At 37.9% G+C, this 57,671-nt stretch carries 60 protein-coding genes, 10 tRNA genes, 1 rRNA gene, 1 riboswitch and 1 other annotated feature (1 of these 73 cut by a window edge); of the genes, 12 read left to right on the top strand and 59 right to left on the bottom strand.

What is annotated here, in order from left to right; all coding sequences use genetic code 11:
• Positions 1 to 51 precede the first annotated feature (51 nt).
• The 12 genes from MKX78_RS02495 to MKX78_RS02440 form a co-directional block, all read right to left on the bottom strand.
• Positions 52 to 1,600 (bottom strand): 16S ribosomal RNA (locus tag MKX78_RS02495).
• Positions 1,601 to 1,718: 118 nt separating this feature from the next.
• Positions 1,719 to 1,792: transfer RNA gene (locus tag MKX78_RS02490), tRNA-Gly, on the bottom strand.
• A 25-nt stretch (positions 1,793 to 1,817) separates the two neighbouring features.
• Positions 1,818 to 1,894 (bottom strand) — tRNA-Pro (locus tag MKX78_RS02485).
• 8 nt (positions 1,895 to 1,902) lie between these two features.
• Positions 1,903 to 1,979, bottom strand: a tRNA-Arg gene (locus MKX78_RS02480).
• 65 nt (positions 1,980 to 2,044) lie between these two features.
• Positions 2,045 to 2,131 (bottom strand) — tRNA-Leu (locus MKX78_RS02475).
• A gap of 15 nt (positions 2,132 to 2,146) precedes the next feature.
• Positions 2,147 to 2,219, bottom strand: a tRNA-Lys gene (locus tag MKX78_RS02470).
• Between the two features lie 7 nt (positions 2,220 to 2,226).
• Positions 2,227 to 2,301 (bottom strand) — tRNA-Gln (locus MKX78_RS02465).
• Between the two features lie 11 nt (positions 2,302 to 2,312).
• Positions 2,313 to 2,389, bottom strand: a tRNA-Asp gene (locus tag MKX78_RS02460).
• Between the two features lie 15 nt (positions 2,390 to 2,404).
• A tRNA-Glu gene (locus tag MKX78_RS02455) sits at positions 2,405 to 2,476 on the bottom strand.
• Positions 2,477 to 2,514: 38 nt separating this feature from the next.
• A tRNA-Ser gene (locus MKX78_RS02450) sits at positions 2,515 to 2,605 on the bottom strand.
• 4 nt (positions 2,606 to 2,609) lie between these two features.
• Positions 2,610 to 2,684: transfer RNA gene (locus tag MKX78_RS02445), tRNA-Asn, on the bottom strand.
• A gap of 91 nt (positions 2,685 to 2,775) precedes the next feature.
• Positions 2,776 to 3,231 carry a SprT family protein gene (locus MKX78_RS02440; protein WP_095370815.1) on the bottom strand — a complete coding sequence of 152 codons (456 nt, stop codon included), beginning with the start codon at positions 3,229 to 3,231 and terminating at the stop codon, positions 2,776 to 2,778.
• Between the two features lie 115 nt (positions 3,232 to 3,346).
• On the opposite strand from MKX78_RS02440, the gene cmpA reads away from it, so the two are divergent.
• A complete protein-coding gene (gene cmpA / locus MKX78_RS02435) occupies positions 3,347 to 3,466 on the top strand; it encodes a cortex morphogenetic protein CmpA (RefSeq protein ID WP_095370816.1) in 120 nt (39 codons plus the stop codon).
• A 73-nt stretch (positions 3,467 to 3,539) separates the two neighbouring features.
• Here the strand turns inward: cmpA and MKX78_RS02430 are convergent, their stop codons facing one another.
• From MKX78_RS02430 to acpS, 14 genes are all read right to left on the bottom strand, one after another.
• Positions 3,540 to 5,705: a Tex family protein gene (locus MKX78_RS02430; RefSeq protein ID WP_341049617.1), complete on the bottom strand. Its 2,166-nt coding sequence runs from the start codon at positions 5,703 to 5,705 to the stop codon at positions 3,540 to 3,542.
• Between the two features lie 135 nt (positions 5,706 to 5,840).
• Positions 5,841 to 6,434, bottom strand: coding sequence for a PP2C family serine/threonine-protein phosphatase (locus MKX78_RS02425; RefSeq protein WP_224938125.1), 594 nt, complete (start codon positions 6,432 to 6,434; stop codon positions 5,841 to 5,843).
• Positions 6,431 to 7,225, bottom strand: a complete 795-nt coding sequence (sigB, locus tag MKX78_RS02420) for an RNA polymerase sigma factor SigB (protein ID WP_095370818.1) — start codon at positions 7,223 to 7,225, stop codon at positions 6,431 to 6,433. Before sigB ends, MKX78_RS02425 begins: the two co-directional genes overlap by 4 nt.
• Positions 7,203 to 7,676: an anti-sigma B factor RsbW gene (gene rsbW / locus MKX78_RS02415; RefSeq protein ID WP_095370819.1), complete on the bottom strand. Its 474-nt coding sequence runs from the start codon at positions 7,674 to 7,676 to the stop codon at positions 7,203 to 7,205. Before rsbW ends, sigB begins: the two co-directional genes overlap by 23 nt.
• Positions 7,673 to 8,005 (bottom strand): anti-sigma factor antagonist, encoded by a 333-nt coding sequence (locus MKX78_RS02410; protein WP_095370820.1) that lies wholly within the window; start codon positions 8,003 to 8,005, stop codon positions 7,673 to 7,675. Before MKX78_RS02410 ends, rsbW begins: the two co-directional genes overlap by 4 nt.
• Before the next feature lie 58 nt (positions 8,006 to 8,063).
• A complete protein-coding gene (locus MKX78_RS02405) occupies positions 8,064 to 9,077 on the bottom strand; it encodes a PP2C family protein-serine/threonine phosphatase (protein WP_095370821.1) in 1,014 nt (337 codons plus the stop codon).
• Positions 9,078 to 9,089: 12 nt separating this feature from the next.
• Positions 9,090 to 9,491, bottom strand: a complete 402-nt coding sequence (locus tag MKX78_RS02400) for an anti-sigma regulatory factor (protein ID WP_095370822.1) — start codon at positions 9,489 to 9,491, stop codon at positions 9,090 to 9,092.
• Between the two features lie 4 nt (positions 9,492 to 9,495).
• Entirely contained in the window at positions 9,496 to 9,852 is a 357-nt protein-coding gene (locus tag MKX78_RS02395; protein WP_066192954.1) for an STAS domain-containing protein, read from the bottom strand.
• Between the two features lie 4 nt (positions 9,853 to 9,856).
• Complete coding sequence (locus MKX78_RS02390) at positions 9,857 to 10,675, bottom strand: STAS domain-containing protein (protein ID WP_095370823.1); 819 nt, start codon at positions 10,673 to 10,675, stop codon at positions 9,857 to 9,859.
• A gap of 392 nt (positions 10,676 to 11,067) precedes the next feature.
• Positions 11,068 to 11,418: a type II toxin-antitoxin system PemK/MazF family toxin gene (locus tag MKX78_RS02385; protein ID WP_095370824.1), complete on the bottom strand. Its 351-nt coding sequence runs from the start codon at positions 11,416 to 11,418 to the stop codon at positions 11,068 to 11,070.
• 4 nt (positions 11,419 to 11,422) lie between these two features.
• Positions 11,423 to 11,704 (bottom strand): CopG family ribbon-helix-helix protein, encoded by a 282-nt coding sequence (locus MKX78_RS02380; RefSeq protein ID WP_095373546.1) that lies wholly within the window; start codon positions 11,702 to 11,704, stop codon positions 11,423 to 11,425.
• 217 nt (positions 11,705 to 11,921) lie between these two features.
• On the bottom strand, positions 11,922 to 13,070 hold the full coding sequence (gene alr / locus MKX78_RS02375; protein WP_307315420.1) for an alanine racemase: 1,149 nt from the start codon (positions 13,068 to 13,070) through the stop codon (positions 11,922 to 11,924).
• Positions 13,071 to 13,346: 276 nt separating this feature from the next.
• Positions 13,347 to 14,366, bottom strand: coding sequence for a LolA family protein (locus MKX78_RS02370; RefSeq protein ID WP_095370826.1), 1,020 nt, complete (start codon positions 14,364 to 14,366; stop codon positions 13,347 to 13,349).
• 230 nt (positions 14,367 to 14,596) lie between these two features.
• Positions 14,597 to 14,953: a holo-ACP synthase gene (gene acpS, locus MKX78_RS02365; RefSeq protein WP_095370827.1), complete on the bottom strand. Its 357-nt coding sequence runs from the start codon at positions 14,951 to 14,953 to the stop codon at positions 14,597 to 14,599.
• A 91-nt stretch (positions 14,954 to 15,044) separates the two neighbouring features.
• Here acpS and MKX78_RS02360 point away from each other — a divergent pair, with 91 nt between their 5' ends.
• Positions 15,045 to 15,770 (top strand): rhomboid family intramembrane serine protease, encoded by a 726-nt coding sequence (locus MKX78_RS02360; RefSeq protein ID WP_307315423.1) that lies wholly within the window; start codon positions 15,045 to 15,047, stop codon positions 15,768 to 15,770.
• Between the two features lie 57 nt (positions 15,771 to 15,827).
• Here the strand turns inward: MKX78_RS02360 and MKX78_RS02355 are convergent, their stop codons facing one another.
• The 22 genes from MKX78_RS02355 to MKX78_RS02250 all read right to left on the bottom strand — a co-directional run bounded on the left by MKX78_RS02355 (position 15,828) and on the right by MKX78_RS02250 (position 37,452).
• Positions 15,828 to 17,264, bottom strand: a complete 1,437-nt coding sequence (locus tag MKX78_RS02355) for a PH domain-containing protein (RefSeq protein WP_341049614.1) — start codon at positions 17,262 to 17,264, stop codon at positions 15,828 to 15,830.
• On the bottom strand, positions 17,257 to 17,736 hold the full coding sequence (locus MKX78_RS02350) for a PH domain-containing protein (RefSeq protein ID WP_095370830.1): 480 nt from the start codon (positions 17,734 to 17,736) through the stop codon (positions 17,257 to 17,259). The genes MKX78_RS02355 and MKX78_RS02350 overlap by 8 nt, the downstream gene beginning before the upstream one ends.
• Positions 17,737 to 17,912: 176 nt before the next feature.
• Positions 17,913 to 18,332 carry a metallothiol transferase FosB gene (fosB, locus tag MKX78_RS02345; protein ID WP_307315429.1) on the bottom strand — a complete coding sequence of 140 codons (420 nt, stop codon included), beginning with the start codon at positions 18,330 to 18,332 and terminating at the stop codon, positions 17,913 to 17,915.
• Positions 18,333 to 18,544: 212 nt separating this feature from the next.
• Positions 18,545 to 20,026 (bottom strand): DEAD/DEAH box helicase, encoded by a 1,482-nt coding sequence (locus MKX78_RS02340; protein ID WP_095370832.1) that lies wholly within the window; start codon positions 20,024 to 20,026, stop codon positions 18,545 to 18,547.
• Positions 20,027 to 20,465: 439 nt separating this feature from the next.
• Positions 20,466 to 21,152 (bottom strand): alpha/beta hydrolase, encoded by a 687-nt coding sequence (locus tag MKX78_RS02335; RefSeq protein ID WP_307315431.1) that lies wholly within the window; start codon positions 21,150 to 21,152, stop codon positions 20,466 to 20,468.
• 206 nt (positions 21,153 to 21,358) lie between these two features.
• Positions 21,359 to 22,732: a UDP-N-acetylmuramoyl-tripeptide--D-alanyl-D-alanine ligase gene (locus MKX78_RS02330; RefSeq protein WP_307315433.1), complete on the bottom strand. Its 1,374-nt coding sequence runs from the start codon at positions 22,730 to 22,732 to the stop codon at positions 21,359 to 21,361.
• Between the two features lie 96 nt (positions 22,733 to 22,828).
• Positions 22,829 to 23,905 carry a D-alanine--D-alanine ligase gene (locus MKX78_RS02325; RefSeq protein ID WP_307315436.1) on the bottom strand — a complete coding sequence of 359 codons (1,077 nt, stop codon included), beginning with the start codon at positions 23,903 to 23,905 and terminating at the stop codon, positions 22,829 to 22,831.
• 733 nt (positions 23,906 to 24,638) lie between these two features.
• Positions 24,639 to 25,241, bottom strand: a complete 603-nt coding sequence (locus tag MKX78_RS02320) for a histidine phosphatase family protein (RefSeq protein ID WP_095370836.1) — start codon at positions 25,239 to 25,241, stop codon at positions 24,639 to 24,641.
• Positions 25,238 to 25,957 carry an ATP-binding protein gene (locus MKX78_RS02315; RefSeq protein ID WP_095370837.1) on the bottom strand — a complete coding sequence of 240 codons (720 nt, stop codon included), beginning with the start codon at positions 25,955 to 25,957 and terminating at the stop codon, positions 25,238 to 25,240. The genes MKX78_RS02320 and MKX78_RS02315 overlap by 4 nt, the downstream gene beginning before the upstream one ends.
• Complete coding sequence (locus MKX78_RS02310) at positions 25,954 to 26,460, bottom strand: ECF transporter S component (protein ID WP_307315441.1); 507 nt, start codon at positions 26,458 to 26,460, stop codon at positions 25,954 to 25,956. Before MKX78_RS02310 ends, MKX78_RS02315 begins: the two co-directional genes overlap by 4 nt.
• 3 nt (positions 26,461 to 26,463) lie before the next feature.
• Positions 26,464 to 27,045, bottom strand: a complete 582-nt coding sequence (locus MKX78_RS02305; protein ID WP_307315443.1) for a cob(I)yrinic acid a,c-diamide adenosyltransferase — start codon at positions 27,043 to 27,045, stop codon at positions 26,464 to 26,466.
• A 16-nt stretch (positions 27,046 to 27,061) separates the two neighbouring features.
• Positions 27,062 to 27,502 carry a bifunctional adenosylcobinamide kinase/adenosylcobinamide-phosphate guanylyltransferase gene (locus MKX78_RS02300; RefSeq protein WP_341049609.1) on the bottom strand — a complete coding sequence of 147 codons (441 nt, stop codon included), beginning with the start codon at positions 27,500 to 27,502 and terminating at the stop codon, positions 27,062 to 27,064.
• Positions 27,454 to 28,059, bottom strand: coding sequence for a histidine phosphatase family protein (locus MKX78_RS02295; RefSeq protein WP_341049608.1), 606 nt, complete (start codon positions 28,057 to 28,059; stop codon positions 27,454 to 27,456). Before MKX78_RS02295 ends, MKX78_RS02300 begins: the two co-directional genes overlap by 49 nt.
• The gene (cobS, locus tag MKX78_RS02290; protein ID WP_341049606.1) at positions 28,017 to 28,814 is read right to left on the bottom strand and encodes an adenosylcobinamide-GDP ribazoletransferase; all 798 of its coding nucleotides are present in this window, start codon (positions 28,812 to 28,814) and stop codon (positions 28,017 to 28,019) included. The genes MKX78_RS02295 and cobS overlap by 43 nt, the downstream gene beginning before the upstream one ends.
• Positions 28,811 to 30,313 (bottom strand): cobyric acid synthase, encoded by a 1,503-nt coding sequence (locus tag MKX78_RS02285; protein ID WP_095370842.1) that lies wholly within the window; start codon positions 30,311 to 30,313, stop codon positions 28,811 to 28,813. Before MKX78_RS02285 ends, cobS begins: the two co-directional genes overlap by 4 nt.
• Complete coding sequence (locus MKX78_RS02280; RefSeq protein ID WP_341049604.1) at positions 30,279 to 30,878, bottom strand: bifunctional adenosylcobinamide kinase/adenosylcobinamide-phosphate guanylyltransferase; 600 nt, start codon at positions 30,876 to 30,878, stop codon at positions 30,279 to 30,281. The genes MKX78_RS02285 and MKX78_RS02280 overlap by 35 nt, the downstream gene beginning before the upstream one ends.
• The gene (gene cobD / locus MKX78_RS02275; protein ID WP_341049602.1) at positions 30,857 to 31,933 is read right to left on the bottom strand and encodes a threonine-phosphate decarboxylase CobD; all 1,077 of its coding nucleotides are present in this window, start codon (positions 31,931 to 31,933) and stop codon (positions 30,857 to 30,859) included. Before cobD ends, MKX78_RS02280 begins: the two co-directional genes overlap by 22 nt.
• The gene (gene cbiB / locus MKX78_RS02270) at positions 31,920 to 32,870 is read right to left on the bottom strand and encodes an adenosylcobinamide-phosphate synthase CbiB (protein WP_445662657.1); all 951 of its coding nucleotides are present in this window, start codon (positions 32,868 to 32,870) and stop codon (positions 31,920 to 31,922) included. Before cbiB ends, cobD begins: the two co-directional genes overlap by 14 nt.
• Positions 32,863 to 34,338, bottom strand: a complete 1,476-nt coding sequence (locus MKX78_RS02265; protein ID WP_341049596.1) for a heme ABC transporter ATP-binding protein — start codon at positions 34,336 to 34,338, stop codon at positions 32,863 to 32,865. Before MKX78_RS02265 ends, cbiB begins: the two co-directional genes overlap by 8 nt.
• A gap of 7 nt (positions 34,339 to 34,345) precedes the next feature.
• Positions 34,346 to 35,404 (bottom strand): FecCD family ABC transporter permease, encoded by a 1,059-nt coding sequence (locus tag MKX78_RS02260; protein WP_341049594.1) that lies wholly within the window; start codon positions 35,402 to 35,404, stop codon positions 34,346 to 34,348.
• On the bottom strand, positions 35,370 to 36,332 hold the full coding sequence (locus tag MKX78_RS02255) for an ABC transporter substrate-binding protein (RefSeq protein ID WP_341049592.1): 963 nt from the start codon (positions 36,330 to 36,332) through the stop codon (positions 35,370 to 35,372). Before MKX78_RS02255 ends, MKX78_RS02260 begins: the two co-directional genes overlap by 35 nt.
• Before the next feature lie 107 nt (positions 36,333 to 36,439).
• Positions 36,440 to 36,619, bottom strand: a riboswitch (cobalamin riboswitch).
• Between the two features lie 53 nt (positions 36,620 to 36,672).
• Complete coding sequence (locus MKX78_RS02250; RefSeq protein WP_095370849.1) at positions 36,673 to 37,452, bottom strand: hypothetical protein; 780 nt, start codon at positions 37,450 to 37,452, stop codon at positions 36,673 to 36,675.
• 456 nt (positions 37,453 to 37,908) lie between these two features.
• Between MKX78_RS02250 and mgtE the strand changes: the two genes are divergently transcribed.
• The 3 genes from mgtE to argS all read left to right on the top strand — a co-directional run bounded on the left by mgtE (position 37,909) and on the right by argS (position 42,618).
• On the top strand, positions 37,909 to 39,267 hold the full coding sequence (gene mgtE, locus MKX78_RS02245; RefSeq protein WP_095370850.1) for a magnesium transporter: 1,359 nt from the start codon (positions 37,909 to 37,911) through the stop codon (positions 39,265 to 39,267).
• 158 nt (positions 39,268 to 39,425) lie between these two features.
• A complete protein-coding gene (locus MKX78_RS02240) occupies positions 39,426 to 40,613 on the top strand; it encodes an FtsW/RodA/SpoVE family cell cycle protein (RefSeq protein WP_328198965.1) in 1,188 nt (395 codons plus the stop codon).
• 45 nt (positions 40,614 to 40,658) lie between these two features.
• Positions 40,659 to 40,876: a binding site (T-box leader), on the top strand.
• 56 nt (positions 40,877 to 40,932) lie between these two features.
• Positions 40,933 to 42,618: an arginine--tRNA ligase gene (gene argS, locus MKX78_RS02235; RefSeq protein WP_445293174.1), complete on the top strand. Its 1,686-nt coding sequence runs from the start codon at positions 40,933 to 40,935 to the stop codon at positions 42,616 to 42,618.
• A 212-nt stretch (positions 42,619 to 42,830) separates the two neighbouring features.
• Here argS and MKX78_RS02230 read toward each other — a convergent pair whose 3' ends face one another.
• A complete protein-coding gene (locus MKX78_RS02230; protein WP_307315469.1) occupies positions 42,831 to 43,697 on the bottom strand; it encodes a sulfite exporter TauE/SafE family protein in 867 nt (288 codons plus the stop codon).
• A 120-nt stretch (positions 43,698 to 43,817) separates the two neighbouring features.
• Between MKX78_RS02230 and MKX78_RS02225 the strand changes: the two genes are divergently transcribed.
• From MKX78_RS02225 to MKX78_RS02215, 3 genes are all read left to right on the top strand, one after another.
• Complete coding sequence (locus tag MKX78_RS02225; RefSeq protein ID WP_095370853.1) at positions 43,818 to 44,393, top strand: YqaA family protein; 576 nt, start codon at positions 43,818 to 43,820, stop codon at positions 44,391 to 44,393.
• Positions 44,394 to 44,490: 97 nt separating this feature from the next.
• Positions 44,491 to 44,937 (top strand): Dps family protein, encoded by a 447-nt coding sequence (locus tag MKX78_RS02220; protein ID WP_341049586.1) that lies wholly within the window; start codon positions 44,491 to 44,493, stop codon positions 44,935 to 44,937.
• A 127-nt stretch (positions 44,938 to 45,064) separates the two neighbouring features.
• Positions 45,065 to 45,643 carry a pyridoxamine 5'-phosphate oxidase family protein gene (locus MKX78_RS02215; protein ID WP_095370855.1) on the top strand — a complete coding sequence of 193 codons (579 nt, stop codon included), beginning with the start codon at positions 45,065 to 45,067 and terminating at the stop codon, positions 45,641 to 45,643.
• Positions 45,644 to 45,744: 101 nt separating this feature from the next.
• On the opposite strand, the gene MKX78_RS02210 is transcribed toward MKX78_RS02215, so the two are convergent.
• Positions 45,745 to 46,197, bottom strand: coding sequence for a GNAT family N-acetyltransferase (locus tag MKX78_RS02210; RefSeq protein ID WP_095370856.1), 453 nt, complete (start codon positions 46,195 to 46,197; stop codon positions 45,745 to 45,747).
• 166 nt (positions 46,198 to 46,363) lie between these two features.
• Between MKX78_RS02210 and MKX78_RS02205 the strand changes: the two genes are divergently transcribed.
• From MKX78_RS02205 to MKX78_RS02195, 3 genes are all read left to right on the top strand, one after another.
• Entirely contained in the window at positions 46,364 to 46,786 is a 423-nt protein-coding gene (locus MKX78_RS02205; protein WP_095370857.1) for an SRPBCC family protein, read from the top strand.
• Positions 46,783 to 47,106: an ArsR/SmtB family transcription factor gene (locus MKX78_RS02200; protein WP_095370858.1), complete on the top strand. Its 324-nt coding sequence runs from the start codon at positions 46,783 to 46,785 to the stop codon at positions 47,104 to 47,106. The genes MKX78_RS02205 and MKX78_RS02200 overlap by 4 nt, the downstream gene beginning before the upstream one ends.
• Before the next feature lie 85 nt (positions 47,107 to 47,191).
• Positions 47,192 to 47,623: a DUF4395 domain-containing protein gene (locus tag MKX78_RS02195; RefSeq protein ID WP_095370859.1), complete on the top strand. Its 432-nt coding sequence runs from the start codon at positions 47,192 to 47,194 to the stop codon at positions 47,621 to 47,623.
• Between the two features lie 47 nt (positions 47,624 to 47,670).
• On the opposite strand, the gene MKX78_RS02190 is transcribed toward MKX78_RS02195, so the two are convergent.
• Positions 47,671 to 48,405, bottom strand: a complete 735-nt coding sequence (locus MKX78_RS02190; protein ID WP_095370860.1) for a glucose 1-dehydrogenase — start codon at positions 48,403 to 48,405, stop codon at positions 47,671 to 47,673.
• Between the two features lie 199 nt (positions 48,406 to 48,604).
• On the opposite strand from MKX78_RS02190, the gene MKX78_RS02185 reads away from it, so the two are divergent.
• A complete protein-coding gene (locus MKX78_RS02185) occupies positions 48,605 to 49,183 on the top strand; it encodes a TetR/AcrR family transcriptional regulator (RefSeq protein WP_095370861.1) in 579 nt (192 codons plus the stop codon).
• Between the two features lie 366 nt (positions 49,184 to 49,549).
• Here MKX78_RS02185 and MKX78_RS02180 read toward each other — a convergent pair whose 3' ends face one another.
• The 8 genes from MKX78_RS02180 to MKX78_RS02145 all read right to left on the bottom strand — a co-directional run.
• Complete coding sequence (locus MKX78_RS02180; protein ID WP_095370862.1) at positions 49,550 to 50,572, bottom strand: siderophore ABC transporter substrate-binding protein; 1,023 nt, start codon at positions 50,570 to 50,572, stop codon at positions 49,550 to 49,552.
• A 348-nt stretch (positions 50,573 to 50,920) separates the two neighbouring features.
• Positions 50,921 to 51,691, bottom strand: a complete 771-nt coding sequence (locus tag MKX78_RS02175) for an iron ABC transporter ATP-binding protein (protein ID WP_095370863.1) — start codon at positions 51,689 to 51,691, stop codon at positions 50,921 to 50,923.
• Complete coding sequence (locus tag MKX78_RS02170) at positions 51,688 to 52,644, bottom strand: iron chelate uptake ABC transporter family permease subunit (RefSeq protein WP_095370864.1); 957 nt, start codon at positions 52,642 to 52,644, stop codon at positions 51,688 to 51,690. The genes MKX78_RS02175 and MKX78_RS02170 overlap by 4 nt, the downstream gene beginning before the upstream one ends.
• Entirely contained in the window at positions 52,631 to 53,587 is a 957-nt protein-coding gene (locus tag MKX78_RS02165; protein WP_095370865.1) for an ABC transporter permease, read from the bottom strand. The genes MKX78_RS02170 and MKX78_RS02165 overlap by 14 nt, the downstream gene beginning before the upstream one ends.
• A 580-nt stretch (positions 53,588 to 54,167) precedes the next feature.
• Positions 54,168 to 54,950 (bottom strand): serine hydrolase, encoded by a 783-nt coding sequence (locus MKX78_RS02160; RefSeq protein WP_095370866.1) that lies wholly within the window; start codon positions 54,948 to 54,950, stop codon positions 54,168 to 54,170.
• On the bottom strand, positions 54,947 to 55,963 hold the full coding sequence (locus tag MKX78_RS02155) for an ABC transporter ATP-binding protein (protein WP_251162953.1): 1,017 nt from the start codon (positions 55,961 to 55,963) through the stop codon (positions 54,947 to 54,949). The genes MKX78_RS02160 and MKX78_RS02155 overlap by 4 nt, the downstream gene beginning before the upstream one ends.
• On the bottom strand, positions 55,953 to 56,882 hold the full coding sequence (locus MKX78_RS02150; protein WP_340977505.1) for a C40 family peptidase: 930 nt from the start codon (positions 56,880 to 56,882) through the stop codon (positions 55,953 to 55,955). The genes MKX78_RS02155 and MKX78_RS02150 overlap by 11 nt, the downstream gene beginning before the upstream one ends.
• Positions 56,872 to 57,671 carry the 3' portion of a dipeptide epimerase gene (locus MKX78_RS02145; RefSeq protein ID WP_095370869.1) on the bottom strand. The gene runs 304 nt beyond the window's last position, so the window shows 800 of its 1,104 coding nt (coding positions 305–1,104); its start codon lies beyond the right edge, outside the window — the gene reads right to left on this strand; the stop codon is at positions 56,872 to 56,874. The genes MKX78_RS02150 and MKX78_RS02145 overlap by 11 nt, the downstream gene beginning before the upstream one ends.

Below are 57,671 nucleotides of genomic sequence, written 5' to 3'. Positions count from 1 at the left end.
TCAAAACTGAACGAACAGTCTAACATCAAGTTAATTCCGTATATTCCTTAGAAAGGAGGTGATCCAGCCGCACCTTCCGATACGGCTACCTTGTTACGACTTCACCCCAATCATCTGTCCCACCTTAGGCGGCTGGCTCCAAAAGGTTACCCCACCGACTTCGGGTGTTACAAACTCTCGTGGTGTGACGGGCGGTGTGTACAAGGCCCGGGAACGTATTCACCGCGGCATGCTGATCCGCGATTACTAGCGATTCCGGCTTCATGTAGGCGAGTTGCAGCCTACAATCCGAACTGAGAATGGTTTTATGGGATTGGCTAAACCTCGCGGTCTTGCAGCCCTTTGTACCATCCATTGTAGCACGTGTGTAGCCCAGGTCATAAGGGGCATGATGATTTGACGTCATCCCCACCTTCCTCCGGTTTGTCACCGGCAGTCACCTTAGAGTGCCCAACTAAATGCTGGCAACTAAGATCAAGGGTTGCGCTCGTTGCGGGACTTAACCCAACATCTCACGACACGAGCTGACGACAACCATGCACCACCTGTCACTCTGTCCCCCGAAGGGGAAAGTCCTATCTCTAGGATTGTCAGAGGATGTCAAGACCTGGTAAGGTTCTTCGCGTTGCTTCGAATTAAACCACATGCTCCACCGCTTGTGCGGGCCCCCGTCAATTCCTTTGAGTTTCAACCTTGCGGTCGTACTCCCCAGGCGGAGTGCTTAATGCGTTTGCTGCAGCACTAAAGGGCGGAAACCCTCTAACACTTAGCACTCATCGTTTACGGCGTGGACTACCAGGGTATCTAATCCTGTTTGCTCCCCACGCTTTCGCGCCTCAGCGTCAGTTACAGACCAGAAAGTCGCCTTCGCCACTGGTGTTCCTCCAAATCTCTACGCATTTCACCGCTACACTTGGAATTCCACTTTCCTCTTCTGCACTCAAGTTCCCCAGTTTCCAATGACCCTCCACGGTTGAGCCGTGGGCTTTCACATCAGACTTAAGGAACCGCCTGCGCGCGCTTTACGCCCAATAATTCCGGACAACGCTTGCCACCTACGTATTACCGCGGCTGCTGGCACGTAGTTAGCCGTGGCTTTCTGGTTAGGTACCGTCAAGGTACCGGCAGTTACTCCGATACTTGTTCTTCCCTAACAACAGAGTTTTACGATCCGAAAACCTTCATCACTCACGCGGCGTTGCTCCGTCAGACTTTCGTCCATTGCGGAAGATTCCCTACTGCTGCCTCCCGTAGGAGTCTGGGCCGTGTCTCAGTCCCAGTGTGGCCGATCACCCTCTCAGGTCGGCTACGCATCGTCGCCTTGGTGAGCCGTTACCTCACCAACTAGCTAATGCGCCGCGGGCCCATCTGTAAGTGATAGCAGAACCATCTTTCAATCTAATTATATGTATAAATAGATATTATCCGGTATTAGCCCCGGTTTCCCGGAGTTATCCCAGTCTTACAGGCAGGTTGCCCACGTGTTACTCACCCGTCCGCCGCTAATCTTTGGGAGCAAGCTCCCTCAGATTCGCTCGACTTGCATGTATTAGGCACGCCGCCAGCGTTCGTCCTGAGCCAGGATCAAACTCTCCAATAAAGTGTTTGATTAGCTCATTTGCACCTATGGTGCTTTGTTGCTGATAAATCAGCTTTTTTTAGAATTACGCTTGACGTTTTACGTTCGTTCAGTTTTCAAAGAACAATCTTTTCGGTAATGGAGCGGGTGAAGGGAATCGAACCCTCATCATCAGCTTGGAAGGCTGAGGTTTTACCACTAAACTACACCCGCATTTAATTAATTTGTTGGTTTTGCATGGTCGGGAAGACAGGATTCGAACCTGCGACCCCTTGGTCCCAAACCAAGTGCTCTACCAAGCTGAGCTACTTCCCGTAAGTATATGGCGCGCCCGAGAGGAGTCGAACCCCTAACCTTTTGATCCGTAGTCAAACGCTCTATCCAATTGAGCTACGGGCGCCTTGAAGCAACTCTATTATAATATCACACTAATTTTAATGAGTCAAGTATTTTTTTAAATCTTTTTGGTGCGGCCGAGAGGACTTGAACCTCCACGGGTTATTCACCCACTAGGCCCTCAACCTAGCGCGTCTGCCATTCCGCCACGACCGCATAAATTGTTTAAGATGAGCCATGAAGGACTCGAACCTTCGACCCTCTGATTAAAAGTCAGATGCTCTACCAACTGAGCTAATGGCTCATAAAAATGGCTGGGCTAGCAGGGATCGAACCTGCGAATGACGGAATCAAAATCCGTTGCCTTACCGCTTGGCTATAGCCCATTATTAAGATATGGCGGTCCGGACGGGACTCGAACCCGCGACCTCCTGCGTGACAGGCAGGCATTCTAACCAACTGAACTACCGGACCTAACCTTTAAAAAGATGACCCCTACGGGATTCGAACCCGTGTTACCGCCGTGAAAGGGCGGTGTCTTAACCGCTTGACCAAGGGGCCATAACATAAAAAAAGAAAAACAAATATGTATATAAGAATGGCGGAGAAGGAGGGATTTGAACCCTCGCGCCAGTTGCCCGACCTACACCCTTAGCAGGGGCGCCTCTTCAGCCACTTGAGTACTTCTCCAAAATGGCTCCGCAGGTAGGATTCGAACCTACGACCGTTCGGTTAACAGCCGAATGCTCTACCACTGAGCTACTGCGGAATATGTTAAAAGAGAATATGTAGTCAACAAGCACTGCCTTATCGACTCTTTAAATTATAATTACCACCATGTAAAAAGTCAAGCATGAATTTCAATTATTTTTATCAGTAGATATTAACACTAATTTGCCCATACATTGGCCACATCTATACTTGTTTGTGTTTATTCGACGTTTCCTTCTATAGAGTTGATTGCACTGGTTGCATTTATACATAATGTAAGAAACTTTCTGAGGTAAAGACGAACAATGCCTTGGTGCACCTACTTTAGCCATTAGCCTCCGAAAATCACTATCTCGATGTTGATAGCCTGCCCCAGCCAAATGCAGATGGTAATGACATAGTTCATGTTTAATAATACCAACTAATTCTTCCATTCCTAGATGCTGATAATATGTCGGATTAATTTCAATGCGGTGATCAGACAGCATATATCGTCCTCCGGTTGTTCTTAATCTACTATTGAATTTCGCTGTATGACGAAAAGGAAGATCGAACCACCTCAAAGATACTTCTTCAACTAACCTTTGTAATTCCTTATCACTCATTTCTTCACTCCTTTCAAGGATAAAATTAGCACGTGACAACCTATAAGCGCATACAATTGATATACATTAGCATAGCATAAAGGACCGTGGAAAGTGAGAGAAAGGAGGCTATTCCATGCCTGTTTGGTTACAGAACCAAATGAAACGTGCTTTCTTAGAGAAGGACCGTTATCAAATCAAATTATTGAATCAATGCTGGTACTTTTATAGAAAGAAGCATTGTTCTGGTACGTAGGAAACTCCTTCTCAAACCCACAATGATTTACATAAAAAGCCGTTGGAAAAATCCCACGGCTTTTTATGCTTATTTATTGACCTTGTTGGAGCATGGTTAACGCTACTCTGCCTTTTTGTTGATCAACCGAATCGACCCATACAGTCACAACATCACCAACAGATACGACATCTAACGGATGTTTCACAAACCGATTACTTAGCTTTGAGATATGGACTAAACCATCTTGCTTCACGCCAATATCTACAAAAGCTCCGAAATCAACTACATTTCGGACGGTCCCTTGAAGTTCCATCCCTTCCTTCAAATCATCCAGCTTTAATACTTCTTTCTTTAATAGCGGAGCAGGTAATTCATCCCTAGGGTCTCGACCAGGTTTCATTAATGCATCAATTATATCCTTGAGCGTTAATTCACCAATATTTAATTCTTCTGCTGTTTCTTTTATAGATAACTGGCTTAACGCTTCTATTAATTGTGCAGAGCCTAAATGGTTAGAATTCATCTTTAACATTTTAAGCAATTTACTTACTTCCCCATAGGTTTCAGGGTGAATCGATGTTCTGTCTAATGCTTCCTCTCCATCAACAATTCGCAAGAATCCAATGGCTTGCTCGTACGTCTTCGCGCCTAAGCGAGGAATTTTCTTTAATTGTTTCCGATTAGTAAATTTGCCTTCTTCTTCTCTTTTCTTAACAATATTCGTTGCGACAGCCTTCGATAAACCAGCTACATGTTGTAATAGTGACGGAGAAGCTGTATTCACATTCACTCCAACTTGGTTTACAGCCGTCTCGACAACAAAATCTAATGATTCCGTTAACCTTTTTTGAGAGACATCATGTTGGTATTGACCGACACCAACTGATTTAGGGTCAATTTTTACTAGTTCAGCAAGTGGATCTTGTAGTCTCCTCCCGATTGAAACAGCGCTTCTTTCTTCAACTTGAAAGTCAGGGAATTCTTCACGTGCAATATCAGATGCGGAATAGACACTTGCCCCCGCTTCATTTACGATTAAATAATAGATTTCTTCATTCAATTCTTTCAGCAAGTCAGCAATAAACTGTTCTGTCTCTCTTGATGCCGTTCCATTACCTATAGCCACCATCTTCACTTCATATGCTTTGAGCACGGAAAGGACTTTGTCTTTGGCTACACCTAATTTAGAAACAGGCGGATGAGGATAGATAACATCAATCTTTAATACCTTACCTGTTTCATCAATGACCGCTAATTTGCAGCCTGTACGATAAGCTGGATCTACCGCAAGGACGACTTTCCCTTTTAGTGGTGGTTGTAAAAGGAGATTCTTAAGATTTTCAGAGAAAATTTTAATCGCCTGTTCCTCACCTTTTTCGGTTAGTTCAGCCCTTAATTCTCTTTCAATTGATGGTTGAATTAAGCGTTTATAACCATCTTCAATCGCTTCTTCCACAAATGGTGCATTGATATGTTTTGATACAGTGATCCATTTTCGATTTAAATACTGTAAAATTGGCTCTTGTTCCACCTTAATACTGACTTTAAGTACGCCTTCTTTTTCCCCACGATTTAATGCTAGTATACGGTGAGGGACAATTTTACCTACGTTTTCACTATATTCATAATACATCTCATACACATGCTTTTCGTCGATGCTTTCATCTTTAACAGCTGATTCAATAATTCCTTGTTTATATGTTTTTTCGCGAATCCATTTCCTACTTTGCGCATCATCAGATACCATTTCTGCAATAATATCTCGCGCCCCCTGAAGCGCTTCTTCAACTGTTGTGACACCTTTTTCCTCATTTAGGAAGTGTGTTGCTTTTTCTTCAGGCGTATCATCATTTTGATAGGATAATAACCAAGTAGCTAATGGTTCTAGCTCTTTTTCTTTCGCTACGGTTGCTTTTGTTCTTCTTTTTTGTTTGTACGGACGATATAAATCTTCTACTTCCTGCAATTTCTCCGCTTTTTCTATTTGATTAGATAATTCCGGGGTTAATTTCCCTTGCTCTTCTATTAACCTAAGTACTTCTTGTTTTCTCTGCTTCACGTTTTGTATGTATTGCCATCTTTCAACAATATCTTTGATTTGTACTTCATTTAACGCACCAGTCATTTCTTTTCGATAACGCGCAATAAACGGAACGGTATTTCCTTCTTCAATTAACGCGATGGTTCGATCAATTTGTTTTGTGGATAATGAAAATTCTTTTGCTATTCGTCCAAAAATATCTTTCTTATCATCCATGTCTCTTCACCTTCCTGAGTGCAAACTGTACTATTGCTTTATTCTACCAAAATTTTAAAGGTAAAGCATTTTTGGCTATAGCCCCGTCTTGATTCGTGTTTTAAAGAGCAAAAAAAAGCTTGCTGATTGAAACAATCATTGCAAGCTTCCGATTATAAATGTTGCATCGTCTATAAGATTCATGTTCTGCGCCCTAATTAACTTCGCAGTTGCTTCGATTGGTAAATATTTATTCATCAGTTTTTTTATACCAGAAATGGGGTATCCATCTGAAAACATCAAGAATTTAATTCCGTTTGTATAATCAAAACGGTGAATTTTAAATGCTTGACGCTTTCCTGACAAATAACCCGATGTTGGCAGTGGGTAAATGAGCTTCTCAGTATCCCCATAAAAGAAAAAACGAATATTTCCAGTACAACAGTAGGCTAATTCTTTTGTGTGAAAATTAATCTTAATCACACCTACTGCAGCGCCTCTTTTATGTAAAAGTGACTGATTACTTAAATCCATAATGGTTGAAATATCTAAATCGTGATTTTCTCTAACGGTATTGACAACAGCAGATGAAGCTTCATTTGCATATTCTCCACTACCTAAACCATCAGCTAATACACAAATAAAATAATCATCAGTTGTGTGATAATAAAAAGAATCACCACAAACGGACTGACCACGTTTAGCAAGCTGATCGGTAATGACGTCCATTTGATGTGGATCATTCATCATAGAATATACTCCGAACCTTCATTTTCAGCATGGATGGCTTCTTGCAATTTTTTAATTGCTCTTCTTTGCAGCCTTGATACATGCATTTGAGAAATATCCAGTCTTTCCCCTGTTTCTTTTTGGCTTAGATTTTCTAGGAATGTAAACTGGATAACTTGTTTCTCTCGATCTGATAAAACATGCAACACTTTTTCAAGTACGAGCATTTGATTGACTTTTTCATAGCCATCATCCACATTACCGACAATATCCAGGAGCGTAACAGTACCACCGTCGGAATCAGCTTCAATGGAATGGTCAACTGATAACGCCTGATAACTTTTGCCCATCTCCATTGCTTCTAAAACTTCTTCTTCTGTTACTTCTAGAGCATCCGCAATTTCCTCTACCTTAGGCGAACGTTGCAAAGTAGTTGTTAATTCTTCCGCCGTAGCTTTGATCTTTGGCCCTAATTCTTTTATTCGTCTCGGTACATGCACGCTCCAAGTTTTGTCGCGTAAGAAACGTTTAATCTCACCGATGATTGTCGGAATAGCAAATGCTTCAAACGTTTTGCCAAAAGAAGCGTCATATCTACGAATCGCACCAAGTAGTCCAATCACACCTACTTGAACAATATCTTCGTGATAAGGTCTACCTTTAGAATATTTTCGTGCGATGGATTCAACCAATTTGTAATACTGTTCAACAAGTTGTTCCTGTGCGTATTCGTCCTGATGTAATTGATATTGTTGTATGAGATCATTAATCTCTTCTTTTGATCGTTGTTTAGGTTGAGATTGCTTCTGCATCACTCTCCACCTGCTCTCCTTCTAGGTACTTAGTCATAAAGACTGTTACACCTTTTTGATGATGAATTTTCACTTCATCCATTAATGTTTCTATTAGGTAAAGGCCTAATCCTCCTTCTCGTAAAAATTCAACAGAATCATTTGCTTGATAAGGACCTGCACTGTCTCTTGCTTGTTGAAAATCCAAGCTCTCACCTTCATCCGCAACCATGACTTCTAATTTATTTTTATAAAGGCCGAATCCTACAAGCACTTCACCATTTTCGTTGTTTTTGTATGCATGCTGAACTGCATTTGTACAAGCTTCACTCGTTGCAATCTTCAAATCTTCAATTTCGTCATAGTTAAATCCCATTCTACTGGCAATACCAGATAAGGTTAATCTAATAATACCGACGTATTCCGGCTTCGATGGGATTTTCATCTCAATGTAGTCGTACGACTCGGTCATTTCTTTTCACCTTCCATTTTGGTGCTGATATCAATAATGTCAGCAAGACCAGTAATTTCGAACAGCCTTTTTAAACGACTAGAAAGCCCAATGATTTTAAATTGACCATCGTGCGCACGTACATTTTTGAAAAGTCCTACAAAAACACCTAAGCCGGTGCTATCCATATAGGAAACACCCGAAAGATCAACAATCATCTCCACATTATCTTTTTCAGAAAGCGGAATAAGTTCTTTCTTTAATTCTGGTGCAGTGTATACATCAATCTCTCCACCTACAGTTACCTCAGTAATATTTTGATTATGATTTACATCTATATTAATGTTCATATTTTGCCCACCTTTTAGGAATAGCTGGTTACTCCTCATTTACCCTTTTAATTTTAGCTTAAACATTTCTTCTTAATATAATTAAAGTAAAATCATCCCTTAATTGGAAATCTTGTAATTTTTCAAGTTCTTTATATACGTTTTGCACAATATTTTGTGCTTTTAAGTGTATGTTTTTCTCAATTAAGGCTAATAATTCTTCTCTTTCAATAAAGCCTTCTTTTGTTCTTGATTCAGTTACGCCATCAGACATCAAAATAATCATATCCCCAGGCATCACTTCTTTTTCGTACTTTCTATATTTCGTGTTCTTTTCAATACCTAATAATAGACCCTTTGCAGGCAACTCAGAAAATGTCTGTGTTTCCGCATGATAAAACAAGCCTGGTTCGTGCCCAGCAGAGGCATAGGAAAAGATATGATGATCGATATGATATGTGCCATAAAACATCGTAATAAACATCGTTAAATCAACATTTTGTTCCACAACACGATTTAGATTCTCCAACACCAGAGTAGGCGTTTTACGATTTTCTGGTAAACTGTCCATAGCATATTTAATCATAGACATACAAAGGGCTGCTGGTAGCCCTTTTCCAATAACATCAGCTATTGCGATGCTCACACTATTATTTTCATCCTCAACAAAATTAAAATAATCACCATTCATATGTTTTGCTGGGACGCTGATTGCTCCAATATCCATGTCTTTTTTACATGGAATCTCTGTCCCAAGCAATGTTTTTTGCACATTAGCCGCGATTTCCATTTCGGTTCTTAATTCCTGTTGAATATGCTTTAAATTTTGGTGTTCGCGGTAAGCAAAACCATATGCCACCATCACTTCAAGCAGTATATCAAAAGACTCCTGCATTCTATCATTAAATTTTTCTGGAAACATCTCAGCCATAATATTTCTATGGATGCTGACAATTTCCTCTGGAGGAATGTTCCGTTCAATTGCATTCCTACTTAACTTTTGTCCTTGATATAATGCCTGCTCTGAGCGGTCAGCTAAATAATTCGTTAATATCTCTCTATATTTGGACTCCAATTTCTGTCTGAAATCCATCTCAAGTTCCCCCTAACGGAGCCATTTAATCGCCCTTATATCTGTACCTTCACCCGGGCTTGAATCTATTTGAAAATCATCCATCAGTCTTTTTACCCCTGGGAGACCTGCTCCTAGTCCGCCCGATGTCGAATATCCATCCTCCATTACTTGGCGCAAATCTTTAATACCTGGACCACTATCAATCGATAATAGTCTTAGTCCCGTTTTGCCATTCTCATAGAGCTTCTCTATACAAATTTGACCTTGACCTGCATATAAGAATATGTTTCTCGCAAGTTCACTTATTGCTGTTGTAATTCTTGCTTGGTCAACCGTCCCAAAGCCCAGCTCTTTTGCAACATTTCTACCAAGCTGACGCGCTGAAACGATATCCCATTCATTGATTATTTTAACGCAGGATTGGTTGTCCATTCGGCTATTCCCCCAATTCCTGTTGTAATTTCTCCAAACCTTTTTCTAAATCTAGGGCGGTCAATACATTATTCAGACCGATTCCTAATTCAGTTAACGTAATTGCTACTGCTGGTTGAATGCCTGTAATGACAACTTTAGCACCCATTAAATGGGACATTTCAATCACATCACCTAATACTTTAGCGATAAAAGAATCAATAAAATCTATTGATGTTAAATCGATTACAACACCATTTGCACTCGTATCATGTATTTTCTTTAACAAGTCTTCTTGAAATTGAAGTGCCGTCTGGTCATCTAGTTCCCATTGAATAGAAACAAGTAAACAATCATGTAGTTTTAAAATCGGAATTCTCAAAACGTCACCCCTCCAATGGCACAATTTTACGTTTAGTCATTTCCAATGCTGCTTCTACGCCTGATTTCATTGTATTTTTCGTAATAATTCGGTTTAAGTCGATACCAAGGCTCACAATCGTTTGCGCAATTTCCGAACGAATACCTACAAGCATGCATTTTGCTCCTACTAAGTGGACTGCATCTGCTGCTTGGATAATATGGTGAGCAACCATTGTATCAACAACAGGGACACCTGTAATATCAATCAAGACAACTTCTGAACGATGTTTTACCACACCTTGAAGAAGGTTTTCCATAATTTGCTTCGCTCGTTCTGTATCAATCATCCCAATTAATGGCATAACTGTAATGCCTTCAAATACAGGAATTAACGGTGCCGATAGTTCTTGCAATGCAATCTTTTGATTAGCGATCGTTCTTTCCCAAGAAACAGTGTAATCATTAATTATTTCACTATTCATCGCTTTTAACCAATGATTCAAATCATGCATCACTTTCGCTTCATTCTCTGGACGAATATACTTATCTTTGACCATTTCATCAAATACAACATCGCCCAGTACATCTAGAGCATTTACGACAAAACGTAGAGGCCAGCCTAAACTGACAATTCTATCTGAAAAATTCTCTGATTGACGCTCATACTCGTCCTTTTTGCCAGAAATTTTCAAGATAGCGAGCTCCACTAACTCTCTTCCATATGTCTCGAAGTTTTGATCTAGGATGACATTGGTAATTGTTTCGTCAGAATCTTCTTTTAATCGGTTCAACCATTCTTTAAAAATATCTTCTTTATTGTGTTGAATATATTTCAAAGTCATTTGTCTTCCCTTACCTCCTATACTAGCACATCTATTGGTTAGTTTTTCCTTATTATCATTGATTGTAAAAAAATCTACATGATTGTAAAAAATCCAGCAAAAATCTACAACTATTGCCTTATATTATAACGCTTTCTATTTGAAACGTCTTTAACAATATATCCAAATTAAGTGTGTACCCTTTTTTGCTTATTATCAAACCTAAAACATTAAATTCCTTTTATTTCTTTTTGTTCAGAATAATATCTCAAATATAAAATTGGGGGATTTAAAGTTTAAGCCCGTTTCAATAAGTGTATTACATATATTAATAAGTCCTATCATTACAATAAATGGACTTGTTTAAGATTAGGAAGCATATAAAAAAACGCCCCAACTTTTTTGAGCGTTTTCTAAAATTCTATAAGACCTAAACTGACTTGTAAGGCTTCATTTACCTTATCCATCATTTCGTCATCAAGATGGGTGATTTTATCGGTTAATCTCTGCTTATCAATTGTACGAATTTGTTCTAACAATATTACTGAATCTCTTTCAAAAGCATATCGCTTCGCATCAATTTCAACGTGAGTAGGCAGCTTTGCTTTTTGAATCTGAGCGGTAATTGCTGCGATGATTACTGTGGGACTAAACCGATTCCCGATGTCGTTTTGTATAACAAGTACTGGACGGACACCGCCTTGTTCTGAGCCAACAACTGGGGATAGGTCTGCAAAATAAACGTCACCACGTTTAACAATCAAAGGATCAGCCTCCGCTTACAAGACGTTCAACTGCGTTTTCTGCCTCGTATTCCGCTTGAAATGCTTCAGATGCTATCGTCAAGTTTAATTTTGCCATTTCCATGTAACCACGTCTCATGGACTCACGAATATGTCTTTTCTTCCGTTCACGCAAATACATTTTCGTTGCTTGATAAATAAACTCACTTCTGTTTACGTTCTCTTGCTTCGCATAACCATCTAATTCCGTTAATAGATGTTGCGGCAGCTTCACCACTATTTCTGTTGTTGCGCTGGATTCAGACACAAACATACACCTCCACCATCACTACACACCATATTTTTTATATCTACCAATTTTCATATTACCATTATTCTCTTAGGCTGCAAAGGGGGTTTTTTATTTAGTAAGAAATTATCCATAAAAACAGTTGCATTTTCTTTCAATGTCTTCCTAGGAATTTCAGTGATAATTTCCCAAATTATTAATAACTATTATCTACCAACATGTTCATTGATATGCATTAAAGAATCCCATTTCTTGTAGAAATTTTTGTTTGATCCTGAATATAGATTCTTGGTATGCGCATACCTATTTGGCAAGTTACCTCATAATTAATTGTTTCAAGTGTGTTAGCTATGTCATCTACAGAGATGGTCTGACCATTTTGAGTCCCGATTAACGTAACGACATCTCCAATTTGCTCTTCCTCACTAATACGAATCATGCATTGGTCCATACAAATTCTGCCGACAATACTTACTCTTCTTCCATTAACAAGGACCTCTTGTGTTGCTAACCTCCTAATCCACCCGTCCGCATATCCGATTGGCAAGGTACCAATTGATTCCTCTTTTTCAGCTTCGTACGTTGCTCCGTAACTCACTTTCTCGCCCGGTTGCAATTTTTTCACATGAACAATTTTCGTGTGAAGTGAAAACGCCTCTTTTAATTTAAAAGGTAAATGATTTTTAATTTCAGAAGATGGTGACATGCCATACATTGAAATCCCAAATCTAACTGCATTAAATTTCGCCTCAGGATGTCTCATGCCAGCTGCACTATTACTAGCATGAATATATCTTGGTTGTTCATCCATCCAGCTTATCATTTCATTAAAGGTGCTTAACTGTTCATTAAAATAGGATGTCTCAAGTTCATCTGCTGTCGCAAAATGCGTGAAAACTCCTTCAACATGGAACTTTCCTTGCTGTAGTTGGTATTGAAATATTCCCCATTCTTCTTTTGATTTAATCCCTAATCTACCCATCCCCGAGTCCATCTTCACATGAACTTTTACTTCTTTACTTATGAATGGTGCAGCTTTCTTCAGCCACTCAGCTTGGCAAACAGTTAAAGTAATTGCTGCTTGTTCGGCTAACCCAGCATCCTCTGGTCGTGTGAGCCCTAAAACTAATATCGGAGCGTCAATCCCTTTATTTCTAAGAGCAAAAGCCTCATCCAAAGTCGCCACCGCTAAGTATGTGGCACCAGCCTTTAGAGCTGTCTTGGCTACCTCTATATCTCCATGGCCATATGCATTTGCCTTCACAACTGCAAACAACTCTGCTTCTTCTCCAATATGTTTAATCATTGACTCTACATTATATGTGATATAATCCAAATTTATCTCTGCCCAAGTATCACGAAAATATGGGACCTGTTGATTCATACCGTCCACTTCCTCTTTATACTTTTCCTTCTATTATTTGATTATGTCACATTAACGTATAACAGAAAAGACAAACTTTCTTCTTAGACCGAGTGAAGTAAAAGCAGTGTAAGATGTAATTTAAGAAGTATGTTAAACATGGTAACTTTAAGTTACCTTTGATTACCAATTAATCTAGATGATATGGCGTTAATATTGGCAAGATTATCATCCGTAGAAACCGCAAACAACGCAAAGAAACCCGAGGAATCTACCTCGGGTTTATCTTATCTATATTTATTTTACAACTTCCCCTTGTACAGACTGTGCAATTTGGATCATTTCTTCTTTCGATAGGTTTGTCGATGCAATCATATAATCCACGCCATTTTGCGTCCAGGATACCATATTATCTGATACGGCTCCTACCGTGAAGCCAAGGTCAACAGGGTCACCATTCATCATCGCCTCTTCACCACCAGAGGTTTGAACAATAACAGCCTTCTCTTGAATCATTGTGAATGATTTGTCTTCACCTTCATAGGTTAGAATGACACGTTTACCTTCTTCTGTTTCTACTTCTTTTTCAGAAACAAGTTCAACTTCAGGTAGCGATTCTGGATAGAAGACAGTGAAATCTTCTTCTTCTGCTACTTCAGCCATGACTGGGAATTCTAACTGCGCACCTGTCATATTTTTCTTCGTATCGAAATCTTTATTATCTAGTTCTTCATTAAATTTCACATTGGAGAAATCTACCGTCACAACTGGTGTTCTTTCTGCATCCATTACCTTTACACTAACTGGAGATAGATCCGATTTATTTAAGGTAATCTCTTGGAGAGGTAGCATTTGATTGTTTTGATAACTCGTTTTTGTTTCATAAACATAATGATCTTCCGTTGCTTTAAATTTTGCTTCCTTATCATTTTGAATATCTTCAATTAATGACTCATAAAGGTACGCTTGACTACTATTGTTTGGCCAGTCACTTTGGAAGCGAAAACTTTTATTCAAAGCTGGCGTAAGAACAAACACACCTTCTTTGTTCTTTAAGATCATTTGACTTTGATCTTTTTCAGTGTTTTTAAGTGCCACACGATAAAATTCCGGGTTCTTATGCCATATTTCTATATCATAGGATTGCGGCTCGGAACCTGTTTGCAGCGTCATTTTCGCTTCCGCCTTATAGCTTTTTAATGATTCTAGTTTGCTCGATAAATCTTTTGTCACATCCTCCTGGGATTTTGTCCCACATGCAGCTAGTGTGACAGTTATGGCCAGTCCCATGAGTAGCCAGAAAAACTTCTTCTTCATTCCTTCAACCCCTTTTTCTTATAATCAACAGTGCAGTCAAACGCTTCCGTGGCCTTGTCTCCTCCATTGCACTATTGAATATATGAGACAACCTCAAAGATTATTCCAGACCTTCTAATAGATCAAGAATATTTTTTCGAGCCTGGGGATGATTTGTATGTAATTAATTACAGGCGTTTATTTGAAGGAATAGTAGCTATAATCAACTTTACTTCCTGTCCTAATGAATACTACTCTTTTTCAATTATCACTTGAGCAATGGCATACTCTCTACTATGGGAAATAGATAAGTGTACAAGACAGCCATCAACCGGACGAACAATGATCGGTTGTCCAGTCGTATGGTTAGCTGTTTCAATATCTAGAAAAGAAAGTGATTGTCCGATGCCTGTTCCTTTCGCTTTAGCAAAGGCTTCTTTCGCAGCAAATCTCCCTGCTAAATATTCTATTTTTCTATGCCCAGTTAGAGTCTCATATTTCTTTTTTTCGCTTGTTGTTAAAATACGTTCGACAAACCGTTCTTTTCTTTTTACTAATTGTTTAATTCTCTGTATTTCAATCATATCGATACCAATACCTTTAATCATTCTAATCACCATCTTCTAAATAAAATAAATGCTGCATAAAACAAACTATAGTATATTTAATGTATGAGAACATTTTAGGAGGAGTCAATTATTGTTTATCAGGACAGAAAGCTTTAGAGAATTTATTCGCTTCTATCCCATCGTTACTTCTATTATCGCTATTAATATTGTATTATATTTACTTACTGTTTTGCCCATCCTACCAACCAATTGGTTAATGGCGCATTTTGCAGGTATTAATATTTATATTATGCAAGGGGAGTTATGGCGACTTGTTACACCTATCTTCATGCATAGCGGATTTGCTCACCTTTTATTTAATTGCTTCTCGCTTGTGTTATTTGGACCCCCACTTGAGAGAGCAATTGGCAAGGGGCGTTTCCTCCTTGTTTACTTCCTAGCTGGTATTGGCGCGAATATCGCAACACTCATCCTTGAACCGTTAACATATATTCACGTTGGCGCGAGCGGGGCGATTTATGGTATCTTCGGTTTCTTTATTGCTATTATTGTGTACCGCAGAGATTTACTTTCACAGCAAAATACACAGCTCATTCTTGCCATCACAGTTATTGGTGTAATTATGACCTTCTTGCAAGCGAATGTAAATGTGATTGCCCATCTATTTGGTCTATTAGCAGGTTTCCTCACTGGTTCAGCAATGATTAAAACGAAATTAAAAGCTGGATATGGTGCAACGAGACCAACAAACCAATGGAAATCTTCAGCTAGACGATTAAAAGGTGTCCCCCTATCAACCATTATTATCTTTGGGGGCATTATTCTTCTTGCCATTATCGGTCTATTGTCACGTTAATGAAATCGTTCAAACAAACAGCAAATCCGAACAATTTATGTTCGGATTTGCTGTTTCTCATTCTGTATTCTCAGGAGTATAAGAATACCACTTGTATATAGATAATACATCTTCTACTTCTAGGTCAACTACATCTCCTCCAGTTGCACCTGAACCAGACATAGCCTTAGCAGAAATAGTAGCTAACTGATTTTGCTTCTGAAAATACGTTTCTTTCATTGAAATTGATTGTGTTCTATTCTTCCTCAAATAAACAGTTGTTTTAGAAATAAATCGTGAACGAAGAACGAGTTGATTTCCTATAATCGTCCAACCAGCTGCTTTATAACGGTAATAAGATAAAATAAGCATCAATCCAACGAACACTAAACTAAATAAACCCCACACTGAGAAGAAATAAAGAAGGATAACTGCGACTGGAACAGAGATAAATAATCCTCTCAATATGTATCTTCGTAAAGCCCTTTTTGGTGCTGGAACAAACATATCTGTCAATTGGTAATCATTTAGTCCAGTTTCTATCTTCTCGCGAATTCGGTTTCTCTTAATGATCGGTAACAGCATCACTTTCGAGCTATCCGCATCCTTTAATGACCCACCTGCACTCTCAAGGTAAACAGATGCATAGCCAATCGCTTGTCGAACTGGATTCTCATTTATCCTTAATGCTTGAATCCGATGTAAGGGAATCGTTAGTTGCTTCTTCTCCAATAGACCGCGGGTAATAACTAATTCTTCTCCCACTTTTCTTACAGTGAAATTAGCATACTTTAACACTGATCCAATGAGAGCAATAAGCCAAGCAAGAACGAAACCAAGGAAAACCATTAAACTGATGAGCATAACACCACCTGTAATAAAGACACTCAATTCATCAAATACCTTCTCATAAGGAATGACTTCAGCAAATTGTGATAAAAAGGCAAAGACAGCTGATATCACAACACCTACTCCCCCAGAGGTCGAAGAAAGTAAAATCAACTCTCCAGGTTTAATTTGGTAAAGTATTTGTTCCTCTTTTTGTTCTGTTTCGATTTGCTCATCTAACTCTATATGTGCATTTTTAGATTGTGATAGGATATCTTGAATCTGCTGTGCCTCATTTTTAGAAATAGCAGTCAATATAGCTTCTGCCTCTAGTCCTGAACTAGCTGTTTCAATGGTCATTTTCACTAAACCAAAAGGTCTTTGTAAAATACCTTCTGATAAATCAAGACTTTGGATTCTTTCGAAAGGGATATATCTTTTTTTCCGAATAATTAACCCTGATTCAATTCGTAATTCTCCCTCTTCTATTCTGTAGGTAAAACGAAGCCAAGTAAGAATACCGGATATAAGAATAAGAGCAATAATACCTATTGTAATAAAAAGCTGAATCTTCCCTTCACTATTACCAAATACGACAATAATTAAAATGGGAATAATGGAGTCCTTTAATGTTTTCAGTACATTTGATACGGCTGCAATCGGATGAAGTCTTCTCGGCTCAGACATCATCTACAGCCACCCTTGCTAAGTTAGATATAAAAAATCGCAGTTCTTCTGCTTCTTCTAGATCTAATGCGGGTATTTCATGAACAGTTGCCGCAGTTGAAACCGTCACGGTAGCTAGTTTATATTTTCGAAGAATAGGTCCTTGGTGAGTATCTACATGCTGTACTCTAATCATTGGGACGAGTGTACGTTTAATGATAAATATTCCATGCTGTAGTTCTATTTCATTCTCTCTCACTTCATAGCGCCACCTTTTCCACCGCACAGTCGGAAAAACTTTAATCGCTAAATAGGCATAAAGAGCAAATATAATTAATGCAACACCAATTATCCACATCGGCCAATCAAAAATGAATGTTAAAACAATAGCGCCAATTGCCAATACAAATGGGATAAGGGAATGTAGTGCACCAGATATTTTCCAAACAGTCAGACCCCGTTTAGAAATACGCTTTTGCGGCTTCGATAACATATATGTAAACCCCCTAAAATTCCTTATTGAACAACTATAGTATACATGAAAGCCATACTATTTCTCAGTAAAAACTTGGATATTTTTTCATTCTTATTTATTATTTCTATACGATAATCTAAAGAAAAGGTTTCAATTAGAGTGAAGTTGATTAATCCCTTACCTATCTACTTCATTTACTTATAAAATGTCATATGATCTTTATCTTGTCGGTAGTAGGCTAATCGATCTTGTAAGTTACCCGTATGGAACTCAAATTTATGACCATCCGGGTCAGTAAAATAAATCGAGCGCTTATCTTTTTTGTCCCTTATGCGGCCTGATAAAATATTCACTTTTAAGTCTTGTAAGCGTTGATAACTACTTTCAAAATCATCTTCATCAATAGAAAACGCAATATGAGTATAAGATTGGGCAATCTCCTGACGAGGTATGTCTTTTTCTTTATTAAGGGCAATCCACATGCCTTGACAATCAAAATATGCTGTCGTTCTCCCTTTTACAAGCAACTTAGCTGCAAAAACCTTCTCATAAAAAGCAATAGAACGGTCTAAATCAGAAACAGAGAATAACATATGGTTCAAACCTTTAATCATACTGCCGTTCACCTCATCTTAAATTTATCTGGCATCCTATTAACCATTATACTGAAGCAGCAGCAAATACTATAGATAAAAACACATCTAGTTTAACGTCTATAAGTTTTATATGGACTTTTCATTTTCTTCCACCACAGACCCCTTTTGCTACATGTCTACATAACACAAAAGAACCGAGCTTCATTTCAATGCTCGGTTCTCCCAATATATTATCTATAGCTATTTGCATTTGTTTTCTTATTTCCTTGATAATTCCTTTTACCTGAAGGTTTACCATCACGGGAGCGATAGGAGTTACTTTGTCTTCCTTTCGGGCTATACCCACCTCTAGGACGGTTACTTCTATCTGTGGATCTTCTGTCTCGTTTAGCCGGTAAAGGTTTCTCTTCTGTTAGTTTTACCGGAGTCGTGTCCGGTTCTTTGATCATGAGCTTCAACAATGCTTGAACTACCGTTGTTGCGTCGTGGTGTTCAAGTAATTGTTGTGCAGATTGTTGATAATATTGAAGATGATTATCCTCAATGATTTGCTCGACTTTTTCTGCAACAGCCTTTTGTTGCCCCTCTAATGCTTGATCTAACGTCGGAGCAGCCATTCTTTCCATTTTCTTTTTCGTTGTTTTTTCAACGATACGTAAGTATGATTTCTCACGTGGGTTAATGAATGTCATGGCCATTCCTTCTTTACCAGCACGACCTGTTCGACCAATACGGTGAACATAACTTTCCGGATCTTGTGGTATATCAAAGTTATACACATGTGTAACACCAGAAATATCTAATCCACGAGCTGCTACATCTGTTGCGACAAGGACATCAATGGACCCTTCTTTAAACTTACGAAGGACAGACATACGTTTAGCCTGGCTCAAGTCACCATGTATTCCTTCTGCATTGTAACCTCTTAAACTTAAGGCTTCAGAAAGTTCATCAACCCTTCTTTTCGTACGTCCGAAAACAATCGCAAGTTCTGGTGATTGAATATCAAGCAGTCTTGTTAACACATCAAATTTATTTTTTTCTTGTACTTCAATATAATATTGCTCAATGAGTGGTACAGTCATTTCCTTCGCTTTTACTCGAACGATTTGTGGCTCTTTCATAAACCGTTCAGCAATACGTTGAATGGCTGGTGGCATCGTCGCAGAGAAGAGTAAAGTATGCTTCTCTTCTGGGACACTTGATAAGATTTTTTCAATATCATCAATAAAGCCCATATTTAACATTTCATCAGCTTCGTCTAAAATCACTTTTTTGACATGATCTAATTTTAGTGTTTTTCGATTAATATGATCAAGAATTCTTCCAGGTGTACCGACAATAATATGAGGACGATTTTTTAACGCTCGTATTTGACGGTTAATATCTTGGCCACCATAAATCGATAACACTCTCGTTCTTTTCCCAAAACCGAGTTTGTATAATTCCTCTGACACTTGAATGGCTAATTCTCTTGTCGGCGCGATGACTAAACCTTGAATAAAACTATCATTATAGTCAATATGGTCAATCATAGGAATACCAAAAGCGGCTGTTTTACCTGTACCTGTTTGTGCTTGTCCAATTAAGTCCTTATTCTGCAAGCTTAAAGGAATCGTCTCTGCTTGAATCGGAGTTGCCTCTTCAAACCCCATTCTTTTAAGAGACTTCATTGTTTCAGGGCTTATACCCAAATCTTGAAACTTAGTCAATGTATCCAATCTCCTTCTGTTCTTTGAAAAATATTTTATTTCATCAAGTAGGCAGGAAATTTCCCCAATCAAAGTTGTTATAATTACAACGATTTAAGAGAAACCCACTATAGAGAGGATGAGGGAGAATTTATTACCAATGCATGAATTGCTATGCTTATTTGTATAAAAAAATAAATGTATGATGACTTCCGCATCCTAAATCTAACGAACAATTACAAATAGAAATTTTTATTCAGACATGTAATGAAAAAAGACATTCTCCTACCAGTGGAGTATGTCCGGGTTTCAATGGAGTTCCTGTTGACACTTTGTTGTATATATTACCATCTCAACGCATGATTTGCAATGCTTTAGCAGGACATAGTATGACAGTAGTATAAAAATAAACAATTGACAAAAGAGAGTTCATTTGAAGAAAATCGCCTTAACTAAAAGGTTATGAAAGAAATTGAAGTACTTCTTTAAACAGGTGCTCACTTTCATCACAATGACAAATTAAATGTTTTGACCGTTTAATAATAATTTTGTGTTTCTGTTCTGAGGTGATGTGTTTATAAAGATAATCTGCACTGCGTACAGGAACGATGCCATCATCTTCTCCTTGAGCGATGAAAGTTGGAACCTTCACTTCTTTTAATCGTGGGCGAACCGTCGCTACTAGCTTTTGGAACTGCCTAGCTGCAGCAAACGGCGTGGAGCTGATCTTTTGTTTGTAATGTATAAATAATGGATTTTGCGTTATTCTTGTGCCTTGAAATCCTTCTCTTAATAACCCTTTAATATCAAGGAAAATTTGTCTAGGATTTAAATAGTAGGCAGCTGCACTAAGTAAAACCAGTTTCGCTACCGGGTATTTTACCGCTAATTCACTAGCAATCATGCCTCCCATGGAGAATCCAATTATATAAACAACTTCGCATTTTTCTAGTAAGTTTTTTAATTCTTCCTCTGCATGATTGATCCATTTTTGAAATACAATCCCCTTTAAGGACTGTTTTTCTCCATGGCCAGGTAATGTTGGAACCGCTATTTCCCAATCCGTATGTTCCTTTATATAATTCGCCAATGGGGCGACTTCATAAGGTGCACCTGTAAATCCATGTATGCATAAACATCCAATCATCTTTTACACCGCCAATGGTAAATTTATCAGGCTATTGAACAGCTTATCAACTTTAACATAAACATCTAGTTTATTTTTTACCCTCTATACGGAAAATTAAATCCTCACAACGCAAAAAATGTTAATTATTATAATATAATTCAAAAGATAGAAAAAACCTTATGTTCCATGTGAAACAATAAGGTTTTTTGAATTTTAGTATAGTATTATTGCAATCCCTCAACGACTTCTTCTAACTTCATTCCTCTAGAAGCCTTAACAAGTACAATTGTTTCATCATTGACATGTTTTTTTAGTTCTTCAATTAATGGCGCCTTTTCATCAAAAGCAAATACACGGTCTTCAGACAATACTTCCTTGGCTCCCTTTGCAATTAAGTGTCCTAATCGACCATAGGTAAATACGGCATCGATGTTTTCCGCACAGATGGATAACCCAATTTCTTCATGAAATCTCTCTTCATCTGCCCCTAATTCCAACATATCACCTAGAACAAGTATTTTCTTCTTATATCCTGGTAAATTCGCTAATAATTCTATCGAAGCTTGCGTTGAAGTAGGGCTTGCATTGTATGCATCGTTAATTATTTTCTCGCCATTTTGACCCTGTAGTATTTCCATCCTCATATTTGTCAGTCTCACTTTCACTAATCCTGCTTCCATTTCCGCAAATGACACATTAAAATGTTGTGCAACAATCATAGCTGATAGAGCATTTAAGACATTATGCATACCTAAAATAGGTAAAGTGAATTCTACTTCGCTCGCATTGACCTGAAACTTACTACCGTTGTCTAATTGTTGGATATTCACAGGATATAGGTCATTTTGTTCGGTTCTTCCAAAGGTTTTAACCGTAGCTTGCCCTTCATATGAATCAAAGTAATTTCTTAAAAGGGGTTCATCCCCCATGTATACCATCAATCCATCTGACTTTAAGCCATTTATAATCTCAAGCTTTGCTTCAGCAATTCCTTCTCTTGAGCCTAAATCTTGTAGATGTGATTCACCGATATTGGTAATAATCGTTGCATCAGGGCGTGCTAGCTTAGTTAGAAAGTCAATTTCACCTTTACCACTCATACCCATCTCTAATACAGCTACCTCTGTTGTTTCTTCTAGCGCTAAGATGGTAAGCGGCAGACCGATATGATTATTATAATTGCCTTCGGTTTTTTGGACTTTATATTTCAACGCTAAAAGATTCGCCATCATATCCTTTGTCGTCGTTTTACCATTGCTACCAGTAATCCCTACCACTTTTATACTTAACTGATTACGATAGGCTCTTGCCAGCTCTTGTAATGCAGTTAACGTATCTTTAACGATGATAATGGGTAAGTGAGTCGGTGGATTTGGTACATCCTCTTGCCAAAAAGCAGCCGCAGCTCCTTTTTCGATAGCATCCGACACATACTGATGCCCATCTGTTCGCTCTCCTTTAAAGGGTATAAATAGTTGTCCTGGAGTAATCTCACGAGAATTTATACTTACACCTTGAATTTCTTTTTTTCCGTATGGTGAAAGATCATTCTCTATTTGAATCATTTCTGCTATATCATTCAAGGTTCTCTTAATCAACTTTTCCTGCCTCCTTTTTGACAGGTGCACTGCGGGGTGCAAAGCCTATCTTTCTATGTAACTGTATACGTTACAGCTTAGCTGTTCCGCTTACAGTTACTTTGTATGCTTAATTTTTTGTTTTTCTTGATGTCTTTCAATTGCTAAGTTGACAAGACGTTCAATAAGGGCTGGATATTCAACACCTGAATGCTTCCAAAGTAATGGGAACATACTGTATGGTGTAAAGCCTGGCATTGTGTTCACTTCATTTATATAGACTTTTCCTTCCTTTGTTAAGAAGAAATCCGCTCTAACAAGTCCCGAACAATCTAATGCTTTAAAGGCTTTAATTGCCATCGCTTCTAATTCGCTATATTCAGCTTCAGTAACATCAGCAGGAATCATTAAAATTGTATTCCCATCTTCATATTTTGCCGTATAATCGTAGAAGTTTTTATCTTTCGGAATAATTTCACCGGCAACAGAGCACTCAGGATAATCATTTCCCACTACACCTAGTTCAATCTCTCTTGCATCTACACCTTGTTCGATAATAATTTTACGGTCGTATTTAAATGCTTCAACGAATGCCTCATGGAGCTCACTACGATTCGTACATTTGCTAATCCCTACACTTGAGCCTAAATTTGCTGGCTTAACAAAGCACGGGTATCCGATGGTATCTTCTACTTTGCGATAAGCATCCTCTTCCGCAGTTTCCCATTCCCCTCGAAGGTACCAAACATAATCAACTTGGTTTAATCCAGCTTGAGCAAAGATATTTTTCATGATCACTTTATCCATTCCTGCTGAAGAAGAAAGGACGCCATTTCCGACATATGGTAAATTCAAAAGCTCAAGCATTCCTTGAACCGTTCCATCTTCCCCATTTGGACCATGCAATAAAGGAAAAATCACATCAAAAGGTCGACTTTCTTGTGACTCGAAAAGGGTTGGTGCTAACGCTAAAGGTGATAGCTGTTGGCCTTCTGAAAAAGATAATTCTTTCACTGTCTCCACGGGCCCAGTAAGTTGTTGCCCCTTGATCCATTGACCTTCTTCAGAAATATAAATAGGATAAATATCAAATTTATTTGTGTTTAATGCTTTAATCACGGCAAGCGCTGTCTGCATAGAAACATGATGTTCAGCAGATTTCCCACCGTACAAAAGTCCGATCTTAATTGTCATCAATAAAACCTCCAATTTTAACAAGTAACTTATATTTATTTTACCACTTTATAAAATAAGAGAGTAAATGTTTCAACAAGATAAATGCCTATAAAAGTATATGTATGTATAACCATGGGAAAAGGAGCTTACTTCAATTAAAAAATAGCCATTTCTCTCTTAAAAAAAGTGATATCGTCATTGGAGATTGTCCTCATATCGACTATTAATGGCAATGAGATGAACTCTGTCAGGATATAAAGACCTAATTCCCATTATCCTGAAATATTTAATAATATATCCTTCATTCCTGCTACAACCTATAGATAGCATCAATATAGATGCTAAGTTCTTTGAAGTTGTTCTACCTACTGATATACCACTATTATACTTTTTTTCACTTACTTCTCTGTTAACATTATGTTACAAAAGCTCTAGTTTTCTATTACAAAAAGATTAATATCTGTAATCGTTATCTATATATAATAAAAAATTTCCTTTTTTAACGAACTGACATTAGGTATCATTCACTAAATAGGACAAATGATTGCCAGCCCATTTTACCTCATTTATATATTTTATACTAGCTAAAATAAATGGCAAGATTAATCATCGCATCGTTTCGATTACAATCGTACGATTTGCCATTAGGCGAATAAAATCAATCAAAAGACCTACCACCTTTATGTATATTCACTTTCTAACCAGGCCACATTGACTGCTGTCAAAGTAAAAAGAAGCATCCGCACGCCAGTTATTGGCAATGTGCCGTACATGCTTCTTTCACAATTTGAAAACGCTGTGATTCATAGGTAAGGATTGTTAAACTTGTTCCCTCAATATCTGGCGCGCCGTTCCAAAATTGATGAACTGGCAGCATGCGACAAATAGAGTAAATAGCTCTCAATGCGACACCATGAGTGACCACTAACACATTCCCACTTGTTAAAGTTAATTCTGCTAGAAAGGCACGCAAGCGATCAATCACATTTTGAAAGCTTTCACCGTATGGGTTGTCATATTCATTAGGGTGTTGCCAATATTGCGCAAATAATAAAGGATCATTCTCCCAAATTTCCTCTTCAGTTTTCCCTTGCCACTCCCCAAGCATAATCTCCATCAATCGCTCATCTTTAACAATCGCTTCCCCATTTGTAATGATTTGTGCTGTTTCTAATGCTCGACCACTTGGAGAAGAGAAAACCTTTGTAAATTTTGTTTGCGCTAATCTCTGGCCAAGTTTTAAAGCATCTTGCTTACCTTTGTCAGTTAAAGGAGAGTTTAATCGACCTTGCATTCTCTTCTCTATATTCCATTCCGTTTGCCCGTGCCTTGTTATAAAAACAGTTAAACTCATTCCTTCACCTTTACAGGATAAAAATAACCAGTAGCCATTTCTTTTATTTTCTGTTCATTCGCAAGTGTGTAACTAATAATGAAACAGGTTGCAGGACCTGAAGAAGCGAGTAAGTCTAATTCGCAAGTGATATCAGTTAGGGCAAAGACACGATCCTCAAATAATTGATTTAACTCAGCTAATATCCCTTTAGAGCCAACAGGCATGACTGTCACTTTTTCCATATTGGCGAGTTTTGAACATAGCGCTAGCGGAGCTATATGTAGAGCATCATGAATGACGGCTTCTCCTACTAACGGTCTACCGATAACTGCTATCTGATTTTCTTCTGTAAACTCTATCGTATGAATATCTTTACTCGCATGTATTTTTCCCATAACAGATACAGCTGTTGCAGATTGCTTCAACTCAAAGTTACTTTCTGTACTTCCTGTTATAGATAAATCGGTTAGGCCTAGTTCCAGCAAGCCCTTTTCAATTCCTGTTACTAATGATTGCCACACTTGATCTCCAGAAAAATTCTGTAAAATTATCGCTAAGGGCGTTGCACCTATAGCTATACATTCCATCATCGATACCCTTAAAGCATAATAAGCGACATCCTCATAAGAAACTTTAATTAAATCCTCATGCTTTAATCCAATACCACCGCTATTATCACTTGCTATGACAAGTGATTCTTCCTTGTTATATGGAATCACTAGCACATCTCTCATTTGGTATTTTCCATGGATGTTTTTACAGGTTGTATGATTCTTGCCAATCTTGGAATGAGGATAAGCGCTATAGCTACGTTAAAAATAGAACCAACTAAAAGCGAAGGTACGAGTGCCAAATAAAACGCTTCCCCCATAATAAAAAGAAATGGAAGTGGGGCAGCAAACGAGTTTCCAAGTACAAAGAGAATAGAAGCAATCCATCTATGTCCATTGCGGTAAAATAATGCAAATATATAACTTAGAATGGCCATTTCAATCGCTACTACCAAATGAAATGGCCCCATTGGCAACCCACCTAATAGTGCTGACAATAAATGACCCGTCCCTCCAACGATTGCACCAGCCGGACCTCCTAATAAGGCACTAGCAAGTAGCGCAGGAAATGAATCTAGTGCCACACTAGTGACAATCCCAGCTGGAATCTTAATTGCTGCACCAATCACCGATAGGGCAACAAAAACACTTAGCCATGTTATTTTAATTCCTTTCAAAAGACCCATCACTTATTCCCCTTTTCTTTTACCCCCACGGAACACTTTCGCACTACGTACATATTCTACATCCGGATTCCCTAAGCGAAAGTTGATGACGCGGGCTAATGCAAAAAAGTAATCAGATAAGCGATTTAAAAACATAACAGCTACATCTGGAACAGTATCATCTGTTTTCTTAAGTGATACGACTAATCTTTCTGCTCTTCTTGTGACGGTTCTTGCTATGTGGATAGAAGCAGATGCCTTGGCACCTCCTGGTAAGATGAAACGTTCTAATTCCGGTGCTTCTGCAATAAACACATCAATTCTCTCTTCTAAATAATCAATGGACTCTTGTTTTAGCTTCAGTTCACGTGTCTTTGTTACGTTTGCTAAGTCTCCACCACAGTCAAAAAGTTCATGTTGTATCTTCTCTAAATCATCCAAGACGTCTACGAATTTTGCTTGATCCAACTCAGTTACAGCCTGACCGACAAAACAATTGACTTCATCAACTGTACCATAGGCTTCAACACGTATATCGTCCTTTTCTACTCTGCCGCCAATAATGCTCGTTTTTCCTTTATCTCCTGTTCTCGTATAAATTCTCATCTAATCGCCCACTCCCTTATTTAATTTTCTGTGCTATGCCATACCAAATAATATCCATTTGCGTTGCCTGTTTTGCCATTTTTTGATACACTCGTCCGCAAACATCGCGTAAAAGTCGATCTTTTTCTTCTACTGGTACAATGCCCTTTGTTATATCCGTACCAATTAAGATGACCTTGCGTCTACGTCTGCTGTTTTCCCATGCTGCAAAATCAACGAGGAGTTGCTGTACTCTTTGTTGTATCTCCTCTTCACCACTGTAAGTTAATACATCCTTTACCCAATATTCTATTCCTTCCCATACAATTACACCATCAATATCTGTAATTTTTTCTGCTTCAGGTGGTGATGAACTACGGTAGGCGGAATACCAGAAATGGCTTGCTCGGTGAATACCATATTGTTTTTCTACCCATTCTCCCTTTCCGTTATAGGCTCCTCCTGTAACAAAGTGCATATAATCTCTCCCCCTTTCAATTTAACATCGATTTGATAGCCTCCACTATAAGGAATCTTCCAGTCCCAAAAAGCTTTTTTATTTTTCACTTTCGTATGTAATATATGGCGGATCACTCCACCGTGCGTGACAATCGCCATTGTTGAAATTGCTTTCCTCATCGCTTCTGCTACTAACGAGTCCCACGCGTGATCAAGTCGTTGACTAAATTCACTATAACTTTCACCATTAGGGGGTGATAATGTTTGCCAATGATTTAACCACTTTCGATATGGTTGATGATTCTTTAATTGCTCATACGTACAGCCTTCCCATTCACCGAAGTTAAGTTCTCTCAAATCACTCATCAAGACAAGTGGTTCATCAGGAAATAATTGCTTACTCGTTTCAATACATCTACCTAAATCACTTGTTACAATGATATCGCAAGGTGGGACGATTGGGACGATAGCTTTCGCCGAAACAAGCGGAGAATCACTCCAACCTAGATAGGCTTTCCTCCTATTGGCCTCTGTCATCCCATGACGAAATAATGTGATAACCAAAGAACCATCCATAAACTCCATTCCACTCCTTCCACACATGCACCAATGACATCACCTGTTGTGCCCCCAAACCAACCTACGCTTTTTTGTTTCATGATCATAAATAAGCATAATGAAATGATTAACATGCAAGTAAATCCGAATAAAAGGGTAGGAAAAAAGAAGAACAGCCCTATAGCAACTAATAAAATATATACACCATATATCACAACACTTCTCGAAGTAGCTGCATCCTGAAACATTTTACCTAACCCACTATTTTTTGCTGTCTTCACCTTCACTAGCATCATGCCCATGACCATACGACTAAAAAAAGGAATACAAGCAATAAAAAAGAAAACAGATGTGCTTTCTAACTTAATAGCAATTTCATAAATAAAAAATAGTTTTGTACCTAATAAGAGAATGACCGATAGCACACCAAAAGCACCCACTCTTGGATCCTTCATCACTTCTAATCGCTTTTGTCGATCACCATAGGAAAAGTATGCATCACTTGCATCCATCCAACCGTCTAAATGAATCCCTCCTGTGACAACGATTAATGTCACCCAAAGAAAAATGGCAGATGCTAATGGCGAAAAAGGAGAAATCATTAATAACAAATAAAATATAAGCGCATAGATGACACCTTGTATGATACCTAACAATGGAAACGTTTTAATCGCGCCATTTAAATGCTTATTATCCATCGGTAATTGGAGAGGAATCGGAATAGCAGTGAAAAATTGTAAATTAATTAATAATCCTTTTAGCCATAATTTCATAAGGTGTGATCCTCTATACCGATGATTTCTTTAAGAAGATTAAAGTCAACATTTGATTTAAAGTGTGCTGCTAGTTCTGCATACTTTTTGTCCTTCTTGGTACTGATATAAACCGGGTCTTTTAAAGGCAAACCTTTATCTACGCGAATCTGATTTAACCAATGTGCACGCCATTCATCGTGATGAAAAACATGATGCATATATGTACCAATAACCTTGCCACCTTTACTTGTATATCCATCATAATGGCCATCAGCTTTTTTCAGAAAATAATGCCTATCATGATTCTCTACTACTGTTTCGCCTAAATGGATTTCATATCCTTTTAATGATTGTACAAATGAGCCTTTTAACTTGGGGTGAAGCGTTCCTTCCACTTGAATGGTTGTTTTTTCAGTGATAAAAGTGGTGTCAGCTGGAATTACCCCGAGACCATTTATCTCCTTCCCTTTAATTCCCGTATCCGCACCATAAGGGTCGGCTAATCGCCTACCTAACATTTGAAAACCACCGCAAATTCCGATGACTCTGCCGCCATTTTCTATATAATGCTTTAACCATTTATCGAGCTTTCTATCACAGAAATATTGCCAATCATGGATCGTGCTTTTCGTTCCTGGTAAAATGACAGCATCAGGCATGCCCATTTCATCACTATGATTAACCCAGCGGAAAGATACATCATCTTCATATAAAAACGGATCCATATCGGTAAAATTGGAAAGATACGGTGGTTTAAATATAGCAATATCTATTGGGTTATCCTTTTTAGAAACTTGTATAGATAAGGAATCCTCTGCATCGATCATATGATGATGTAAATATGGCATCACACCGATAACTGGGATACCACAGTGATCTTCTATCCACTTCTTACCGTCCGCAAATAGAGACAGATCTCCTCTAAATTTATTAATAATAATGGCTTTCACTCGACTTCTTTCGCTTTCTTCTAGTAATGATAACGTCCCAACGATACTTGCAAACACGCCTCCTCGATCGATATCAGCTACTAACAACACAGGCACATCTGCCATTTCAGCCACTTTCATATTGACTAGCTCACGATCTTTTAAATTAATTTCTACAGGAGACCCAGCACCTTCCATCACGATCGCATCATAAGTGTTTTCTAGTTTATTAAGTGCTATCTTAATCGCCTCTAGTCCCTTTTCATAGAAAGAGGCTCTATAGTCACGACCAGACTGAATCGTCTCAGCTTTCCCAAACAAAACGACTTCAGAAGTCGAGTCTGATGTTGGTTTTAAGAGAATTGGATTCATATAGACGGTTGCCTCTATTTTCGCAGCTTCTGCCTGTACACCTTGTGCCCGTCCAATTTCTTTGCCATCTTTCGTTACATAAGAATTATTAGACATATTTTGTGATTTAAACGGAGCAACACGCACACCCTCTTCTACTAAGGCTCGGCATATAGCTGTGGCAATCATACTTTTCCCCACATCAGAGGCGGTTCCAACGACCATTAAGCCTTTCATATTCTTCTCCTCCTTTCATCTGAATGAGACAGCCAGCATCTACTAGATAAGCTTCATCTGCAAGTTTCACTATTTTTTGATGGAGTCGTCCTAACATCTTTCCATACACCAGTACAAGTGGTTCATCACTTATCACATCATGGAATATTTCGTTACTTACGAGAATTAACGTATCGACTTTACTCGAAAGCTCTTTTATTCCTTGGACAAGATTTGCATAAATTTGTTGTTGAAATTCGTAATCAGACCAGCGATTCTCATAAAAAAACTCATTATTAAGCAGAGTTGTTAGGCAATCTAGAAGAATAATATCGTTTGAAGAGAAGTGAGTAGCTAGTTGGTGAACCTTTCTTGGTTGTTCCCATGTCATCCACTTCTTACCACTCTCTTGCCTCTGCTTTTGATGATGCTGAATGCGCAACATCATTTCCTTATCACTTGGTTGAGCTGTCGCGATGTAATGTAATTGCTTCCCATGGTAGTAAGCCATATCAATGGCCAATTTCTCAGCAAGCCGACTCTTACCACTTCTCACTCCACCGCTTATAAAGATGATTCGCGCCATCGCTTTAATGCCTCCATCAATCGACTGTTTTCATCCGGTGATTTCATTGCTAGTCTAAGCCAATTTCCTTCCAATCCGGGGAAGTTGTATGTATGCCTTGGAATCAGTCCCTTTTCTAATAAAAAAAGAAAAAGTCTCTCGCTTTCTTTGGAAAATGGATCTTTTAATAAGTAAAAATTGGTAGATGAATCTGAATGTAGGTAATCATTATGTGTTAAAAAAGAAAAGATTCTCTTCCGTTCTACCTTCATCAACTCACGTGTTTCCTTCTGAAAGTTATTATCCTCTATACACAGTAACCCTATTTCCTGCGCTACACTATTGACACTCCAATGCGGTTGTATTGCCCTTAAGTCAGTTATAAATTGTTCATTCGCGAGCACATATCCTAAGCGAATCCCAGGAATGGCAAACATTTTAGTCATAGAGCGAATAATAACTAACTGATCGTACTGCAGTAATAACGGAGAGATCGGTTCATATTCATCCACAAAATCATAAAAAGCTTCATCGACAATGAGGTAAACACCTAGACATTCTGCAGCTTCAATCAAACGTTTGATTGAAGCTTTCGAGAAGTATTTACCCGTCGGATTATTCGGGTTCGTCAAAAAAACTACATCATTCTCCTTAAAAGTAGCTATCAAACCTTCAATATCTAAATGCCAGTTCTTATTTAAGAAGAAATAGTCAATTTCACACGCATTCGCTCGGCAAGCTGTCTCATATTCGGAAAAAGCAGGTTGGACAATCATTACACGCTTTCTTGCAAATAACTGTCCAATCATTGAGATGATTTCGGCTCCACCGTTGGCAATGAGAACATTTTCTTTTGGAAGTAATGTGGTTTTACTGATACGCTCTGTTAATCTTGTGGCAAACGGATCGGGGTATTCGTATAATGATGAAAGTAAGCTTGACCATTGCCTTTTTACAGCTTGTGGAGGCCCTAATGGGTTAATATTCGCGCTAAAGTCAATTGTCTTTGCGGGCATATCTAACTTTAATACTTCGTATAAATATTGTGGATTCGCACCATGCTTAGGCCATTGCAATCAAAACACCCCCTAGCCATAAGATAAAGAGATACAGTGGAATGGTCTTAGTAATAATAGTATTCGCCTCTACAATATGATTCCTTGATAATGGCATATTAGCTTCCCCCATCGTGGCACGATAAGAAACATGCCCTTCATATGTATTTTTACCACCTAATTGAACTCCTAATAAATAAGCCACAGCTGCTTCTCCCCAGCCACTATTGGGGCTTGGATGTTTTTTCGCATCGCTCATCACTAATCGGAAGCTCTCTTTCTTTCGAATAAATCTCGGCTTATTCACGAGAAGCATACAAAATGCTGTCAGTCTACTCGGTACCCAGTTCACCACATCATCAAGCTTTGCAGACGCCCAGCCAAAATCAATGTATTTCTCATTTTGATAACCGACCATTGAGTCACAAGTGTTAATAGCGCGATAAACTAATGCAAATGGTGCACCACCAATTAATGCAAAGAACAACGGGGCAGTAATCCCATCACTTGTATTTTCTGCTACTGTTTCAACTGTTCCCCTAACAATCCCCGCTTCATCTAGCTCTTCTGTATCCCTACCAACAATATATGAAAGCTTTTGCCTTGCTTCACTTATTTGTTCCTTCTTTAAAGGCTCGTACACTTCTATTGCCGCTTCCTTTAAACTCTTTTGGGCGATGGTAGTTGCGATTAACACCGCCTCAAATAATATTCCAACGATAGGGTGGACAGCATAAGCAATCACCACAATACTTATCGATATAACTAATACAATCAATAAGACTGTTGTTATCATAGCTACACCTTTCCATTTTCTATGCGCCCCTATATTCCATTTATTCCTTAAAAATCCTATTAAAGAACCCATCCACTTTACAGGATGCGGCCATTGCGGTGGGTCACCTATGAATCGGTCAATGACCACTGCTATTGTTAATGCGATTAAATGTTCAATCATCATCTGTTTCCTTTTTTCTTTTACGACTCTTGTGAATCGCTTTTTGTGTACATTCGTAAATACCTTTTCCAATTATTTTTCCTAGGGGTGTAACTGTTCCAGCGAAATCTATTTTCTCTCCACTTTGTGTTGCAGCAACTAATATACTATCCGTAGATGTGCCCGTGGCAACTGTCCCCGTTTCTTTGTCTCTTACTTCTAAATCCATTAATACTTTTGCTTTCGCTTCAGTTGCCGTCATCATTGCTTGAATAAATGCCTCTTCAGAAAGATGACCATTGACAAATATCCAACTATTTATAGTGCCTGGGGTTACTACCTCTTTATGTTTGCTCGCCATCGAAGCATCGACAGCGTTTCCTACACCTGCTGTGACCACGATCAACACAGAGAACAGATCCATTTCGTAAAATTCGTAGATCACATCATCCGTATATACCGCTGTCATCATACCAACCGTTTCCGAAGGCTCAAACCCTTTTTCTATAAGAAAATCTACCATCTCCTCATAAAAATCATCACAGTTATAACTTTTATCAACATGGCGATTAACAAATGTTTGATACCAGCCAATACCAGAACCAACAACACCTGATGACATTACCCTTAGAGGTTGGGCAGACTGAAGTGTAATATATTCTGCATTCACCATTAATATAGCAGGTGTAATAATCTCTTCATTATGCCATTTCTCCTCAGGTATTAGGACTACTTGAGGTGCTGGTACTTTCGGGTGGCCGTGCTTCTTCACTTCAGTCTCATAAACTTCTATAATACGTGCTTCTTGCAATACTTCATTAGGTTTATCATTGCAGACTATTTTTCCATCATTTAATAAAACGATTTGATCACAATATAAACCGGCTAAATTTAAATCATGAAAAATGGATATGACCGTTAAACCCTTTTTCTCAGTCCATTCTTTTAACATATCTAGCAATTCTTTTTGATAGGATAAGTCTAAATGATTGGTTGGCTCATCAAGTAATAATATTTCTGGTTCTTGTGCGAGACTTTGTGCCAAAAACACACGTTGTCTCTCTCCACCTGATAGCTCAGTAATATTTTTATGTGCAAAATGCTGTACGCCTGTTTGTTTCATCGATCGTTGAACCACTTCTTCATCATCTTCAGACCATGTTTGGAACCAGCCACTTTGATGAGCATAGCGACCAAGTGATACAAATTCCTTTACTGTATAAGAAAAACTATGTTCGGCATGTTGAGGTAGGACAGCAACGATTTTCGCTATTTCCTTCGTGTTATAATTTTGTACTGGTTGATCTTTTAAATAAACTTCACCAGATGTGACCGGTATAAGACCACTTAGCATCTTTAAAACTGTCGACTTGCCGCTCCCATTCGGTCCAAGTATGCCGAATAACTGTCCTTTCTCTACTTCAAAGGAAACATCATGAATGACCTGCTTGCCTCCATAACCACCGTTAATTTTTCGTAAGCTATACATCATCACATTATCCTCTGCCTTCCGCTCTTCTTTTAATTAGAATGATAGCAAAAACTGGTGCACCAATTAACGCAGTAATGACACCAATAGGTAACTCAGTAGGTGAAATGACTGTTCTTGCAAATAAATCAGCAAGTATTAAAAACCCCGCACCTGTCATCATCGATAAAGGAAGCAAGTGTCTATGGTCTGGTCCCCATAGCAATCTGGTCAGATGCGGAATGACTAAGCCGACAAATCCGATTGTACCTGACACTGCTACAGCGGCACCAGTTAAAATCGATCCGGCAATTAAGACCATCATCTTACGTTTCTGTACATTCACCCCGATATGACGAGCTCTTTCTTCGCCGAATGACATCGCATTTAATTCCTTGCTATTGGCAATAAGCATCGCAGAACCAATGATAAAGAAAGGAAGGATGATTTGAACATAGTCCCAACCTCTCATCGATACGCTTCCTAACAACCACCCAATAATCTGTCTCAGTTCATCCCCGGTTAAAGCAATCATTAAGGAAATAAATGCACCTAGAAAAGAACTGAAGATAATACCGGTTAAAATGATTGTCTCTACTCTCATGCCACGATCAATTTGTCGCGCAAAGAAAAGGACAACAATTATCGTTAGAAAAGCTGTTGTAATACTAAATAACGGTAAAGTAAAGGTGCCAACAAACGGAATGGATAAACCGAGAAAGATCGTTAATACAGCACCAACAGAAGCTCCTGAAGACACCCCCAATGTATAAGGGTCTGCTAAAGGGTTCCTTAATAAACCTTGAAAGGCAGCACCTGCTATTGCAAGTGATGCCCCGACGAAGCCCGCCAATACGACTCTAGGCAAGCGAATATTCATAACAATATTACTATGCATTGGATTAACATCATTACTTATCGGTAAACGTAAGATTTCCGCTCCAATGATATTGAATATATCTAACGGTAGCACTGAAACAGTCCCTATAGAAATCCCCATCATCATTGCTACACATAAGAAAACGAACGCACAGAGATTAGCAACACCTCTATTATTTAAATACTTCTGGGTAAATCGCTTTTGCAAGCTCCTCTACTCCTTCTACAAGTCTAGGACCTGTACGAGTTACCTTATCAGAGTGCACATCATAGACTTGCTTCTCTTTAACGGCTGTTACATCTTGCCAACCTTCTCGACTTAAAAGGGTTTCTACCGCATTTTCCGTATAATACCCGTATGTAGTGATAATCACATCAGGATTTTTTTCGATGACAGCTTCCTCGTCAATTTGTGGCCAACCTTCTTCTTCAATTACATTTTCCGCTTGGATCAAATTGAGCATATCATCAATAAATGTTTTTTGACCGGCAGTATATAAAGAAGGAGCTGCAGAGATTTCTACAAAGACAGATTTTTTCTCTTCAACAGACTTTGCTTTTTCTTCAATTTCTGCCAAACGGGTTTTCATTTCCTCAACTGTTTGATTTGCTTCTTCTGTTGCTCCTGTTGCTTTACCAATCATTTCTATGGAATCATATACTTCTTCAAAATTCTGTGCATCATTGACAATAAGAACAGTAATACCAGCATCTCTTAATTGATCTAAGCCTTCAGTACTATTATGCGCTCCTGAATTATGTGCTAATACAACATCTGGATTTAAAGCAATAATTGCTTCTACATTAAATTCTTGTCCACCGATTTTTTCAATATCAGCTACTTCTTCTGGATAATTATCAAAATCAGATACACCGACTACCTTCTCACCTAACCCTAATTCGAAAGCGATTTCAGTATTACTCGGGATTAATGAAACAATCGCTTCTGGTTCCTCTTCAATCACCACTTCTTGATCCGCAGCATCCGTTAATGTTACAGGAAAAGCGCTAGTTTCAGTACTCTCTTCAACCTTCTCTTCTCCATCTTTTTTCGGTTCAGCTGTGTCATTCCCACATCCAGCAAGAATACCTGCTGATAGTAGAATCGAGACTAAAAATAAATACCATTTCTTCATGATTGACCCTCCTTAAAATATAAAACATCCCCATTAGTAGGAGATGTTTGGAAGGAATAATCACGACAAAGAAGCCTTACCAAACACCCCCTATCCTCGTAGGTTACAGTGTTTATGGAAGATAGGCAGGTTTCCTGGCTTATGGTTTATAATCAAAGGCTCCTCCTATACAACATATATAGCAGTTTTCTTTGTTTATTAACCAGTTACAGTGGCGGGACCGCATTGGTTTTACACCAATTTCCCCTATTAAGTCAAAAATTGACACCTATTTCCTTAAATCTACAATTTTCTGTCGATTTTATTATACCTTATCATATTTTGTGGTGCATTATTATTTTTATGAATCAGTTACTTGCCATTCTTTCAGTTTTTTATCAAAAACCAATCTCGCGTCTGGAGTGGCTTCCTTCCTCATTGCTTCGAACTCATCATACATATCATCCATATTAGTGAAATCTCCAACTGTCCAGAGCGGTATATTAATTTTTGTACGTGTCTGCTCACTCTGTTCAAAAGAAATTACCAGGCCTTCCTTCATTAAATTTCTTAATGCCCTTAACGCGCCTTCTGGAACTTGCGGATATGTTTTTTTCTTTTTTAGGCCTAATAAAGATTTTTCTACTTTTAAATGCTCCATCTTCATAGCAGCAACGTCGCCAAGCATTTTGTAAAAGTCCTGCCAGTCTCGGTAATAGACCTTATTTAACCAACCGTCATCATGCGCTAAATAACAATAACGATTGCTTAAATGGTTATAGAAAGGTTTCTTTAAATGCTCCTTTACATGACTAAGATATAGGAGCTCAGCAATTGCTTGAGCAGGCAATTCATTTAACGATTCTTCCTCCTCGAAATCTATCCAGCAAAAATCACCATAACTATAAACATCTTCATTTATTAGTGCTGGCAGGTCTTCATGAGCCACCCAATCAAACATGGTATGTACATTCAGTTCCCCATTATCATACTGATGCTTCACTAATAGAAGATGCCCTGTCCTGTTCTGTAATGATTGCATAAACTCAGAAAATTCAATTCCATAAGAAATAACGGACTGGTCCTTTTCGTTTAATAAGATATAGATGAGATCTCGAACACTATGATTTTTCTTTCGCAATTTAGAAACCTCCGAACTGAAAATAGAAAGACGAAGAGCAAATTAAATTGTACCACCTTTGTTATTACCCTCATACCACACAACTATTTCGTTTTACTGCAATAATTTATACTAACTACATGTAAATCACAAACACACGATACAATGCGTCATTTCATCCATTTCATTTTAGCAAAGATAAGGAAATACGATTATTAAAAAAACATTACAAAATAACTATTTCAATTCCTGAGTTTTGTTCATACCCTAAAAAACCTTTTTATATCAAACCAATGATAACAATCCACTTCTAACACATACTATGAAAATAACTAATGGATTAGCATACAATCTTAACTTTTAAATCATACATTACTTTAAGAAATCATGATTTTCCCAGTAAAAGAATGGTAAGATAAGCATATAATCTCCGTTTACAATTTAAGGTATATCCTCGGTTGAAAGGACTTGAGCTTTATGATTCAGACGATGACAGAAAACCAAATCGCTTTATTGATCATCAAAGCATTAAAAGATAATAAACAAAAAGAATTTAACAGGATTTTAGATGAACTGCAACCGTATGATATTGCTCAAGCTTATGATCATCTGCCTGAAAAGCATAAGAAGCGCTTCTTATTATTTATGACTGCTGACCGCCTTGCCCAGTTGCTAGAGGAATTGAATAAAGACATGCAGCTTGAGGTTTTAAATAAATTAGAAAATGAGAAAACAGGAAAAGTCTTGGATCTAATGGACAATGACGACCTCGCCCTTTTACTTCATGATATGTCAGCTGAGAAAATAGAAGGTCTCCTTGCCGGTATGAAACAAAGTGAATCTCGCATCATTCAGAATATGATGACCTATCCACCAGAAACTGCCGGGCGCTTAATGACTAACCGTTTTGTATGGATTCGTGATTATTACACAGTCCGAGAAGCAGTAGAGAAGTTAAAATCCTTTGCAGAATATGCTGAAACGATTAATTATTTATACGTGATAGATCAAGACAGAAAATTAGTTGGGGTTGTCTCTCACCGTGACTTACTAATCGCAGAGCCCCTCGAGGTTATCCAAGACATTATGTATGAACGGGTCATCTCAGCTGCAGTGACGACAGACCAAGAAGAAGTTGCAAACATGGTCTTAAAATATGATTTTCTTGCTATTCCAATTGTGAATGAAGAAAATGTGCTAATGGGTATTGCCACTGTTGATGACTTGATGGATGTTGTTGTCCAAGAAGCGAATGAAGATATTGAAAAACTATCCGCTTCCGGTAAGGCAATTGACTTTGATACGAAAGCTTTCGTCGCCGCTTATCGAAGGTTACCGTGGCTCATCCTTTTATTATTCATCGGCATTATTTCAGGCAGTATCATAAGCGGGTATGAGGCTACTTTATCGCAAGTCGTAGCCCTCGCCTTTTTCATGCCCATGATTTCTGGTATGACAGGTAACACAGGTACGCAATCATTAGCTGTAGTTGTCCGAGGGCTTGTATCCAATGATTTAAATAAAAAAGTGGTTACGAAACTGATTCTTAGGGAATTAGGGGTAGGCGTGATTATTGGTGTCACTTGTGGTATTTTAATCGCACTGATTGCATTTTTTTGGCAAGGAAATATTTATTTAGGCTTAGTTGTCGGAGTTTCCCTACTTCTTACTTTAATTATCGGGACACTTTCGGGAGCAACTATTCCTTTACTATTATACAAATTCGGGATAGACCCAGCCATAGCTTCCGGGCCTCTTATTACAACATTAAATGACATTTTCTCACTTGTTACGTATTTTGGTATTGCCACAATGTTTATTTCCTACTTAACTTAACATTACTTTTTTATTTTATATTGTAAATAAGGAAACTCTTTCTCAATTCGGTACGTCTATATATACGTTTAAACATATTCCTTTGCAGAAGATCCCTAATGGTTTTTTTCTGTTCGTAGCATTACCTGAATGTATAAAATAAAGATAGGTGTTTATATATGGATCGTATACAAAAAAAGAATGATCGCTTTGATTGGACATTAGCCCTGATATTATTTTTGTTCTGCATCATTAGTTGCACTGCTATTTATAGCGGGCAAACAACAGCACAGTATCCAGATAACTTCGTGCTACAACAAATAATCTTTTATAGTGTAGGTATGATTGTTATCGCCACCATTATGTACTTTGATTCTGATCAGATAAAGCGAATGACCTGGATCTTATTCGGTATCGGCACAATACTTCAAGCAGGACTTTTTATCGCACCAGAGTCCCTTGCATATGAAGTAAAAGGAGCTAAGCTCTGGTACAACGGTCTACCAGGACCTTCTTTGCAGCCATCCGAGTTCTTTAAAATATTTCTTATCCTCGCACTAAGTAAAGTAATTGTAGATCATTATGCAAAATACACCATGAAAACGGTAAAAAATGACCTTATACTGTTTATTAAGCTTGGGCTCGTTACTTGTGTTCCGCTAGGACTAATCATTTTAGAAGATTTGGGTACGGCGCTCGTTATTATCGCTATTTTCACGGGGATTCTACTTGTGTCTGGTATTACTTGGAAAATTATCCTCCCTGTTTACGGAACAGTTGCTGCTGTAGGTGGAACCATCATCTATTACATTATTTGGGCTCCTGAAACATTATTAAAGTATCTATCAGTGGATAACTACCAATTGATGCGAATTTATGCTTGGTTAGATCCGTATACACATAAACAAGGAGCTGGCTTACAACTGTACAATTCTCTTCATGCTATCGGCTCGGGAGAATTGGGTGGTAAAGGTTTTTATGAGAGACAAGTTTATATCCCCGATGTTCACACAGACTTTATTTTCAGTGTCATTGGCGAAGAATACGGCTTTATTGGTGCAAGTGTCGTGATATGCTTATATTTTATACTTATTTTCCACTTAACGAAAATTGCCTTATCAGTCAATGACCCATTTAATACTTATGTCTGCGTTGGCGTTATTAGTTATATAACGTTCCATGTATTTCAAAATATCGGGATGACCATTCAAGTATTACCGATTACAGGTATTCCTCTTCCTTTCATTAGTTATGGGGGTAGCTCCTTAATCGGAAATATGATGGCTATGGGGCTTATTTTTAGCATTAGATTTCACCAGAAGAGTTATATGTTCCAAGACAGCTCTAAATATTATCGTGCATCTTAAGGTTGCTTTTTTAACAATCTAGCGTATAATAATGGAAAATCAAACGGAAATTCAGTGACGAAGAGAGTAGATGTAGGTGAATTCTAAAGCGAAGCAGGGATGGTGAGAGCCTGCAAGAAAAGCCACATTGAAGCGCACTTCGATAGAAGCATGGCAGAATCCAAGTAGGTCATGTCGGTTGTTCGCCCCGTTACAGGCAAGTAGTAAAGGGGTTCGTCACGAACAATTAGAGTGGTACCGCGGGTTTAAGGCTCGTCTCTCAAATTATGAGAGACGGGCTTTTTTATGTTTTCCTATATTTTTGGAGGTGAAAAAGGTGATAGATATGAAAAAGACAATCAGTTCATGTATTCAAGTTGCAATAGATAACGCCTTAAGTGAAGGTGAGATTCGTCGCTTGTTAGAAACGCCTAAAACATCCGAACATGGCGATCTCTCTTTCCCATGTTTTGCACTAGCAAAGATTTATAAAGAAAACCCAAATCTATTAGCAAAAGACTTAACAGGAAAGCTAACTCATGAATGGATAGATCATGTTGAAGCAGTTGGGCCATATGTAAATATATTTTTTAATAAAAAAGCAATCAGTCAACTCATTATTCAAGCCGTACTACATCAAGGAGAGAATTACGGACAATCAGGAAGCGGTAAAGGTAAGACAATCGTATTAGACTACTCTAGCCCAAATATCGCCAAACCATTCTCAATGGGGCATCTACGTTCGACAGTCATTGGTCATTCCCTTGCACTTATAGCAGAAAAGCATGGATATGATACAGTTAAGATTAATCATTTAGGCGACTGGGGCACACAATTTGGCAAACTCATTACCGCCTATAAGCATTGGGGAAGTGAAGCTTTAATTAAAAAGGAGCCAATTAAGGAATTACTCCAATTATACGTAAAATTTCACCAGAAAGCTGAGGAACATCCCCACTTGCATGAAGAAGCAAGAGCTTGGTTCAGAAAACTTGAACTTGATGATGCGGAGGCAAAGCAACTTTGGTCTTGGTTTAGAGACGAATCTTTAAAAGAATTCGAGAAAACCTATCAACTGCTCGGTGTCTCTTTTGACTCTAATTATGGGGAGGCCTTTTATAACAATCAAATGAACGCGGTTGTCGATACACTGCAACAATCTGACTTGCTATCTACCTCTGATGGAGCAGAAATCGTACCCTTATCAGATGAAAATCTACCTCCTTGCTTAATTAAGAAATCAGATGGAGCGACTCTTTATGCTACACGCGATATTACGGCAGCCATTTATCGTAAACAAACATACCAATTTGATGAGGCTCTCTATATCGTTGGTCCAGAGCAGTCCATCCACTTCCAACAAGTCAAAGCCGTATTATCTAAAATGGGGCATTCCTGGGCGACACATATCCATCACATCCCATTTGGGTTGTATTTACAAGAAGGTAAGAAGATGTCGACAAGAAAAGGTCGTGTCATATTATTAGAGGAAGTATTACAAGATGCCATACAATTAGCTTCAGAGAATATTGAACAAAAAAATCCTCATCTAAAGAACAAAGATGAGGTAGCTAAAGCTGTTGGTGTAGGAGCAATCATTTTCCATGATTTAAAGAACGAACGAATGAAACAAATAGAATTTTCTTTAGAAGACATGTTAACATTCGAAGGGGAAACCGGTCCGTATGTACAGTATACCCAAGCTAGAGCGCAATCTATTTTACACAAAAGTCAGCAACAGACTTATAAAATAGAAGGTCTATCAAGTGAATACGCTTGGCAAGTAGCTAAACTTTTATCCCTTTATCCAGATAAGCTCGTCCTTGCCCATGAAAAATCAGCACCGTCCATCATTGCCAAATATTTAATTAGTCTAGCGCAAAGCTTTAACAAATACTATGCTAACGAAAAAATACTTCATAAAGATGAACATTTATCTTCGAGACTCGGTCTTGTCAAAGCAGTAACAATCATCTTAACTGACGGCCTGCATTTACTTGGTATGAAGGCACCTCAGGAGATGTAATTTCACCTTGTACATCAGCTCCCTCTTTAGCCAATTGGGAGCTATATGATTGAATGAAACAAAAGTCTACAGTTAGTTACCACTATATATCCGGCGGCTACAATATGTAGCCTTTTTAAAAAATGCAATCTACCAGGAAAGAGCTAGAAACAGGCTTACTTCGTCATATTTCTAATCCACACTAAACCAAAGCCTACCCTGTATGTCCCTGTTTAAGAGTACCCTTTTTCTTCTCGCCAATGAGCAATATGTCTTTTCCCTAGAACAGTGAAAAAGTAGAGAAGATAAAGAACAACGATGATTAATCCAAAAACATTTTGTTCAAATGCCTTAAGTGCCACACTCAAAATCGTCGTTAAGTATAGAAATGATAGTAATGTAGTAATTTCTTTGTTTTCAAAAACATCGGTTGATCTAGCTCCGAATTGAGAACCTAGTAGCCCACCAGCAAGTAAGAATATCCCCATAAAATAATTAATTTCTACAGTGAATGCGTAGGATAAGAAACCTGCTGAAACAATAAATAGGACTGCAAATAAGCTCGTTCCTACCGCCTCCTTAGGTAACATACCTAGAAAGGCAATCGACATTGGTACAATAATAAACCCTCCACCTACACCTAAAGAAGTGGAAACAAACCCTGCAAACAAGCCGATTAAAACCATTTTTAATATGGAAGGTTGAACTAACCCGCTCACTCCTTGCTGCGCACTTTTCTTCTTAAACATTTGGACAGAAAAGAAAGAAAGCAACACAATATACATAACAGGAATCGCCCATTCATCTAACTGATGAGCATCTAAAAAGACAACAAAAGGATGGGCAATTTGGGTAGCAATGATCCCACTCACCCCTAAAATAATCCCTGCTTTCCAATTAATATTTTTTAATTTTATATGACCGATAATCCCAGAAGATGAACTCCCAATTGTAAATAACAAACTTGTCGCAATTGCCTCAATAGGGGCAAGTCCAATGAGCATTAATAATGGTGTTAATATAAACCCTCCACCGATGCCAAAAAAACCTGACAACACACTAATTAAGGCACCTAGTAGAAAAAACAATATCAATTCCACAATTCCATCACCTTTCTATCAAACAACCATCCCCATCATACCCCATAGTAATGAAAAGAAAAAGTGCACATATAATTTCTAAAGGACAAACCACGTAATCTTAAAAAGGGGTTTTCATATATGCAAGAAATTTTACATTTACTTAAAGAATGGTTATTGGAATATGGTGTGTTTGGACTTTTTTTCGTTTCGTTCGCTGACTCTTCTTTCTTCCCCATTCCTCCTGATTTACTTTTGATTCCAATGGGACTAGCAGACAGTGATCATGTGTATTGGTACGCTTTTCTCACTACTTTCGCTTCTGTTATCGGTGCAATCTTTGGCTGGTATATCGGATTACGAGTTGGCAGGCCTGTCCTACGAGCACTTTTTAAAGAGCAACAAATCATGAAAGTAGAACTGTACTTTCAAAAGCTTGGTCCATTGGCCATTCTGATATCTGCCTTTACACCCTTACCGTTTAAGATATTTACGATTTTATCTGGCATCTCAAAAATGAAAATACAGACCGTTGTATTATGGGCAACGATTGGAAGAGGCGCAAGGTTTTATTTTGAAGCTTTTCTCATCCATCAATTAGGCAATAAAGCTGTACCTTTCATAAAAGACCACTTTACGGCATTGACCATTTATATGGCTATATTCATTATTATTATCTTCATCACAACACACTATATCAAAAACAGATTAAATTAATTCCTTAATTATAATTATTATAATTAAGTATTGATTTTAATTTTAAATCAGTTATAATATAGTTAAGACAAAACATTCTTGAGGAGATGACTAAATAATGATTACATTAGATACGAAATTAAACGCTGCCCTAAATACACAAGTTGCTAACTGGAGCCTACTTTATACGAAGTTGCATCGCTATCACTGGTATGTAACAGGTCCACACTTTTTTACACTACATGAAAAATTTGAAGAGTTATATAATGAGGCAGCTGAGGTAGTCGATGGAATGGCTGAACGCATTCTTACAATCGGTGGCAAACCAGTTGCGTCAATGAAAGAATATCTTGAGGTAGCTACACTAAAAGAAAACCTTGATGAAAAATCAGCAGAAAAAATGGTTGAGAACTTAATCAGTGATTATCAACAGTTACGTGCTGAATTAAAAGAGATTACAAAGCTGGCAGATGAAGAAGAGGAACCAGCAGTTGAAGATTATGCAGTTGGCTTAATTAATTCTTTAGATAAACATATTTGGATGCTTAATGCCTATCTAGGCTAAGTACAATAGAAATAAAAAAGAAGCGAGCGAAATAGATCAGTCTATTCACAATCGCTTCTTTTTTATTTAGCTGTTCCCCCTTATAATAAACATAAGACAATCAACGACTGTTTAAAGGAGGCAACAAATGTTCAACAATGTCATTCAATCAGAAGAAGAATTAGAAGCTCTATTCACTCCCCCAAGTAAAGGAGCTGCTAATAAGGTCATATCTATAATCGATGAACATTGCAAAGACTTTCTTGCTCGTTCACCGTTTCTTTTTTTAGCAACAACGAATAAAGACGGGCAATGTGATAACTCACCACGTGGAGATTATCCTGGGTTCGTACAAGTGTTAGATGAGAAGCATCTAGTTATACCTGATAGACCAGGTAACAGGAGATTAGACAGTATGCACAACATCTTAAGCAACCCACAAGTTGGTCTATTATTTATCATTCCTGGTCTAAATGAAACATTAAGAATTAACGGAAAAGCTTCGATTATTCAAGATGAAGACATCCTAGCTAAAATGGCCGATAAAGGAAAGGCACCTCTCTTAGGGATCGCTGTTGAAGTTGAAGAATGTTTCCTCCATTGCGCTAACTCATTTAACCGAGCGGGAATTTGGAAGCCTGAAACTTGGCTCGAAAAAGAGTCCCTTCCTTCACCCGCGAAAATGTTCGCTGCACATATTGCTACAAATGTCATAGAAAAAGTATAGATCCCTATGACTCACGATTGTTTTAATAGGCTTATAGGTTCCTTCTGAAAGATCTTTTAGGAGGAATCTCAAACCTTTTCAACTTCATCCCAAGTGTATATTTACAATTTCAACTTCATCCCCTCATGCGTTGCTTTAAACCCTATTTTCTCATAAAAATGTTTCGCCTGAGATCGTTGCTTATCTGTTGTTAACTGTACAAGTCGCACCCCTTTTGCTTTCGCTCTCACTATCGCTTCTTTTATTAGGGCTTCACCAAAACCTTCTCCCCTACATTCACTTGCTATCCGCACACCTTCAATGATTGCTCTCCAAGCACCACGATGAGTTAAATAAGGGATATAAGTCAGTTGACAAACACCTACAACATTCTCATCCCATTCTGCTACAATTAATTCATTATGGCTATCTCCACTAATAGCTTCAAACGCTTCTTCATAATCCTGATGTAGGGGGCTGGACACATCTTCTCGACTTGTTCCTAACACATCATCTGCTAATAATTGAACAATCCTTTCTAAATCCTCTCTTTTTGCCTCTCTAAAGATCATCATAACCATCACCTCCTCTCTTATCTTACTTTCCTCACCTTCGCTTTAAAATGACAAATAATCTAAGACTTACCATTCAATTTGATTATCAATTGACACAAAACCTTTTGGTGTTATATTATCAAAATTATAGAACCATAAGGTGTCATATAACTAAGGGGGATATGAAATGAATACAATAAAGGATATTCAACAATCTATCATTTTAAATGCACCAATAAATAAAGTATGGCAACATGTTGCAACTAGTGAGGGAATCGCAGAATGGTTTATGCCTAATAACTTTCAAGCAACAGAGGGATTCACATTTGAAATACAGTCTCCGTTTGGCCCTTCTCCTTGCCAAGTACTAGAAATCGATGAGCCAAATAAATTATCTTTCTCTTGGGATACTGACGGATGGGTTGTCACCTTTTTATTAGAAGAAGTAGACAATAGAACAAAATTCACACTCATTCATAGTGGTTGGAAAGAAGCGAATACAATTCTTACTAAACCAAATGAAAAAAGCGAAATTATTCGTGAACGTATGAATAATGGATGGGAAGCCATCGTGCAAAAACGTTTAATGATGGCAATAGAGCAATCATGACAGCAATTAAGCACGACGTTTTTCAGGCAATTGCTGACCCTACTAGAAGACATGTTCTCCAGCTACTTTCAAAAGAAGAACTATCTATCGCTGCAATCAGTGCTTATTTTCCAATCAGTCGCACGGCGGTAGTCAAACATCTGCATATTCTCTCTGATGCCAACTTAGTGAAGAGCCACAGGAAAGGCAGAGAAAACATCTATCATATTAATCCAGAACCTTTAACAGAAGTAAGCCAGTGGCTGCATTATTATGAACAATTCTGGAATAACAAACTCACTAAATTAAAGTTTATTGTCGAGAATGATAAAGAAGAGTAGTCGTGTTAACGAAGCGAAAATAGGTATAATCAACTAAATTTCATGATATAATGAACCAAACACATTGGAAAGGTTGGTTTTTAAAATGAACAACCAACAAATCGCTTCTATTCCGCGTCCTCTCGTTAAAACGAATCAATGGGTTATCGTCCTAAGTGTAATTGCGACACTGATAACTGGGCAATTCTTCATTTTACTTATTCCCTTACTTGCTGGATTGATTGGCTTACTAACAGGGAATAATCCAGTGATGGTGATAGCTAAAAAGTTTCTCAAAAAACCTTTATCCTCTTATATACCTGAAGATAAAGCGCAACAACAATTTAATCAGTTAATTGCTGTAGTATGTTTAAGTATTGCATTCATTAGCTCTATCATTGGGTGGACAATACTATCTTACTCTTTCGCCATTATTGTCGGATTAGCAGCAACCATTGCTCTTTGTGGCTTTTGTATTGGCTGTTTTATTCACTTTCAGTACAATCAGTATAAATATAGACGCTCTTTGCGTTCGTAAAATAAAAAGCGAGGTCAATATGAGACCCCGCTTTTTTTCTATATTGATTACATTGCAGTTAATCCACCATCAACGATGAATTCAGAACCTGTTGAATAGCTTGATTCATCTGATGCTAAATATAATACTAGGTTAGAAACCTCTTCAGGTTTTGCCATGCGTTTAAGTGGAATATGTTTAGAGAATTCTTCTACTTGTGCTTTCGTATCCTCTTGAATAATCATTGGTGTTTCAATTACTCCAGGATGTACAGAGTTTACACGAATGCCATAGTGAGAGCATTCCATTGCTGCGGCTTTTGTAATCCCACGAACAGCGAATTTCGTATCTGTATAACCGACTGCCCCGGCAACAATACCATTCATAGATGAAATGTTAACGATCGAGCCACCTTCTGCTTTTTGCATGGAAGGAATAACCGCTTTCATCCCTAAGAAAACAGATACTTGGTTAATATCTACAATACGACGATATTCTTCTTCCGTTGTTTCAAGTAATGATTTAGACATTGTAATACCCGCATTATTTACTAACACATTAACAGGACCGAATACTTCCTCAGCTTTAGCTACAACTGTTGCCCAGTCTTTTTCGGTTGTTACGTTTTGTTTAACGAATAAAGCATTTTCACCTAATTCCTTTGCAACAGCCTCACCTTTTTCTGTGTTTAAATCAGTAATTACTACTTTTGCCCCTTCTTCAATAAATAGACGCGCATGAGCCGCACCCATCCCTTGAGCCGCACCAGTAATAATTGCTACTTTTCCTTCTAATCTTGCCATGTATAATTCCTCCTCTAATCTATCAAAAGTTATTCATGAAACCAGGATAATTGTCACCATTTTTATACTACATATGTAAATTAACAGAATTCTAATCAGTTGTCAAAATAAATGTTTCGAGTATGAAAATAATATTTGCTTAACGCTCTATTTTTCATGTTATACTCTTTATTAAGACACAGTATGAAAGGTGGTAGTCATGGTGGTAAAAGAAGACCGTCGAGTCGTGCGAACACGTACGAATTTAAAAAGTGCCATGTTAAAGCTGTTATCCGAAAAAGACTTTAAAGAGATCTCAATAACAGAAATATCTAAAGTGGCCAATTGTAATCGTGTGACATTTTACTCGCATTATAAAGATAGCTCTCATTTATTAGAAGATATATTTCAAGACTACCTAGAACAACTCGCTCAATATTTCCGTGATAGCTTTAAAGGAAAAAAAAGCTTCTTATTATCTGACCCAACACGTAATGTCCCCATCTTCGAATACGTACAAAAAAATCAATTCGTCTTCTCCCTAATGTTGATTGGCGAAGTGATACCAGGTTCACAAAACCATTTTTGTGAAACCATTACTAGCATTAGTCGCAGTGAGTTACAATTAAAAGAAGAAGTATGGTTTGATATAGAAGCGATTAATTTCTATGAAACCTACGCCCTTTTAGGACTATTTATCTTTTGGATAAAAGAAGACTTTCAAACAACTCCCGAGGAAATGGCTCAAAGACTTTCTTTCCTTCACTCAACCAGCTTGGGAGAGGCCATTGTTAAATAAAATGAACACTTAAGCTATACATAGATTTGTCTATTAAATTGAAATCATTCTACATTGATATGTTCATACCAACTATATTTCTCGTTAATTAAGCTTTGGGTGGTGCAACAATTGTTGCCCACCCTATCTTTCTTTAGTTGTGACTGTTTAACAAACTGTGAAAATAGGGATTTTTTAATACAAGACCTTTTAGAGGCTTTCTACTCTTAATGTACGAACAAAACCTTTTTGCTCTGCTATCCTTGGTATTTCCGCTATCGTTGTAACAGTAAATCCCATCAAAAAGGATATACTTAAAACAAAAAAGAAGCATCTTTTTAAGAATGCTTCTTTTTCTATAGGATAATCGCTTACTCTAACAGCAGATTATTTTAATTCAGCTAATACTTCTTCGATTTTAGCAAGCTCAGATTGTAAGCCGCCACCACTTAAGTACCAAAGAGCACCATCAAGGTAGATCACACGATCATTTTGGTACGCTTGTGTTTTCTTAATAATATCGTTTTCAAGATCTTTTTCGATATTAGAATTGCCATCTACAGCCGCTGTACGGTCGATAACAAATAATACTTCTGGATCAAATTCTAGAATCGCTTCAAAACCGAAGTTTGAACCGTGAGATGAAGATTCGATATCTTGTGTAACTGGTTTGAAGCCGTAAACATCATAGATATAACCAAAACGAGAGTTTTCAGCAAATCCAGAAAGTTTTCCTTCATTATACATAGTCACTAATGAAGTTTCATAGTTGCCAGCTAACTCGTTAATTTCTTCAAGTGCTGTATCGTATTTTGCAAGATATTCTTCTGCTTCTTTTTCTTTATCAAACATTTTTGCAGCTACGTCAACAGAATTTTGGAATGTATCCCAATAAGCATCTTCGCTAGTACCTACAAATACAACTGGTGCAATTTCTTTTAATTCTTCATAAAATGCTGATTGACGACCAGAAATAAAGATAACGTCTGGATCAAGTTCAGCAATATCTTCTAAAAGAGGACCTTTTAAAGAACCAACATTTGTATACTCATCAGATGCATATGCCTCTAAGTGAGATGGCAAAGTAGACTCTTGAGGTAAACCAACTACCCCTTCAACTCCAAGTGCATCTAGTGTATCTAAGAAACCGTAGTCAAAAACAACAATTTTTTCAGGCATGCTTTCAAATTCTACATCTTCAAAGTTAACTGTTGTTCCGGCATCACGACTTTCAGTCGAAGCAACAGTCGGAGACACAGTCATTGGATAAGCAGAACCTTCCGCTGCATTATTTTCTGTTTGTTTATCTTCTGAGTTGCCTGCATCTTCAGCAGTATCGTCATTGGAACCACATGCAGCAAGCATTAAAACAAGCGCTAGAAAAAGACTAGCTAACTTCCATTTCTTCATATGTATGACCTCTCCCTATTGTATAATCTCTTATTAGCAATGATAATCATTATCACTGATAACAATAATCATTATAGATTGATTTAGACAAATCGTCAATACCATTTGCATAATTATTTTGAATTTTTTTAGAAAAATATTCTATAATTGGAAATTAATTATTTTACTGACTGTTTATTTCACCTATCGAAACACTTGCCAAATTTAGATTTTTAACGTTTGCTAAAAAAGAAGCATAAATTAAGATGTTTTAATAAAAGAAGCATAAAAATGAATAAATATGCATTTAAAGTTATGTTAATTCCTTATAAAAAGGGGTGATAGTAACCCTTCCTATAAGGAATCTCTTTAAGAAATTTGCGAATTAAAATATACACATATACGGCAACCATCTTGCTCTTGAATAGGAATATCCATATCATAAATTTCTCGCAATGCGACCGAATTAATAATTTCTTCAGTCGGTCCATTCTTTACAACTTTGCCGTCTTTTAATGCGACAATCCGATCGGAATAAACAGAAGCAAAATTAATATCATGCAATACAATGACGACGGTTTTTCCAAGATCGTCAACTAATTTACGGAGAATCTTCATAATTTGGACGGAGTGCTTCATATCCAAGTTATTTAACGGCTCATCAAGCAAGACATAATCAGTATCTTGTGCAATAACCATAGCAATAAAAGCTCGCTGCTTTTGTCCCCCTGATAACTCGTCTAAAAACTTATCTTCCATATCTGAAAGGTTCATATATTCAATTGCCTGATCAACAAATTTCTTATCAGCGTCATTTAATCTACCCTTAGAGTATGGATACCTTCCAAACTCTACAAGATCTCTCACTGTTAACCTGACATTAATGTGATTGGCTTGTTTTAAAATCGATACGCGTTTCGCAAATTCATTGGACTTCCATTTCGTCACATCATTTTGATCAAGCAATACCTCTCCTGTATCTGCTTCTAACAATCTACTAACCATCGATAGAAGTGTAGATTTCCCTGCACCATTTGGTCCGATAAAAGAAGTAATGGTCCCTGGCTCAATTGCGACTGTAACGTCTTCAACAACAGGCTTTTTATTAAAACGCTTCGTTAATCCTTTTATTTCAATCATCCGGCTGACCTACTTTCTTTTAATAATAGATAGATGAAGTAAATACCACCAATAAAGTTAATGATAACACTTAATGTTGTTTTTAATTCAAATACATGCTCAACTAGGAATTGTCCACCGACTAAAGCTATGATACTAATTAAACTAGCACCAAGAATGAGCGTAGAGTGCTTATATGACGAGAGAAATTGATAGGACAGGTTAGCAACAATCAGCCCAAAGAATGTAATTGGCCCAACTAACGCAGTAGAAGTGGCAATCAAGACTGATGATAGAATTAGTACATTCATAACCATACGATCATAGTTAATCCCCAGGTTAATCGCATTTTCACGCCCAAGCGACATAACATCCAATTTATCCATGATGAAATATCCGTATATAAAAGCAAGTAACAATATGCCAAAAGCAATCATTAGTAAATCAGCTTTTACATTTGTAAAACTTGCAAATAACTTGCTTTGTAAACTTAAATATTCAACGGGATCGATCATTACTTGTAAGAATGTCACCAAGCTACCAAGCAGCGTACCAATAATCATCCCAATTAATAAAAGTAAGTAAATCGGGTGTTTGTCTGCTCTGAATAAGAAGCGGTATAACAACAATGCAAAAATGACCATGGCACATATAGCTGCACCAAAATTTAAATATTTGTTTAATACCCATATCGACATCGAACCCGCGAAGAAGTAAATCATCGTCTGAACTACTTCATACATAGAATCGATCCCCATCACAGAAGGTGTTAAGATTCTATTGTTAGTGATTGTTTGGAATACAACTGTAGAATAAGCAATCGCAACTCCGGTAACAACCATAGCTGCCACACGAATCATACGCCTTGGGAAAGCATAATCAAACCCACCTTTTATATCGTAAAAACCATACAGTACTATACAAACGACAGATATGACCGCCAAAACGATTAATTTGGTACTATTTTTTCGCATATGCTCTCCCCCTAAATAACATAATTAAGAAGATGACACTACCGATTACCGCAACTGTTACGTTCACCGGTATCTCATAAGGGTGGATCACAATGCGCCCAATAATATCACAAATTAATAAGAACACAACGCCTAAAAGAGCCGTATGTGGAATCGTTTTTCGGAGATTATCTCCCATATACAGAGACACGATATTAGGTACAATTAAGCCTAAGAACGGAATGACACCGACAGTTAGTACAACAGTCGTAGCAATGATAGCAACAAGGATGAGACCAATATTTAAAACCCACTTATAGCTCAATCCTAAATTTTTCGCAAATTCTTCTCCCATACCTGCAACGGTAAATTTATTAGCATATAAATAAGCCAAAATGAAAACTGGGATACTTACATATAAAAGTTCATATCGGCCCGAGATTACTAAAGTAAAACTCCCCATTAACCATGAAGATATATTTTGCAGGATATCAGCTTCATACGCAAAGAAAGTGGTAATAGAAGACAAAATATTCCCGTACATTATTCCAATAAGAGGAACAAATATAACATCTTTAAATTTGATACGATCAAGTATTTGCATAAATACCATCGTACCGACAAGCGCAAAGGCAAAACTAAAAAGAACTTGCTGGGTATACGTTACGTTTGTAAAAAATAGCATGGAAATCATAATACCTAGCTTAGCAGCATCTAACGTTCCCGCGGTTGTCGGAGAAACAAATTTATTCCTGCTCAAACTTTGCATAATCAAACCAGCAATACTCATTCCTGCACCAGCTAAAATAATCGCTATTAATCTAGGTACACGACTAATCAGGAAAATTTGTGTTTCATCAGACTCCCAATCTAGCAAATCCATTGGTTTAATATCAATCGCACCGATAAATAGTGATATAAATGACAGGACTATAGCTGCACAGATTAACATCCATATTCTCATATGTAAACCTCATTATCTGTTTATTCTCATCATGACAACTGAAAATGATTATCAATCTAAGTCCATTTATCATTATATAGTATAAAAAACCCTAAAACAACAGCGAATTCCTCTAGATAGAAAGAAAAGTTAGACAATTTCAATCTAAAAAGGAGAATATATTTTGTGCCATCAAAGTTACTTGTTGGCATCTTTAGTACCATTATGTTTTACAAAAGATGGATTGATTGCGGGAAAGGCTCCGGTCTTATGGGGCATGGGGAAGTGTGCACTTTGACTCAGGGGATTCTTATACTTTAGAGGTAGACTTTCGATTTTCTCTTCATGCTTGACCTGATTCCTCACTTTCATTTCGGAGCTAATTCAACCGCTTTTGCAAATCCGAATTGGCTATTTCTCAGCAAAGACGGTTTTACCGTATCCTTGTCATCGACTCACATTTCTTCACGTTTCTATATGCGAAGAATGCAGTAATTCCCTGCTCCCATCCTCAAATCGTACAGCAATACTGATATCGCCGACTTAAACAAAAAAAAGCTCTGAACACAATGGTTATTCAGAGCCTAATTTGCTATAACAACTATATTATATACCTCTTAATCGCCATTCCTATTTCACTAATAAGTTGTTTACCAATCATTTGATTAGGTAAATTAGCTGTTAAAACAGCGGCAAGAACATACTTATTTTCATGACAGAAGTAAGCACAATCATGTTGAACACCTTGTAGCGAGCCACTTTTACTTCCGTAACTAATATTTGGATGGCTCTCTTCCTCTAATTCTGCCGTTAATAATGTGAATTGTTGTTTCGCCATTATACTCTCCATGAGCATGTAGCTATCTTTTATCCATCGCCCTTTGTCTTTCATTACTCTTAGCAATTGCACCATATCGTAAGCACTTGTTAGATTATTCACTCCTCTTTCAATCGCTTGAAAGTCCATCATTTTTCTGTTTAAACATGTTTGTTCTAAATTTAAGCTTTTAATCAAACGATTGATTGTCTCCATCTCCAAGCGATCAATGATCCAATTTGTTGCACTATTATCAGAGACAATCATCATTAATGTAAGGATATCTTTCCATGTAAAGGAAGGATTGGGAGATAGAGCTGATAAAACCCCTGCCCCTCCAACAGAAAGACCACCCTTTACTTCTTCTTCTAAGTGTAAACGACCTTTTTCCACTTCACGTAATGCTGTTAATAAAATGGGCACTTTTATTAGGCTTGCTGACGAAAACACTTGATGGGAATTGACTGATAAAATACCTTCGTCGGTTTCTATATGTACAGCTGCATCTAGACAATGTTGCTGCAACAACTCATTAACAGCTTGTTTCATTACCTCCAATTTACTCATGATTCCCTCGATGCAGCTGCTTGCTTACCATTCTTACCGTCTTGCAGGTCTTCATTATATAAGTGGCAAGCAACAAAATGTTTATCATCAACCTCTTGCCAAACAGGAGCTTGTGTCGCGCACACTTCCATAGCATGTGGACACCTCGTCCGAAACACACAGCCACTTGGTGGATTGACTGGACTTGGCAACTCTCCTTTTAAAATAATTCGTTCCCGTCTATCTTCTACATCAGGATCAGGTATGGGGATTGCTGATAGTAGTGCTTGTGTATATGGGTGTAAGGGTTTCTGATAAAGGTTTTCACTTGAAGTTAACTCTACTAAATGTCCTAAATACATAACGCCTATTCGGTCACTAATATGCTTAACCATGGACAAATCATGGGCGATAAAAAGGTAGGTTAAGCCTTTTTTCTTTTGTAAATCTTTTAATAGATTCACAACTTGCGCTTGAACAGATACATCTAATGCAGAGATAGGTTCATCAGCAATAATAAATTCTGGATCCAACGAGAGTGCTCTAGCAATACCAATCCTTTGTCTTTGCCCCCCGCTAAATTCATGAGGGTAGCGGTTTGCATGATCCCGATTTAACCCGACATCCTCCAGTAATTGATATACCCGTTCTAGACGTTCTTTTTTATTTTGATAAAGTCCTTGGACTTCCATCGGTTCAGAAATAATCTCTTGTACAGTTGAGCGAGGATTTAATGAAGCATATGGATCTTGGAAAATCATTTGCATTTTGCGATGGAATTGAAATTTTTCTTTTTCATTCATTTCATGAATATTTTTACCATCATATAAAACATCTCCAGCCGTACGATCATATAAGCCAATGATTGTTCTGCCTGCAGTCGATTTACCGCAACCTGACTCGCCTACAATCCCAAAAGTTTCTCCTTTTTTAATGTCAAAAGAAACCCCATCAACAGCTTTTAAAACGCGGTCTTTCCCTAAATGAAAATGCTTCTTTAATTGTTGGACTGATAAAATCGTTTCAGCTTGCATGTGAATCTTCCCCTTTTTTCCAGAAACGCCTTGCTGCCATTAGTTCTTTCTCGTATACCGTCCCAGCGAGTGGGATTATCTCAACATTCTTTCCCGTCTTTGGTGAATGCAGTAATTTACCATCCCCATAATAAATACCGACATGATGCAGCGCTCCTTTACCTTCTTCATAAGCGAAGAATAAAAGATCCCCTCGTTGTAGGGAATCAAGTGAAACTTCTTCTCCTTCAACAGACTGATCATGTGCATCTCTTGGTATGATGACACCATTCGCTTTACACGCAGTATAACTTAATCCAGAGCAATCATAACCGTAGCTACTCATCCCACCCCAAAAATATGGTAAATCAAGAAATTGTTCAGCTGATTCAACCACTTTCTCACCATCTTTCACCGACCAATCGGATCTAGATGAAAAAATCTCAACGTCACTCCGCTGTAAAGCACCTTCTCCGTCAGGTGTTTGTACAGTAACCAACTCACCTTTTTCTGAAATTAATGGTAAGACCGTTAAGTAACTTAGAGTGAGGATTTCATTTGTTTTAGTTAAATTGGCTTTTTTCGCAGTGACCACAGCAATCGGTCCTTGCATGACATCCCAGCTTTCACAAGCCGTCATTTGACATTTCGGTACCCAACCAGGGTAACCAACACTATTTTTGGAAGAAGGTTGAGTAGGTACAACCACATGAAACCATTCATTTGTCTCTTCTATCACGACGACTTCTTCACCATATAAAAGTTGTGATTGTACGAGATTGGCATTACATAGTTCTAAAGCTTTCTCATAATCTAGTGATGCAATCCAAGCATTAAGGTCAGGATTTTGCTTGATGCCTTGCTCATCTATTGCTCTAGGAGATTGGGCAGACGTCCATAACGTAGCAACAGGGACATTCGTAATCCATTTATTTACCAAGAGAAACCCCTCCTTTAATATCTACATCTATTATGCCTAACCCCGATTCGTTCGGAAATGTGATCTTTTTGCTTCTATATTGAATACCACCATCAACGATATCTTTCGCCATCATTAAAGGAGCATCAAAGTCAAATCGCGTAATATTTCTTTTACTTGCAGCAAAATGAGCGGCAGCAGTAATACCTACTTTCGTTTCGATCATGCTACCAACCATACATTCTATTCCGCTTGCTTCTGCCAATTGATTGATCATCTGGGCCTGATAAATCCCACCAGCCTTCATCAGCTTAATATTAATGAGATCTGCGCTACGGTTTTTAACGACTTCCAACGCCTGCTTCGGTGTAAAAATACTTTCATCGGCCATGATTAATGTATCAACATGATCCGTTACTTGTTTTAGGCCGTCGATATCCCAAGCTTTCACTGGCTGCTCAACTAACTCAATGCCTAAATCTAAATCTTCCAATTTTCGTATCGCAAAAATGGCTTCCTTCTTGCCCCATCCTTGATTAGCATCTAGTCTTAACTTAATTTTATTACCAATTCTACGGCGTACCTCTTTAATACGCTCGATATCAGTTGCAATACTATCTTTCCCTACCTTGATTTTTAATACATCAAACCCTTGTTGCACATAGTTTACCGCATCTTCCCCCATTTCTTCGGGGCCATTTACACTTACTGTATAATCGGTTTCTATTTCATGCGTATATCCACCTAAAAATTGATAGAGTGGTAGCTTACATAATTGTGATAAGCAATCATAAATAGCCATATCGATCG

The sequence above is a fragment of the Cytobacillus sp. FSL R5-0569 genome, from assembly GCF_038007265.1.
GTDB lineage: Bacteria > Bacillota > Bacilli > Bacillales > Cytobacillaceae > Cytobacillus > Cytobacillus kochii.
The sequence above is the reverse complement of the archived record's forward strand: the minus strand, read 5'-3'. Positions and strand labels throughout refer to the sequence as shown.

Excerpts from the sequence above, each read along its gene's own strand:
- MKX78_RS02440 (WP_095370815.1), bottom strand. The coding sequence starts at position 3,231 with ATGAGTGATAAGGAATTACAAAGGTTAGTTGAAGAAGTATCTTTGAGG.
- cmpA (WP_095370816.1), top strand. The coding sequence starts at position 3,347 with ATGCCTGTTTGGTTACAGAACCAAATGAAACGTGCTTTCTTAGAGAAG.
- MKX78_RS02430 (WP_341049617.1), bottom strand. The coding sequence starts at position 5,705 with ATGGATGATAAGAAAGATATTTTTGGACGAATAGCAAAAGAATTTTCA.
- MKX78_RS02425 (WP_224938125.1), bottom strand. The coding sequence starts at position 6,434 with ATGATGAATGATCCACATCAAATGGACGTCATTACCGATCAGCTTGCT.
- sigB (WP_095370818.1), bottom strand. The coding sequence starts at position 7,225 with ATGCAGAAGCAATCTCAACCTAAACAACGATCAAAAGAAGAGATTAAT.
- rsbW (WP_095370819.1), bottom strand. The coding sequence starts at position 7,676 with ATGACCGAGTCGTACGACTACATTGAGATGAAAATCCCATCGAAGCCG.
- MKX78_RS02410 (WP_095370820.1), bottom strand. The coding sequence starts at position 8,005 with ATGAACATTAATATAGATGTAAATCATAATCAAAATATTACTGAGGTA.
- MKX78_RS02405 (WP_095370821.1), bottom strand. The coding sequence starts at position 9,077 with ATGGATTTCAGACAGAAATTGGAGTCCAAATATAGAGAGATATTAACG.
- MKX78_RS02400 (WP_095370822.1), bottom strand. The coding sequence starts at position 9,491 with ATGGACAACCAATCCTGCGTTAAAATAATCAATGAATGGGATATCGTT.
- MKX78_RS02390 (WP_095370823.1), bottom strand. The coding sequence starts at position 10,675 with ATGACTTTGAAATATATTCAACACAATAAAGAAGATATTTTTAAAGAA.
- alr (WP_307315420.1), bottom strand. The coding sequence starts at position 13,070 with ATGAATCAACAGGTCCCATATTTTCGTGATACTTGGGCAGAGATAAAT.
- MKX78_RS02370 (WP_095370826.1), bottom strand. The coding sequence starts at position 14,366 with ATGAAGAAGAAGTTTTTCTGGCTACTCATGGGACTGGCCATAACTGTC.
- acpS (WP_095370827.1), bottom strand. The coding sequence starts at position 14,953 with ATGATTAAAGGTATTGGTATCGATATGATTGAAATACAGAGAATTAAA.
- MKX78_RS02355 (WP_341049614.1), bottom strand. The coding sequence starts at position 17,264 with ATGTCTGAGCCGAGAAGACTTCATCCGATTGCAGCCGTATCAAATGTA.
- MKX78_RS02350 (WP_095370830.1), bottom strand. The coding sequence starts at position 17,736 with ATGTTATCGAAGCCGCAAAAGCGTATTTCTAAACGGGGTCTGACTGTT.
- fosB (WP_307315429.1), bottom strand. The coding sequence starts at position 18,332 with ATGATTAAAGGTTTGAACCATATGTTATTCTCTGTTTCTGATTTAGAC.
- MKX78_RS02335 (WP_307315431.1), bottom strand. The coding sequence starts at position 21,152 with ATGATTGGATGTTTATGCATACATGGATTTACAGGTGCACCTTATGAA.
- MKX78_RS02325 (WP_307315436.1), bottom strand. The coding sequence starts at position 23,905 with ATGACAATTAAGATCGGACTTTTGTACGGTGGGAAATCTGCTGAACAT.
- MKX78_RS02320 (WP_095370836.1), bottom strand. The coding sequence starts at position 25,241 with ATGAGTTTAACTGTTTTTATAACAAGGCACGGGCAAACGGAATGGAAT.
- MKX78_RS02315 (WP_095370837.1), bottom strand. The coding sequence starts at position 25,957 with ATGAGAGATGTGCTAGTGATTCCATATAACAAGGAAGAATCACTTGTC.
- MKX78_RS02310 (WP_307315441.1), bottom strand. The coding sequence starts at position 26,460 with ATGGGTCTTTTGAAAGGAATTAAAATAACATGGCTAAGTGTTTTTGTT.
- MKX78_RS02305 (WP_307315443.1), bottom strand. The coding sequence starts at position 27,045 with ATGAGAATTTATACGAGAACAGGAGATAAAGGAAAAACGAGCATTATT.
- MKX78_RS02300 (WP_341049609.1), bottom strand. The coding sequence starts at position 27,502 with ATGCACTTTGTTACAGGAGGAGCCTATAACGGAAAGGGAGAATGGGTA.
- MKX78_RS02295 (WP_341049608.1), bottom strand. The coding sequence starts at position 28,059 with ATGGATGGTTCTTTGGTTATCACATTATTTCGTCATGGGATGACAGAG.
- cobS (WP_341049606.1), bottom strand. The coding sequence starts at position 28,814 with ATGAAATTATGGCTAAAAGGATTATTAATTAATTTACAATTTTTCACT.
- MKX78_RS02285 (WP_095370842.1), bottom strand. The coding sequence starts at position 30,313 with ATGAAAGGCTTAATGGTCGTTGGAACCGCCTCTGATGTGGGGAAAAGT.
- MKX78_RS02280 (WP_341049604.1), bottom strand. The coding sequence starts at position 30,878 with ATGGCGCGAATCATCTTTATAAGCGGTGGAGTGAGAAGTGGTAAGAGT.
- cbiB (WP_445662657.1), bottom strand. The coding sequence starts at position 32,870 with ATGATTGAACATTTAATCGCATTAACAATAGCAGTGGTCATTGACCGA.
- MKX78_RS02265 (WP_341049596.1), bottom strand. The coding sequence starts at position 34,338 with ATGTATAGCTTACGAAAAATTAACGGTGGTTATGGAGGCAAGCAGGTC.
- MKX78_RS02255 (WP_341049592.1), bottom strand. The coding sequence starts at position 36,332 with ATGAAGAAATGGTATTTATTTTTAGTCTCGATTCTACTATCAGCAGGT.
- mgtE (WP_095370850.1), top strand. The coding sequence starts at position 37,909 with ATGATTCAGACGATGACAGAAAACCAAATCGCTTTATTGATCATCAAA.
- MKX78_RS02240 (WP_328198965.1), top strand. The coding sequence starts at position 39,426 with ATGGATCGTATACAAAAAAAGAATGATCGCTTTGATTGGACATTAGCC.
- MKX78_RS02225 (WP_095370853.1), top strand. The coding sequence starts at position 43,818 with ATGCAAGAAATTTTACATTTACTTAAAGAATGGTTATTGGAATATGGT.
- MKX78_RS02220 (WP_341049586.1), top strand. The coding sequence starts at position 44,491 with ATGATTACATTAGATACGAAATTAAACGCTGCCCTAAATACACAAGTT.
- MKX78_RS02215 (WP_095370855.1), top strand. The coding sequence starts at position 45,065 with ATGTTCAACAATGTCATTCAATCAGAAGAAGAATTAGAAGCTCTATTC.
- MKX78_RS02210 (WP_095370856.1), bottom strand. The coding sequence starts at position 46,197 with ATGATGATCTTTAGAGAGGCAAAAAGAGAGGATTTAGAAAGGATTGTT.
- MKX78_RS02205 (WP_095370857.1), top strand. The coding sequence starts at position 46,364 with ATGAATACAATAAAGGATATTCAACAATCTATCATTTTAAATGCACCA.
- MKX78_RS02200 (WP_095370858.1), top strand. The coding sequence starts at position 46,783 with ATGACAGCAATTAAGCACGACGTTTTTCAGGCAATTGCTGACCCTACT.
- MKX78_RS02195 (WP_095370859.1), top strand. The coding sequence starts at position 47,192 with ATGAACAACCAACAAATCGCTTCTATTCCGCGTCCTCTCGTTAAAACG.
- MKX78_RS02190 (WP_095370860.1), bottom strand. The coding sequence starts at position 48,405 with ATGGCAAGATTAGAAGGAAAAGTAGCAATTATTACTGGTGCGGCTCAA.
- MKX78_RS02185 (WP_095370861.1), top strand. The coding sequence starts at position 48,605 with ATGGTGGTAAAAGAAGACCGTCGAGTCGTGCGAACACGTACGAATTTA.
- MKX78_RS02180 (WP_095370862.1), bottom strand. The coding sequence starts at position 50,572 with ATGAAGAAATGGAAGTTAGCTAGTCTTTTTCTAGCGCTTGTTTTAATG.
- MKX78_RS02175 (WP_095370863.1), bottom strand. The coding sequence starts at position 51,691 with ATGATTGAAATAAAAGGATTAACGAAGCGTTTTAATAAAAAGCCTGTT.
- MKX78_RS02170 (WP_095370864.1), bottom strand. The coding sequence starts at position 52,644 with ATGCGAAAAAATAGTACCAAATTAATCGTTTTGGCGGTCATATCTGTC.
- MKX78_RS02165 (WP_095370865.1), bottom strand. The coding sequence starts at position 53,587 with ATGAGAATATGGATGTTAATCTGTGCAGCTATAGTCCTGTCATTTATA.
- MKX78_RS02160 (WP_095370866.1), bottom strand. The coding sequence starts at position 54,950 with ATGAGTAAATTGGAGGTAATGAAACAAGCTGTTAATGAGTTGTTGCAG.
- MKX78_RS02155 (WP_251162953.1), bottom strand. The coding sequence starts at position 55,963 with ATGCAAGCTGAAACGATTTTATCAGTCCAACAATTAAAGAAGCATTTT.